The sequence below is a fragment of the Bradyrhizobium sp. AUGA SZCCT0431 genome (genome assembly GCF_018131065.1).
Classification (GTDB): Bacteria; Pseudomonadota; Alphaproteobacteria; order Rhizobiales; family Xanthobacteraceae; genus Bradyrhizobium.
Genome location: NZ_JAFCLR010000026.1, coordinates 1 through 55,873, shown reverse-complemented (window position 1 = coordinate 55,873; position 55,873 = coordinate 1). Strand labels below are relative to the sequence as shown.

52 protein-coding genes and 2 pseudogenes (1 of these 54 cut by a window edge) are annotated in these 55,873 nt (G+C 61.8%); 28 read left to right on the top strand and 26 right to left on the bottom strand.

The window, feature by feature from the left end; translation table 11 throughout:
• From JQ567_RS24040 to JQ567_RS24030, 3 genes and pseudogenes are all read left to right on the top strand, one after another.
• Positions 1-597: the 3' portion of a KilA-N domain-containing protein gene (locus JQ567_RS24040; RefSeq protein WP_212441094.1), read on the top strand. 180 nt of this gene lie to the left of the window's left edge; 597 of the gene's 777 nt are visible here — the last part of the coding sequence; its start codon lies beyond the left edge, outside the window; it ends in the stop codon at positions 595-597.
• A gap of 326 nt (positions 598-923) precedes the next feature.
• A pseudogene (locus JQ567_RS24035) lies at positions 924-1,658 on the top strand (magnesium chelatase domain-containing protein); the annotation flags it as partial.
• A 376-nt stretch (positions 1,659-2,034) separates the two neighbouring features.
• Positions 2,035-3,198: a hypothetical protein gene (locus JQ567_RS24030; protein WP_212441093.1), complete on the top strand. Its 1,164-nt coding sequence runs from the start codon at positions 2,035-2,037 to the stop codon at positions 3,196-3,198.
• 220 nt (positions 3,199-3,418) lie between these two features.
• Here the strand turns inward: JQ567_RS24030 and JQ567_RS24025 are convergent, their stop codons facing one another.
• Positions 3,419-3,646, bottom strand: coding sequence for a DNA-binding transcriptional regulator (locus tag JQ567_RS24025; protein WP_212441092.1), 228 nt, complete (start codon positions 3,644-3,646; stop codon positions 3,419-3,421).
• 105 nt (positions 3,647-3,751) lie between these two features.
• Between JQ567_RS24025 and JQ567_RS24020 the strand changes: the two genes are divergently transcribed.
• Positions 3,752-4,714 carry an IS1595 family transposase gene (locus JQ567_RS24020; protein ID WP_212441091.1) on the top strand — a complete coding sequence of 321 codons (963 nt, stop codon included), beginning with the start codon at positions 3,752-3,754 and terminating at the stop codon, positions 4,712-4,714.
• A 29-nt stretch (positions 4,715-4,743) separates the two neighbouring features.
• Positions 4,744-5,397: a DUF3800 domain-containing protein gene (locus JQ567_RS24015; protein ID WP_212441090.1), complete on the top strand. Its 654-nt coding sequence runs from the start codon at positions 4,744-4,746 to the stop codon at positions 5,395-5,397.
• Between the two features lie 158 nt (positions 5,398-5,555).
• Here JQ567_RS24015 and JQ567_RS24010 read toward each other — a convergent pair whose 3' ends face one another.
• Entirely contained in the window at positions 5,556-5,990 is a 435-nt protein-coding gene (locus JQ567_RS24010) for a hypothetical protein (RefSeq protein ID WP_212441089.1), read from the bottom strand.
• A gap of 90 nt (positions 5,991-6,080) precedes the next feature.
• Between JQ567_RS24010 and JQ567_RS24005 the strand changes: the two are divergent.
• From JQ567_RS24005 to JQ567_RS23995, 3 genes and pseudogenes are all read left to right on the top strand, one after another.
• Positions 6,081-6,899, top strand: a pseudogene (locus tag JQ567_RS24005) (ATP-binding protein); the annotation flags it as partial.
• A gap of 1,032 nt (positions 6,900-7,931) precedes the next feature.
• Positions 7,932-8,399 (top strand): hypothetical protein, encoded by a 468-nt coding sequence (locus JQ567_RS24000; RefSeq protein WP_212441087.1) that lies wholly within the window; start codon positions 7,932-7,934, stop codon positions 8,397-8,399.
• Between the two features lie 150 nt (positions 8,400-8,549).
• Positions 8,550-10,799 (top strand): PAS domain-containing hybrid sensor histidine kinase/response regulator, encoded by a 2,250-nt coding sequence (locus JQ567_RS23995; protein ID WP_212441086.1) that lies wholly within the window; start codon positions 8,550-8,552, stop codon positions 10,797-10,799.
• A 144-nt stretch (positions 10,800-10,943) separates the two neighbouring features.
• Here JQ567_RS23995 and coaA read toward each other — a convergent pair whose 3' ends face one another.
• From coaA to hisB, 7 genes are all read right to left on the bottom strand, one after another.
• Entirely contained in the window at positions 10,944-11,900 is a 957-nt protein-coding gene (gene coaA / locus JQ567_RS23990) for a type I pantothenate kinase (RefSeq protein WP_212031935.1), read from the bottom strand.
• A 15-nt stretch (positions 11,901-11,915) separates the two neighbouring features.
• Positions 11,916-12,239 (bottom strand): phosphoribosyl-ATP diphosphatase, encoded by a 324-nt coding sequence (locus JQ567_RS23985; protein ID WP_212441085.1) that lies wholly within the window; start codon positions 12,237-12,239, stop codon positions 11,916-11,918.
• Between the two features lie 95 nt (positions 12,240-12,334).
• Positions 12,335-13,111 carry an imidazole glycerol phosphate synthase subunit HisF gene (gene hisF, locus JQ567_RS23980; protein ID WP_192736142.1) on the bottom strand — a complete coding sequence of 259 codons (777 nt, stop codon included), beginning with the start codon at positions 13,109-13,111 and terminating at the stop codon, positions 12,335-12,337.
• A 10-nt stretch (positions 13,112-13,121) separates the two neighbouring features.
• Positions 13,122-13,871: a 1-(5-phosphoribosyl)-5-[(5-phosphoribosylamino)methylideneamino]imidazole-4-carboxamide isomerase gene (gene hisA / locus JQ567_RS23975; protein WP_212441084.1), complete on the bottom strand. Its 750-nt coding sequence runs from the start codon at positions 13,869-13,871 to the stop codon at positions 13,122-13,124.
• On the bottom strand, positions 13,859-14,509 hold the full coding sequence (gene hisH, locus JQ567_RS23970) for an imidazole glycerol phosphate synthase subunit HisH (protein ID WP_212441083.1): 651 nt from the start codon (positions 14,507-14,509) through the stop codon (positions 13,859-13,861). The genes hisA and hisH overlap by 13 nt, the downstream gene beginning before the upstream one ends.
• A complete protein-coding gene (locus tag JQ567_RS23965; protein ID WP_212441082.1) occupies positions 14,506-15,036 on the bottom strand; it encodes a DUF2628 domain-containing protein in 531 nt (176 codons plus the stop codon). Before JQ567_RS23965 ends, hisH begins: the two co-directional genes overlap by 4 nt.
• 139 nt (positions 15,037-15,175) lie before the next feature.
• Positions 15,176-15,769 (bottom strand): imidazoleglycerol-phosphate dehydratase HisB, encoded by a 594-nt coding sequence (hisB, locus tag JQ567_RS23960; protein WP_212441081.1) that lies wholly within the window; start codon positions 15,767-15,769, stop codon positions 15,176-15,178.
• Between the two features lie 179 nt (positions 15,770-15,948).
• Here hisB and hslV point away from each other — a divergent pair, with 179 nt between their 5' ends.
• The 5 genes from hslV (at position 15,949) to JQ567_RS23935 (ending at position 20,218) form a co-directional block, all read left to right on the top strand.
• The gene (gene hslV, locus JQ567_RS23955; RefSeq protein ID WP_192736137.1) at positions 15,949-16,506 is read left to right on the top strand and encodes an ATP-dependent protease subunit HslV; all 558 of its coding nucleotides are present in this window, start codon (positions 15,949-15,951) and stop codon (positions 16,504-16,506) included.
• A 3-nt stretch (positions 16,507-16,509) separates the two neighbouring features.
• Positions 16,510-16,992, top strand: coding sequence for a GNAT family N-acetyltransferase (locus JQ567_RS23950; protein ID WP_212441080.1), 483 nt, complete (start codon positions 16,510-16,512; stop codon positions 16,990-16,992).
• Positions 16,989-17,600, top strand: a complete 612-nt coding sequence (locus JQ567_RS23945; protein WP_212441079.1) for a DUF2585 domain-containing protein — start codon at positions 16,989-16,991, stop codon at positions 17,598-17,600. Before JQ567_RS23950 ends, JQ567_RS23945 begins: the two co-directional genes overlap by 4 nt.
• A 49-nt stretch (positions 17,601-17,649) precedes the next feature.
• Positions 17,650-18,951, top strand: coding sequence for an ATP-dependent protease ATPase subunit HslU (hslU, locus tag JQ567_RS23940; RefSeq protein ID WP_212441078.1), 1,302 nt, complete (start codon positions 17,650-17,652; stop codon positions 18,949-18,951).
• 136 nt (positions 18,952-19,087) lie between these two features.
• Positions 19,088-20,218, top strand: coding sequence for a hypothetical protein (locus tag JQ567_RS23935; RefSeq protein ID WP_212441077.1), 1,131 nt, complete (start codon positions 19,088-19,090; stop codon positions 20,216-20,218).
• 4 nt (positions 20,219-20,222) lie between these two features.
• Here JQ567_RS23935 and JQ567_RS23930 read toward each other — a convergent pair whose 3' ends face one another.
• The 3 genes from JQ567_RS23930 to JQ567_RS23920 all read right to left on the bottom strand — a co-directional run bounded on the left by JQ567_RS23930 (position 20,223) and on the right by JQ567_RS23920 (position 23,054).
• Positions 20,223-20,819: a Smr/MutS family protein gene (locus tag JQ567_RS23930; RefSeq protein WP_212441076.1), complete on the bottom strand. Its 597-nt coding sequence runs from the start codon at positions 20,817-20,819 to the stop codon at positions 20,223-20,225.
• Positions 20,816-22,189 carry a murein transglycosylase A gene (locus JQ567_RS23925; RefSeq protein WP_409363630.1) on the bottom strand — a complete coding sequence of 458 codons (1,374 nt, stop codon included), beginning with the start codon at positions 22,187-22,189 and terminating at the stop codon, positions 20,816-20,818. Before JQ567_RS23925 ends, JQ567_RS23930 begins: the two co-directional genes overlap by 4 nt.
• A 160-nt stretch (positions 22,190-22,349) precedes the next feature.
• The gene (locus JQ567_RS23920; protein WP_192740658.1) at positions 22,350-23,054 is read right to left on the bottom strand and encodes a Tim44/TimA family putative adaptor protein; all 705 of its coding nucleotides are present in this window, start codon (positions 23,052-23,054) and stop codon (positions 22,350-22,352) included.
• A gap of 439 nt (positions 23,055-23,493) precedes the next feature.
• Here JQ567_RS23920 and secB point away from each other — a divergent pair, with 439 nt between their 5' ends.
• The gene (secB, locus tag JQ567_RS23915; protein ID WP_212264150.1) at positions 23,494-23,982 is read left to right on the top strand and encodes a protein-export chaperone SecB; all 489 of its coding nucleotides are present in this window, start codon (positions 23,494-23,496) and stop codon (positions 23,980-23,982) included.
• Positions 23,983-24,016: 34 nt separating this feature from the next.
• On the opposite strand, the gene dnaQ is transcribed toward secB, so the two are convergent.
• The 4 genes from dnaQ to JQ567_RS23895 form a co-directional block, all read right to left on the bottom strand.
• On the bottom strand, positions 24,017-24,715 hold the full coding sequence (dnaQ, locus tag JQ567_RS23910; RefSeq protein WP_212441074.1) for a DNA polymerase III subunit epsilon: 699 nt from the start codon (positions 24,713-24,715) through the stop codon (positions 24,017-24,019).
• 92 nt (positions 24,716-24,807) lie between these two features.
• Entirely contained in the window at positions 24,808-25,407 is a 600-nt protein-coding gene (gene coaE, locus JQ567_RS23905) for a dephospho-CoA kinase (protein ID WP_212441073.1), read from the bottom strand.
• A gap of 24 nt (positions 25,408-25,431) precedes the next feature.
• Entirely contained in the window at positions 25,432-26,040 is a 609-nt protein-coding gene (locus tag JQ567_RS23900) for a nucleoside triphosphate pyrophosphatase (protein WP_212441072.1), read from the bottom strand.
• 10 nt (positions 26,041-26,050) lie between these two features.
• Positions 26,051-26,890: a pyruvate, water dikinase regulatory protein gene (locus JQ567_RS23895; RefSeq protein WP_212441071.1), complete on the bottom strand. Its 840-nt coding sequence runs from the start codon at positions 26,888-26,890 to the stop codon at positions 26,051-26,053.
• 454 nt (positions 26,891-27,344) lie between these two features.
• Here JQ567_RS23895 and hemJ point away from each other — a divergent pair, with 454 nt between their 5' ends.
• The 7 genes from hemJ (at position 27,345) to JQ567_RS23860 (ending at position 35,727) form a co-directional block, all read left to right on the top strand.
• Positions 27,345-27,791 carry a protoporphyrinogen oxidase HemJ gene (gene hemJ, locus JQ567_RS23890; RefSeq protein WP_212441070.1) on the top strand — a complete coding sequence of 149 codons (447 nt, stop codon included), beginning with the start codon at positions 27,345-27,347 and terminating at the stop codon, positions 27,789-27,791.
• Positions 27,792-28,045: 254 nt separating this feature from the next.
• Positions 28,046-29,311, top strand: a complete 1,266-nt coding sequence (gene rho / locus JQ567_RS23885; protein WP_074821153.1) for a transcription termination factor Rho — start codon at positions 28,046-28,048, stop codon at positions 29,309-29,311.
• Between the two features lie 306 nt (positions 29,312-29,617).
• Positions 29,618-30,949 carry a tRNA uridine-5-carboxymethylaminomethyl(34) synthesis GTPase MnmE gene (gene mnmE, locus JQ567_RS23880; RefSeq protein ID WP_212441069.1) on the top strand — a complete coding sequence of 444 codons (1,332 nt, stop codon included), beginning with the start codon at positions 29,618-29,620 and terminating at the stop codon, positions 30,947-30,949.
• Positions 30,950-31,107: 158 nt separating this feature from the next.
• A complete protein-coding gene (gene mnmG / locus JQ567_RS23875; protein ID WP_212441068.1) occupies positions 31,108-32,991 on the top strand; it encodes a tRNA uridine-5-carboxymethylaminomethyl(34) synthesis enzyme MnmG in 1,884 nt (627 codons plus the stop codon).
• Positions 32,992-33,184: 193 nt separating this feature from the next.
• Positions 33,185-33,853 carry a 16S rRNA (guanine(527)-N(7))-methyltransferase RsmG gene (gene rsmG, locus JQ567_RS23870; protein ID WP_212441067.1) on the top strand — a complete coding sequence of 223 codons (669 nt, stop codon included), beginning with the start codon at positions 33,185-33,187 and terminating at the stop codon, positions 33,851-33,853.
• Positions 33,853-34,695, top strand: a complete 843-nt coding sequence (locus JQ567_RS23865; RefSeq protein ID WP_212441143.1) for a ParA family protein — start codon at positions 33,853-33,855, stop codon at positions 34,693-34,695. The genes rsmG and JQ567_RS23865 overlap by 1 nt, the downstream gene beginning before the upstream one ends.
• A gap of 150 nt (positions 34,696-34,845) precedes the next feature.
• Positions 34,846-35,727, top strand: coding sequence for a ParB/RepB/Spo0J family partition protein (locus tag JQ567_RS23860; RefSeq protein WP_212441066.1), 882 nt, complete (start codon positions 34,846-34,848; stop codon positions 35,725-35,727).
• Between the two features lie 162 nt (positions 35,728-35,889).
• Here the strand turns inward: JQ567_RS23860 and holA are convergent, their stop codons facing one another.
• Genes holA through leuS form a run of 3 tightly spaced genes read right to left on the bottom strand, consistent with a single transcriptional unit; the run spans position 35,890 to position 40,134 of the window.
• Positions 35,890-36,918: a DNA polymerase III subunit delta gene (gene holA / locus JQ567_RS23855; RefSeq protein WP_212441065.1), complete on the bottom strand. Its 1,029-nt coding sequence runs from the start codon at positions 36,916-36,918 to the stop codon at positions 35,890-35,892.
• Between the two features lie 8 nt (positions 36,919-36,926).
• Positions 36,927-37,478 (bottom strand): LPS assembly lipoprotein LptE, encoded by a 552-nt coding sequence (gene lptE / locus JQ567_RS23850; RefSeq protein ID WP_212441064.1) that lies wholly within the window; start codon positions 37,476-37,478, stop codon positions 36,927-36,929.
• Positions 37,465-40,134 carry a leucine--tRNA ligase gene (leuS, locus tag JQ567_RS23845; protein WP_212441142.1) on the bottom strand — a complete coding sequence of 890 codons (2,670 nt, stop codon included), beginning with the start codon at positions 40,132-40,134 and terminating at the stop codon, positions 37,465-37,467. Before leuS ends, lptE begins: the two co-directional genes overlap by 14 nt.
• A gap of 686 nt (positions 40,135-40,820) precedes the next feature.
• Here leuS and JQ567_RS38280 point away from each other — a divergent pair.
• The 4 genes from JQ567_RS38280 to JQ567_RS23825 all read left to right on the top strand — a co-directional run bounded on the left by JQ567_RS38280 (position 40,821) and on the right by JQ567_RS23825 (position 44,274).
• Positions 40,821-42,194, top strand: a complete 1,374-nt coding sequence (locus JQ567_RS38280) for a hypothetical protein (protein ID WP_249165665.1) — start codon at positions 40,821-40,823, stop codon at positions 42,192-42,194.
• A gap of 9 nt (positions 42,195-42,203) precedes the next feature.
• Positions 42,204-42,587, top strand: a complete 384-nt coding sequence (locus JQ567_RS23835) for a hypothetical protein (protein WP_212441063.1) — start codon at positions 42,204-42,206, stop codon at positions 42,585-42,587.
• Complete coding sequence (locus JQ567_RS23830) at positions 42,584-42,997, top strand: hypothetical protein (protein ID WP_212441062.1); 414 nt, start codon at positions 42,584-42,586, stop codon at positions 42,995-42,997. The genes JQ567_RS23835 and JQ567_RS23830 overlap by 4 nt, the downstream gene beginning before the upstream one ends.
• Positions 42,998-43,284: 287 nt before the next feature.
• Positions 43,285-44,274, top strand: coding sequence for a GGDEF domain-containing protein (locus JQ567_RS23825; RefSeq protein ID WP_212441140.1), 990 nt, complete (start codon positions 43,285-43,287; stop codon positions 44,272-44,274).
• Positions 44,275-44,448: 174 nt separating this feature from the next.
• On the opposite strand, the gene JQ567_RS23820 is transcribed toward JQ567_RS23825, so the two are convergent.
• A complete protein-coding gene (locus JQ567_RS23820; protein WP_212441061.1) occupies positions 44,449-46,140 on the bottom strand; it encodes a diguanylate cyclase domain-containing protein in 1,692 nt (563 codons plus the stop codon).
• Positions 46,141-46,246: 106 nt separating this feature from the next.
• On the opposite strand from JQ567_RS23820, the gene JQ567_RS23815 reads away from it, so the two are divergent.
• Positions 46,247-46,936, top strand: coding sequence for a YggS family pyridoxal phosphate-dependent enzyme (locus JQ567_RS23815; RefSeq protein ID WP_212441139.1), 690 nt, complete (start codon positions 46,247-46,249; stop codon positions 46,934-46,936).
• A 138-nt stretch (positions 46,937-47,074) separates the two neighbouring features.
• On the opposite strand, the gene JQ567_RS23810 is transcribed toward JQ567_RS23815, so the two are convergent.
• Positions 47,075-47,860, bottom strand: a complete 786-nt coding sequence (locus tag JQ567_RS23810; RefSeq protein ID WP_212441060.1) for a 2-keto-4-pentenoate hydratase — start codon at positions 47,858-47,860, stop codon at positions 47,075-47,077.
• Positions 47,861-47,884: 24 nt separating this feature from the next.
• The gene (locus JQ567_RS23805; RefSeq protein ID WP_212441059.1) at positions 47,885-48,454 is read right to left on the bottom strand and encodes a L,D-transpeptidase; all 570 of its coding nucleotides are present in this window, start codon (positions 48,452-48,454) and stop codon (positions 47,885-47,887) included.
• Positions 48,455-48,714: 260 nt separating this feature from the next.
• Here JQ567_RS23805 and JQ567_RS23800 point away from each other — a divergent pair, with 260 nt between their 5' ends.
• Positions 48,715-49,401 (top strand): response regulator transcription factor, encoded by a 687-nt coding sequence (locus tag JQ567_RS23800; RefSeq protein WP_044539278.1) that lies wholly within the window; start codon positions 48,715-48,717, stop codon positions 49,399-49,401.
• Positions 49,402-49,449: 48 nt separating this feature from the next.
• The gene (locus JQ567_RS23795; RefSeq protein WP_212441058.1) at positions 49,450-49,890 is read left to right on the top strand and encodes a Crp/Fnr family transcriptional regulator; all 441 of its coding nucleotides are present in this window, start codon (positions 49,450-49,452) and stop codon (positions 49,888-49,890) included.
• A 6-nt stretch (positions 49,891-49,896) separates the two neighbouring features.
• Here JQ567_RS23795 and JQ567_RS23790 read toward each other — a convergent pair whose 3' ends face one another.
• The 4 genes from JQ567_RS23790 to JQ567_RS23775 all read right to left on the bottom strand — a co-directional run bounded on the left by JQ567_RS23790 (position 49,897) and on the right by JQ567_RS23775 (position 55,451).
• Entirely contained in the window at positions 49,897-50,712 is an 816-nt protein-coding gene (locus tag JQ567_RS23790; protein ID WP_212441057.1) for an exodeoxyribonuclease III, read from the bottom strand.
• Positions 50,713-50,777: 65 nt separating this feature from the next.
• Complete coding sequence (locus JQ567_RS23785) at positions 50,778-51,617, bottom strand: outer membrane lipoprotein carrier protein LolA (RefSeq protein WP_212441056.1); 840 nt, start codon at positions 51,615-51,617, stop codon at positions 50,778-50,780.
• A gap of 141 nt (positions 51,618-51,758) precedes the next feature.
• The gene (locus tag JQ567_RS23780) at positions 51,759-54,212 is read right to left on the bottom strand and encodes a DNA translocase FtsK (RefSeq protein WP_212441055.1); all 2,454 of its coding nucleotides are present in this window, start codon (positions 54,210-54,212) and stop codon (positions 51,759-51,761) included.
• A gap of 12 nt (positions 54,213-54,224) precedes the next feature.
• Positions 54,225-55,451 carry an aminotransferase class I/II-fold pyridoxal phosphate-dependent enzyme gene (locus JQ567_RS23775; RefSeq protein ID WP_212441054.1) on the bottom strand — a complete coding sequence of 409 codons (1,227 nt, stop codon included), beginning with the start codon at positions 55,449-55,451 and terminating at the stop codon, positions 54,225-54,227.
• Between the last annotated feature and the right edge of the window lie 422 nt (positions 55,452-55,873).

The following is a 55,873-nucleotide window of genomic DNA, read 5'->3' as shown; positions in this document are numbered from 1 at the left end:
CTATCCGGTTTGAAAGAGAATAGGCCCGATATTCCAGTGATTTATGCTCTTAGGGGTAGGGGCAAATCTGGCACCTACGCTCACCCGATTCTGGCAGCTGCCTACGCCGGATTTCTCAGCCCAAAACTCGAAATCGAGGTCCGGGAAGTCTGGCTGCGCTACCGGGCTGGCGACGCCACGCTTGCCGATGACATTTTGCAGCGCGCGACCGCCGAAGCAAATCGATGGGCTGGCGCCAGAGCGGTCTCCCGAAGCCAGAGGGTGGCCTTCACCGACACCTTGAAGGCGGCCTATGTAACCGGGCGCGGGTACATGGATTGCACCGAGGCAGTGTACCTGAAGCTGCTTGGAGCCAAGTCGTACCAGCTTCGAGAGGCGCGCGGATTGGCTCCGAAGGAAAACATCCGCAACAACCTGTCGATTGCCGAACTATCATTCGTCATGGCCGCTGAGGCTCTTGCGGCTGAGCGGATCGATCAAGAGAACCGGCTTGGAAACGACGAATGCATTGACGCATCTGGTAAAAGCGCCTCAGCGATCCGGCAGGCAATCGAGTCGGACCGCAAGGATCGGCAAAAGCGGCTCTCGAATATTTAGGTCCGCTTCTTGGCCTTCTTTGGAGGGCTGGGAGGCTTCTGCTTGGCGATCTTCCCCAGCCTCTCATTGAATCGCTTTTCACTGCCGTCCGTTTCGAGGACGCGGCGGCCTCTTTGAACTTCTGTAACTGAGTACCACGGCGGTTTCGAAACTGACGGGATGGTGACGACAAAAAGTCGCTGCGAACGTGTTCGTGCCCACCGAACTCTCCCCGGCAAATTCCCGACCGCCCATCACACTTAGTATCGCAGTCCACTCCCTGTTCCCGTAATGTTCTTGCCTAACCCACCCGCTTCCGCTACCCTCGGTAGTGGCAAGGGGTCGGCATGGTTCAGCGGGTTTCTACCGTAGCCTTTGAGGGGATCGAGGCCCGCGCGGTCGACGTGCAGGTGCAGGTCGCGCCCGGGCTGCCGGCGTTTGCGATCGTCGGCCTGCCCGACAAGGCGGTTTCCGAGGCGCGCGAGCGGGTGCGCTCGGCGCTGATCGCTTCGGGGCTGGCGCTGCCGGCGCGGCGGATCACGGTCAACCTCGCCCCCGCCGACGTTCCCAAGGAAGGCAGCCATTACGATTTGCCGATCGCGCTCGGCCTGATGGCCGCCATCGGCGCGATCCCGCCGGACGCGCTCTCAGGCTTCACGGTGCTCGGCGAACTCGGGCTCGATGGATCGATCGCACCGGTCGCGGGCGTGCTGCCGGCGGCGATCGGCGCCAATTCGCGCGACGAAGGGCTGATCTGCCCCGCCGCGTGCGGAACGGAAGCGGCCTGGGCGAGCCCGGATATCCAGATCATCGCGGCAAAGTCGCTGATCCAGATCGCCAACCATTTTAAAGGCACGCAGCTGCTGTCGCGCCCGCAGCCGAAAGTGCACGAGCGCGAGGAGACGCTGCTCGACTTGCGCGACATCAAGGGCCAGGAGAGCGCCAAACGCGCGCTGGAGATCGCGGCGGCCGGCGGACATCATCTGCTGATGATCGGTTCCCCGGGCGCCGGCAAATCGATGCTGGCAGCGCGGCTGCCCTCGATCCTGCCGCCGCTGTCGCCGTCCGAACTTTTCGGCATTAGGTAGCAAACTCACCACTAGCAATTTCAATGACTTAAAGCGTCATTCAGTCACGGGCGACTTGAGAGTGCGGAAGTGGGCAGTTGGCCTAAGCGTGACGGTCTCGACGATATGTCGAATTATCGCGCCACTGCGTTGACTCTCGCCGTGATTCCCGTATCCTAGGTCCAGACAAAGAATCGCCCCACGCAATTTCTTGCGCAGGGCGGATTCAAACCGAGCTTCGAGCGGCGTGGTAACCGGCAACGTCGTGGACGGAGCCGAGACCCAGCACCAGCGAAAAACGGCGCCTAGGAAACGCGTTTTTAGCTGATTGCTGGGTCTCGGTCAACACTTTGTCGCGCCTTGTGAAAGGGCGACGTGACCGAGCGAGCCATTGGACCTCGATAAGATTCTGGAGTCGAAAGAGCGAGAACGCGCGAGCCTCATGGAGCGCGTGAGCGAGCTTGCGCGCGAGATCGACGTTTTAAAGCGCGTCCGGGCTGAATACCTAGGTTCCACAGCGGCACCGCCTGCTTCGCCGAGCGCTGCCCCGGCTGCTACCGAACCCTTCCCATGGACGGTGCTAGGCGACGCCGCAGCACCGCCATCTCCTCCTCTTCCGCCGGTACCAGTGTCACTGCCCCCTGTGCCGGTCCCGCTGCCGCCGTTGCCACCGCCACCTGTCGCGGCGTTCGACGGCACCTTTTCTGATCTGATCAAGGCCTATCGGGCTCACGAGAATTCGCCGTATCACAAGCTTAAACACGGGGTTAGGAAGAACTACGATCAGGGCATTAATCGTTTAGACAGGGAAATTGGCCCCGACCGAGTGGCCGACTGGAGCGCCGCGCGGGTTCAAAGCATCTACGACACAAGTTGGACTGCCGGCGGCAAAATCTCGACGGGCCAATCGCTTCTTGCCAAGCTTCGTTTGCTCTGCAGCTTCGGTTCAGTCGTGTTGAATAGCGAGGCCTGCACAAGGCTCAGCACGATTATTGGGCAAATGCGCTTTGCCCCGGCCCCACCCAGGACCGAGGTTTTAACCATCCAGCATGTTCGGGCCATCCGAGCGGCGGCGACTAGTCAGTTCGCGTGGCCGTCCATCGCGCTGGCGCAGGCGCTTCAATTCGAAATCCCGAAGATTCGCCAAGTAGAAATTCTTGGAGAGTGGGTTCCGATGAGCGAGCCGGGACCAGACGACATCAACAACGGCTCCGAGAAGTGGGTTGGGGGTCTTCTTTGGTCCGACATAGACGACAAGATGGTGTTGCGTCGGGAGTTCTCCAGCGGACGTGTGCTCAATTTAGATCTGAGGCGGTTTTCGATGATTATGGAAGAGATCAACAATGTGCCGCCGTGGAAGCGCACCGCCGGTCCAATGGTGATCTGTGAGTACTCGGGGAAGCCGTGGACCGCATCTGAATTCAGGCGGAAATGGCGTTTAGTGGCCGAAAAGGCAGGCGTTCCGAGCAATATTCAGATGACGGACGGCGCGCGAGGCACCAATTTGAAATCTTCGTCTGAGAGCGATGAAGTCCAGGAAGGAATTTTCGACTAAAAAACCGGAGCCTTTCGGCCCCGGTTTTCAAGAATGGGGGTGCACAGTGCAGGGAAGAGTTGTCCAGCTCGCGTCCCGGCGGGTGCAAGTCCCGCTACCTCCACCTTCGGCCCCTTCCACAAGGGCTACGTCCGACCCCTTCCATAAGGGTTGGCCGCCTTCCAGAGTACCCGCGCAGCTAAGGGTCCAAACCTTAGTTGCGCGTTCCTAACCTATCGAATCACACTTGCCTCAAGGCAGCAATCCCTAGCTCTTTCTCATTATTAACGAATGAAACGCCACCTTTTTCCAGTGCAGCTTGAATTGCCGCTAGGTTGTTCCTGGTCGGCTCGCGCCGTCCTGCCTCAAAGTCCCGTACCGTCGAAACGCCCACGCTCGCGGCTTTTGCAAGCGCGTCTTGAGGCCAATTTAGCCATGCTCGGGCGGCCCGACACTGTTCCGGGGTCATTCTCGCAAAGTAGTGATGTAAAGGAATTTAGTCAAGGTCAACGATTTAAGTTGACGTCATTACCTTCATCACTTATCACTGAGGTCAACGGAAAACGTTGGTCTCATGTCGCAGCACTTCCTCATATCGGCAAAGGCGAGGTCGCTAAGTTTAGCGAAGGTCGCCCGTTTGTCGGACGAGGAAGCCTATCAGACTTTCAAGCTGATCCGCTGGGCCGCCACTGACGGCGCGCCGTTCTGCCCGCGTTGCGGCTGTGTCGCCGTCTACACCTACGCGACCCGCAAACTCTTCAAGTGCAAAGCCTGCAACCACCAATTCAGCGTTACGAGCGGGACGATTTTCGCCAGCCGAAAACTGCCAATCCGCGACTACCTTTTGGCAATCGCAATTTTCGTCAACGGCGCAAAGGGCCATGCCGCCCTTCAACTCAGCCGCGACCTGGATTGCCAATACAAGACAGCTTTCGTGATGGCGCACAAAATCCGTGAAGCTCTCGCTTCGGAGGCCAAGGGCGCGACCGTTTCGGGCGAGGTCGAAGTAGACGGCGCATACTTCGGCGGCCACGTTCGCCCCGCGAATCGTCGCATTGATCGGAAAGACCGTCGTCTTGCTGAAAACCAGACCGGCAAGCGCCGCGTGGTGGTTATCATGCGCGAGCGCGGCGGGCGCACGCTGCCTTTCGTGTACAAGTCTGAAGATGCTTCGGTCGTGACGATTGCTCGCACCGTTGCGCCCGGCAGCACCGTCTATGCCGACGAAGCGACGCATTGGGATGCGCTGCACGCTCGCTTCCTGACGAAGCGGATCAATCACTCGGAGGCCTATTCGACCGAGGAAGCCAACACTAATCAGGCGGAATCATTTTTCTCCCGTTTGCGCCGTGCCGAAATCGGCATTCACCATCACGTCGCTGGGCCGTATCTGTCGGCTTATGCGAGCGAGATGGCTTGGCGGGAAAACAACCGCCGTGTCAGCAACGGCGAACAATACTTAATGACCACCAGCGCCGCGTTGCAGCATCCCGTGTCACGGCAGTGGAAAGGTTACTGGCAGCGCACGCATAGGTAAATTTAAGTTCTCCGTGCTACTGTTCACGCATGCCAACAAGATTTGTATTCGCCGACGAAGCGGGCTGCTTCACTTTCAAGCGTCAACAAGGCGCGAGCAGATACTTTATGCTATGCACATTGACGACGGATGATTGCAGCCTTGCTAGTGATTTGCTGCACATCCGCCGCGAATTGTGCGCCTCAGGTTCGGATTGCGACAAACTGCACGCAACTGAGGATAAACAGGCCACTCGTGACGAAGTTTTTAAAGTGTTGGGCAAACACTCGTTTCGAGTAGACGCGACCATTTTGGAGAAGTCTAAAGCCCAGCCGCAAACCAGAACTACCGAGCCGACGTTTTACCAATATGCTTGGTATTTTCATTTCAAACACGTCGCTCCGCAAATCTTAGCGCAAAACACGAAGCTGCTGATTACTGCGGCGGCTCTCGGTCAAAACAAAACCAAAGCCGCCTTCAAACAAAGCCTCAATAATACCGCGCAGCAAGTAGCTCTCCGCAGTCATTGGGAAGTGAGCTTTTTGGAATCGTCTAAAGACCCGTTATTATGGGCGGCCGACTATTGCGCTTGGGCGATTCAACGAAAATGGGAGCGCGGGGACACTAAGTCGTATGACCTGATAAAACCCGCCATAAAAAGCGAATTTGATCTTTGGGCGACCGGTCAAACCCACTACTACTAAAAAAGACGCGGCCCGCTCTATGGCTGAGCTTGGGTGTGAAACCAAGCGGTGCCCAGGGGCACATTCACCAAGTAAGGGCCGCGCCACAGATATAACACTCCAAGGCGAGTAAAGGAATCCCTTACTGTCAAATATTTTTTTGACGTTTCCCCAATGACTTAGCGGGCTATCTCCCAAAGCATGTACTGCCCCGGCCCCTGATCGCACCGAACTAGGCCGTTTTCCTTCTGGCCCCGCAGCGATACCCCGACCCGCTTTGTCATGAGCCTGAGAAGCCTCAGGTCGCTCTTATCCAGCGCCCGTTCGATGAGAAGCTGCACGGCAATGTCGCGCGTAGTGAGCGGCTCTGAGGCTTGGCGAAGCACGCTCAGAATGATCCGGCTCATCTGGCCCCGGTTGCTCCAATCCTTTGGCGGTCGGAACGCCTTTGGCTTGATGGTCTCAACCTGAAAATCCGGGTCAAACTGGACAATGGTGGCGTCCAAGCTTTCGAGGTCCAGGACCATCTTCCGTAGGGCCTCATGGGTGCTCTCAATGTCGCCCGCCAGTTGGGCGCGGCGCTTGACCAGCCCGTTCAAAACAAACTCGTTCACGGCTTCCTCCCTGAAAATGTGGGGAGGAGTCTAGCTAGGCAGGCAGGATTGCCGCCAGCCGTGGTAAGGTGAGTTTGCTACCTAATGCCGGAACTTTTGGAAGTGTCGATGATCGCCTCCGTCGCCGGTGAAATCCGCGACGGCGCGCTGACGGCGCGGCGACCATTCCGGGCGCCGCATCATTCCGCCAGCATGGCCGCGCTGACCGGCGGCGGCATCCGCGCAAAACCCGGCGAGATCTCGCTGGCGCATCAGGGCGTGCTGTTCCTCGACGAATTGCCGGAGTTCGATCCGCGCGTTTTGGATTCCCTGCGCCAGCCGCTGGAGAACGGCGAGGTCGCGGTGTCCAGGGCCAATCACCGCGTCACCTATCCGGCGCGCTTCATGCTGGTGGCGGCGATGAACCCGTGCCGCTGCGGCCACGCCTATGAGCCCGGCTATTCCTGCAAGCGCGGCCGGATCGACCGCTGCACAGGGGATTATCAGGTGCGTATCTCGGGGCCGATGATGGACCGTATCGATCTGCGCATCGAAGTGCCGGCGGTGACCGCGGCCGACCTGATCCTGCCGCCGCCGAGCGAAGGCTCCGCCGAAGTCGCCGCCCGCGTCGCCGCCGCGCGCGACGTCCAGCTCGCGCGTTACGCGGCCGCCGGCATGCCGCATGTCCGCACCAATGCCGAAGCGCCGGCATCGCTCTTGGAAACCATCGCGCAGCCGGATGCGCAGGGACAAAAGCTGCTGCGCGACGCCGCCGAAACCATGAAGCTGACCGCGCGCGGCTATCACCGCGTGCTGCGCGTTGCGCGCACGCTGGCCGATCTCGACGGCGCGGAAAAGATCGGCCGGCTGCATCTGGCGGAAGCGCTGTCGTATCGTGCCTTGGCCGATGATGCGCGGCGCGCGGCGTAACTGCGTAGGGTGGGCAAAGCGAAGCGTGCCCACCATCATCATCGATGCGCGCTTCTCGGTGGTGGGCACGCTTACGCTTTGCCCACCCTACGAAAGCATCCTGCGTGGCTCTTGCGCTCGGGAATCAGAAAGCCGAAACAATCGAGTTGCGGTTGTTGCCCTAGGACTGCGCCGGACCCGCAGTCGTGCTTCGTCTCTCTGGCACCACGTAAGCCGTCCCGGCGGGCCGCTATTTTACCGCGACAAAACGACCCGACGGCCGCGCCCGGCACAGCCCTGGCGAAGCCGGGGCAAATCAATTCTGATTTGCAGAAATCGTGTCAAGCCCTGAAATAAAAAATATTTCGCTTTTCCAGAAGTGAAAATTGGGGCATATATTTGGCCATCCCGTCCTACTCAGAAGGGCGTCGGCCGTCGTCACGGACGTTGGACGGGTTGCGGTGGACGCTGATGTGCTGGCGACGAACGGCACTGACGCGTACGGCGAAGTCGTGTGGTCCTGACGCCCCGTTGCTGGCGTCAAGTTCCTGAGAAGCCAAACGCTGATCAGGGATGATGGTGGCAAGAAAGCCCGTTCACCAGGGAGAGCACGATATAAGCCGTAAAGCCACTGCGCAGGGAAGGCCGGGTGTTCTCCGCTGGACCTGTATGCTCGTGTGCGCATTTTTCTGTGCAAATTGCACACGGGACCGCGGGTGCAGCGCGCACCCGGTCTTCCCTGCGCCCTCTCAATTTTTTGGGGGCGGATGATTTGCAAAACTTCGGGCGCATCGCGCCGCGAGAATGTGACGTCATGTTTGCGATGACCCATCCACGTCGTCGTCCCGGCCTTGAGCCGGGACCCATACGCCGCGGCCCATCGGTGGGAACGCTGGCGTTAGAGACCTTCCGTTGCAATGACCGCCGCGGCGTATGGGTTCCGGCGTTCGCCGGAACGACAACTCCTCCCATAAACCCCGTAGTAACGAGTTTTCTTTACCCTCTGCCAACCATAAGCCCCCTGTCGCGGGCTTGTGCTGAGTGGGTAGTGTCATGTTGCGTTTCAAGGTTTTGGCCTCGGTGGTTCCGCTGGCCGTCGTCGCGCTGTTCGCCCGCGGCGAATTCTCGACCGGTCCGCGCCCCTGCATCGAGATTGCGGGCGCTTCGCTCCAGATCGCGGCCCTGTCCTGGCAGGCCGAACGTCACGTCAGTTTCACCAGCGATCCCGGCCGCGCCACCGTCCGCGTCCAGATCTCCGACAGCGCGGAAGCGGCGGACTTCACCGTCATCGACGACATCGACAGCACCGAGCCCGGCGCCTGCGAAAGCCATTCGCCGCCGCAGCTGGTCGCGATTTCCAGCTCGCCGTCGCCGTCCGAGCCCGTCATCTATCTCTCAACGGAGGGACCCGCCGATTACCGCATCTTCGTGCGCTCGAAGAGCTTTTCGGCGCGCGATGCCGCCGCCCTCATCGTCAGCGCCCGCGGCGCTCAGCCTCGCGTCGTGGCCGCCTCGCTGTGAGTTAACACTTCATCAACCCTGTTCTTATCGCACCCGCGAAAGGCAGCCCGCCTCAAGCACTTTTCAAGGTCGGCGACGCATCGTCTCTCGGGACGCACCGGGCGAATCGAGCCGCCTCAATTCGAGCAAACAATCTCAGGGTAACTGACGATGGGGCGGACTTACCGGATTAAACTATACTTCCGCCGCTTTGGCCGCCGGCATCCCTGGGTCACCTTCACCCTTCGCTCCTTCATCGTGTTTTCCGCCACCTTTGGCGGCGCCTACGGCTTCATAACCGCAAGCCGCTCGGAAATATCCGGCTACAATCCGCACACCTTTGCGATCGGCATCAGTTTCCTGTTCGCGATCGCCTGCGTCGCCCTCGCCGCCCAGAGCGCCCGGTTTCGTTTCCTGCGAAAGAAGATGCACAAGGTCGCCCTGCACAATGAAGCGATGGCGGACCGGAACTGGGAACTGCAGGAGGCCGAGCAGCGCACCCGCCGCCTGTTCGAATCGCAGGGCGACCTGATCATCCTGCGCGACACCGACGGCTGCATCACCTTCGTCAACGATGCCTATTGCGAACTGGCGCAAGCGCCGCGCGAGGCCCTGATCGGCAGCACCGCCACGCTCGATATTCTGGAACAGGGCGACAGCGTGCTGGAATGGAACGGCACCCGCATCCACGACCAGAAGATCGCGGGCCCCGAGGGGCCGCGATGGATAGCCTGGCGTGAAGCGCTGGTGCGCAACGATGCCGGCGGGCCTTCCGAAATGCAGAGCGTCGGCCGCGACGTCACCAACCGCACCGAGAGCGAGCGCGCGCTGGCCGAGGCCCGCGATCAGGCCGATGCCGCCAGCCGCGCCAAGTCGCGCTTCCTCGCCATGGCGAGCCACGAGATCCGCACGCCGCTGAACGGCATCATCGGCATGAGCGGCCTGCTACTGGATACGCCGCTGACGCCGGAACAGACCACCTACGTCAAGGCGGTGAAGACCTCCGGCGACGCGCTGCTGTCGCTGATCGAGGAACTGCTGGACTATTCCAAGATCGAGGCCGGCAAGATCGACCTCGAACATCGCGCCTTCGCCCTGCCGGAGCTGATCGAGGGCATCACCGAATTGCTGGCGCCGCGCGCGCAGGCCCGCAAGCTCGAGATCGCCGCCTATATCGACGAGCGCCTGCCCCTGGAAGTGGTCGGCGACGCGGCGCGGCTGCGGCAGGTGCTGCTCAATCTTGCCGGCAACGCGATCAAGTTCACCGCAACCGGCGGCGTCGCATTGATTGTCGAGCCCGGCATCCGTCCGGGTGAGGTCAGTTTTGTGTTGCGCGACACCGGCATCGGTATCGCGCCGGAGGCGCAGGAGCGCATCTTCCGCGAATTCGAGCAGGCCGACGATCGCATCGCGCGCAGCTATGGCGGCACTGGATTAGGCCTCAGCATCAGTGACCGCATCGTCAAGCGGATGGGCGGCCGCATCACGCTGGAGAGCAAGCCCGGTATCGGTTCGACGTTCGAGGTGACGATCCCGCTGCCGGCCTCTGATCCCGGCACGCCGAAGACGTTTGCCGCACCCGACCTGACCGGCCAGTCGATCATGCTGGTGTCGCCGCAGAGCATCGAGGCCTCTTTGACCGCGCGGCGGCTGCAGCGTTGGGGCGGCCAGACCTGCATGGTTTCCGACGCCGACGTCGCCCAGGCGCTGCTGCCGGAGCGCCCCTGGCACGCCATCCTGATCGATCACGCGCTCGGCACCCAAGCCATCGAGGCGTTCGGCGAGGCCGCACGGCTGCACGCCACGCAGCGCATCGTGATGTTCACGCCGGCGACGCGGCAGGAGCTGCAGCCTTCCGCGGCATCCCCCTTCACCGGCTATCTGGTCAAGCCGCTCCGCGCCGCCTCGCTCGCGGCGCGCCTGACGGCCACGCCCGAGATCTCGGCGCCCAGTGTCGTCAGCGATGCCATGACCGGCCTGGATGAGCCTGCCCCGACGCCGGCGCCGGCGAGCAAGGGGCTTTCAATCCTGGTCGCGGAAGACAATGAGATCAACGCGCTGTTGATGCGCTCCTTGCTGAGCCGGCTGGGGCACCAGGCCGTCATCACCACCAATGGCGAAGAGGCGCTGGAATCCTGGCTGTCGGCCAAATCGGCCGGCGCGGGCTATGATCTGGTGTTGATGGACATCCAGATGCCGCAGCTCAATGGCATCGAAACCACCAAGCGGATGCGCACGCTGGAATCCGGCCTGCCCGGGCGCCGGACGCCGATCCTGGCGCTGACCGCCAACACGCTGGTGGAAGATCGTTATGCCTGTTTTGAAGCCGGGATGGACGGTTTCCTGATCAAGCCGCTCGATCGCGAGAAATTGGCGGAGGCGATCGCGGGTCTTGCGGCCTCGCGGCACATCGCGGCCTAGCGTTCAGATTTTTACGTCATTGCGAGGAGCGAAGCGACGAAGCAATCCATACTTACTTCGCTGCACGATGGATTGCTTCGCGGAGCCTGTCATCGGGCGGCGCTTCGCGCCGACCCGTTGGCTCGCAATGACGATGTACTGCGACTACAGCCGCCGCAGCGCGACGGTCTCGACGACGTGATCGGCGCCCTTCTTGAGGATCAGCGTCGCGCGCGGCCGGGTCGGCAAAATGTTGTCTTCGAGATTGGCAAGGTTGGTACGCTCCCAGATCGCCAGCGCGGTCGCCGTCGCCTCCTCGTCGGAGAGCAGCGCGTAACGATGGAAGTAGGACCGCGGATCGGTAAACGCCGTGTCTCGCAACGCGAGGAAACGCCGCACATACCATTGGCGCAGCACCGCCTCGTCGGCGTCGATATATACGGAGAAGTCGAAGAAGTCGGAGACCACAGGAACCGCCTTGCCGTCGCGCGGCAGGCGGCCGGTCTGCAACACGTTGACGCCCTCGACGATCAGGATGTCGGGGCGGTCGACCTCGATCCACTTGTTGGGAACGATGTCGTAGGTCAAATGCGAATAAACCGGCGCGCGCACCGGCCGCCGGCCGGCCTTGATGTCGCTCAGGAACGACAGCAGCATCGGCAGGTCGTAGCTCTCGGGAAAGCCCTTTTTCTGCATCAGGCCCTGCCGCTCGAGCACGGCGTTCGGAAACAGAAAACCGTCGGTCGTCACCATTTCGACCTTGGGCCGCGGCGACCAGCGCGCCAGCAGCGCCTGCAGCACGCGCGCGGTGGTGGATTTGCCGACCGCAACCGAGCCTGCGACGCCGATGATATAGGGCACCTTGCGGTCGCGGATGCCGAGGAACTGACGCTGCGCCTGGTAGAGCCGCAGCGTCGCATCAACATAGATCGACAGCAACCGCGACAGCGGCAGGAAGATGTCCTCGACCTCCTGCAAATCGAGGCGGTCGTGCAGCGAACGCAGCCGCTCGAACTCGCCCGGCTCCAGCGTCATCGGCGTGTCGTCGCGCAACCGCGCCCACTGCTCGCGCGTGAAGATCCGGTAGGGGTTATATTGCTGGTCCGTCGCCCGAATATCCATGGCGTCGCCTCTTGCTCAATCGCGCTTGCGCCCGGCTTTTTCTTCCAGTCCGGACTGGTTGGTACGTAGCCCGAGTGCGGTCTCGACTTCTTCCAGCGTCACGCCGCGCGCTTTGAGCAGCACCAGCAAATGAAACAGCAAATCGGCGCTTTCGGCGATCAGGTGATCGCGATCGTTCTCGACCGCGGCGATCACGGTCTCGACCGCTTCCTCGCCCAACTTCTTGGCGCAGTGCTCCGCGCCCTTGTCGAGCAACCTGCGGGTGTAGGACGCTTCTCCCCCCGATGCGGCCCGAGCATCGATGGTGGCGGCCAGATCATGAATAGTGAAACGTGGCATCAACTGAACTCAACACGTGCGCCGGCCGAAGGCCCGCGCTATCCCAAGACTGGACTTAGCAAGAACGGACTTAGCACTTTTGTGACGGGGAGTCGTCAGGGATCGAGCCGCATCGGCAGCCCGGCGCGCACCATGTGTTCCTTGGCTTGGCGAATGGTAAATTCGCCGAAGTGGAATATCGAGGCCGCCAGCACCGCGGTGGCGTGGCCCTGGCGGATGCCGTCCACGAGGTGGTCAAGGTTGCCGACGCCGCCGGACGCAATTACCGGTACGGGAACACTGTCAGCGATCGCCTGCGTCAGCGGCAGGTCGAAGCCTTGCCGGGTGCCGTCCCGGTCCATCGAGGTCAGCAGGATTTCGCCGGCGCCGAGCGAGACCACTTCCTGGGCGTATTCGATGGCGTCGATCCCGGTCGAATTGCGCCCGCCATGGGTGAAAATCTCCCAGCGGTCCGAGCCGCCGGCGCGCTTGACCCGCTTGGCGTCGATCGCGACCACGATGCACTGCTCGCCGAATTTCTCGGCCCCCTGCTTGACGAATTCGCGGTTTGAGACCGCCGCGCTGTTGATCGAGACCTTGTCGGCGCCGGATCGCAGCAGCGTCTTGATGTCCTCGATGGTCCGCACCCCGCCGCCGACCGTCAGCGGCATGAAGCAGGCCTCCGCCGTCCGCCTGACAACGTCGAGCATGGTGCCGCGGTTCTCGTGGGTGGCGGTGATGTCGAGGAAGCAGAGCTCGTCGGCGCCGGCGGCATCATACGCAATCGCCGCTTCCACGGGATCGCCGGCGTCGCGCAGATCGACGAAGTTGACGCCCTTGACCACGCGGCCGTCCTTGACGTCGAGGCAGGGGATCACGCGGACCTTGAACATCGTGGTCTCCCTAGGCCGCGCTGCGCGCGTTGCGGATCAGTGCCAGCGCGGCGGCGGGATCGAGCCGGCCGTCATAGAGCGCCCGCCCGGCGATCGCGCCCGCGAGCTTCCTGGCGCGCGGCTCGAGCAGCGCCTTGACGTCCTCGATCGAGGCAAAGCCGCCGGAGGCGATGACGGGAATGGAGATGCTCTCGGCCAGCGCAATGGTGGCATCGAGGTTGAGGCCCTTAAGCAGGCCGTCACGCGCAATGTCCGTAAAAATGATCGCGGCGACGCCGGCGTCCTCGAACCGCTGCGCGATTTCGAGCACGGTTACCTGCGAGGTCTCGGCCCAGCCCTCGACCGCGACCTTGCCGTCGCGGGCGTCGAGACCGACCGCGACGTGGCCGGGAAATTTTTTCGCGGCGCTCTTCACCAGTTCCGGATCGCGCACCGCCGCGGTGCCGATGATTACCCGCGCAATGCCCTTGTCGAGCCAGGCCTCGATGGTCTTGAGGTCGCGAATGCCGCCGCCGAGCTGCACCGGCATCGTGACCGCCTTCAGCATCCCTTCGACCGCCAGCGCGTTCATCGGCTTGCCGGCAAAGGCGCCGTCGAGATCGACGACGTGCAAATATTCAAAACCCTGATCGGCGAAGGCCCGCGCCTGCGCCGCGGGATCGAGGTTGAACACGGTCGCCCGCGCCATGTCGCCCTGTTCGAGGCGCACGCACTGGCCGTTCTTCAGATCGACGGCGGGAAAAAGGATCACGGCTTCCATTTCAAAAAGTTCGAGATCAGACCCAGCCCGAAACGCTGGCTCTTTTCCGGGTGGAATTGCGTACCGATCGCGGTGTCCTTGCCGACCATCGCCGTCACCGGCCCGCCGTATTCGGCGCGCAGCAGCACATCCGCTTCATGCGAGGCGTTGAGGTGATAGGAGTGCACGAAATAGGCGTGGCGGCCCTTTGGTCCGAGCGGCAGGCGCTCCAGCACCGGATGCTCGCGCACCATGTCCAGCGTATTCCAGCCCATGTGGGGAATCTTCAGATTCTCCTCGCGCGGCGTAATCTTCTCGACGTCGCCCGCGATCCAGTTGAAGCCGTCGGTGGTAACATGCTCCTTGCCGCGCGTCGCCATCAGCTGCATGCCGACGCAGATGCCGAAGAACGGTCGCGCCTTGGAGCGCACGACTTCCGTCATCGCCTCGAGCATGCCGTCGAGGGAATCGAGGCCCCTGCGGCAATCGGCGAAGGCGCCGACGCCGGGCAACACGATGCGATCGGCGCGAAACACCGCTTCGGGATCGCGCGTCACCATGATCTTCGGCGGATTTTCCATGCTCCGCGCGGCGCGCTCGAACGCCTTCGCCGCCGAGTGCAGATTGCCCGAGCCGTAATCGATGATCGCAACGCTCATCGTGATCCTCCCGGCTCGGGAAACAGGCCGATGATGCCGCCTTGCGGCATCGGCGGCGGTTTCGAAAATGGCTGGCCCGGAACGTTGCGGGTCGGCGGCGGCCCGCCGCGCTCAACCGCCCATTGGTCATTGGTGAGGCCGCGCTGCCTTGCGGTCCAGCGATCGAAGAAGCGCTGCTCGGCGGCTTCCTCATCATCGGCCACCACGATATCGAGCTGCCGCCATTTGCGCCGCGAGAACGTCCAGCGCCGCAGGCTGGCCGCTTCAAAGCCCATCAGAACCGCAACCAGGAAATTGGCGAACAGGATGGTACCACCGCCGGCGCCGAGCGCCCGCAGGCCGAATGCGATCGCAACGGTCAGCGCGATCCAGCCGATCAGCGCCAGCCACAGACGATGCCAGACAAGCCACGGCAGGCTCGCCACCGCGGCCCAGAAATGAAAGCCGTCGCGCACGAACATAAACCTGTCGGTCGCCGCCAGATCGGCGCCGCCTTTGACCGGGGCATGCACTGTATAGACCGGCATCGTCACTCTCCGCCGCGAACCAGATCGGAGCTGATTGGTCAGTCCGATCAGCCTTTTAGTTCAAGCATGGACCGTTTCGGGAAAACCGGTTCCCACTTTTCGCCAGCGGGGCCCTCCGGGTCCAGATCATGGTCCAAAATCAGCCGCCGAGCTGACCCTTGGTGGATGGCACTTCGCCCGCGGTTTTTGGATCGATGGCAACCGCCGTACGAAGCGCCCGGGCCAAACCCTTGAAGCAGGATTCGGCGATATGATGGCTGTTCTCGCCATATAAGGTTTCGACGTGCAAAGTCACGCCGGCGTTGGTCGTGAACGCATTGAACCATTCGCGAACCAGCTCGGTGTCGAACTCGCCGACCTTGTCGCGCGGAAAATCCACCTTGAACACCAGCACCGGCCGGCCCGAAATGTCGATCACGACGCGCGACAGCGTCTCGTCCATCGGCATATGGATCGAGGCATAACGGGTAATTCCGGCCATGGTGCCGAGCGCCTGCTTCACGGCCTGACCCAGCGCGATGCCGACGTCCTCGGTGGTGTGGTGATGGTCGACATGGAGATCGCCATCCGCCTTGACCGTGATGTCGATGCGCGAATGCCGGGCCAGGAGGTCGAGCATATGGTCGAAGAAGCCGATACCGGTCGAAACCTTGGACACGCCTGATCCATCGAGGTTTACCGCCACCTCGATGTCGGTCTCCTTGGTCTTGCGCTTGATGGTCGCTGTGCGCATGAAATGTGCTTTCCTTTGCCTCTTCCCGGCCGAAAACGCGGCCCTTTTAACAGGCCGAAGTCGCCTTCGCCACTGCGGGATCGTGCTTAAAAGGCTCAACTTCCCCCTATAGTGACCAAATCCGGCCGATTGTAACGGTGCGCTCGAACCCCTAAATCTGGTCGGACACGAGGTATTCCATGCAAGCATCCCCCAATGAGCCGTCGGTCTGGCACGGCACCACCATTTTAACGGTCCGCAAGGGCGGCAAGGTGGTGATCGGCGGCGACGGCCAGGTCTCGATCGGCCAGACCGTGATCAAATCCAACGCCAAAAAGGTCCGCAAACTCGGCAAGGGCGACGTCATCGGCGGGTTTGCCGGCGCCACCGCTGATGCTTTCACCCTGTTCGAGCGGCTGGAGAGCAAGCTGGAGCAGTATCCGGGTCAATTGACCCGCGCCGCGGTCGAACTCGCCAAGGACTGGCGCACCGACCGCTATCTGCGCCGCCTGGAAGCGATGATGATCGTCGCCGACAAGGACGTCTCGCTGGTGCTGACCGGCACCGGCGACGTGCTGGAGCCGGAGGCCGGCGTGATGGCGATCGGCTCCGGCGGCAATTATGCGCTGGCCGCCGCCCGTGCGCTGATTGATACCGACAAGGATGCCGAGGCCATCGTTCGCCGCGGGCTGGATATCGCCGCCGATATCTGCGTCTACACCAACCGCAACGTGACCATCGAGGCACTGGGCGGCTGATCGATGGCGGCTTACGTCTTTCGCGCCATGACCTCAGCGGATCTGCCGGTGATCCGGCAATGGCTCGCACATCCCCATGTCCGGGAATGGTGGGGCGATCCTGACGAGCAATATGCGCTGGTCAGCGGCGATCTCGACGAGCCGGCCATGGATCAATTTGTCGTTTCGACAAACGGCGCCGATTTCGGCTACATCCAGTGTTATGATCTTACCGCTTGGAATTCCGGCTTCGGCACTCACCCCAAGGGCACCCGTGGCATCGATCTCTTTATTGGTGAACCCGGCATGATCGAGCGAGGCCATGGCTCGGCACTGATTCGAACCTTCGTCGACGCGCGACTGGCGCACGGCGCGCCGCGCATGGTCACCGATCCCGACCCCGCCAACCACCGCGCCGTGCGCGCCTATGAGAAGGCCGGATTCGAAAGAGCCCATATGGTCGACACACCAGATGGTCCTGCGCTGCTGATGGTCCGCAACCCATGACCACAGGTAGCGCGGCCGCACGGCCTCCCCTCGCCAACAGTGTTACGGCCTGGCATTGGCTGCTGATGGCCGCCGGAATCCTGGTGGTGCAGGCCTCGATCCTCTATGCGATGGGCCGCCTGCCGATCTGCGCCTGCGGCTACGTCAAACTCTGGCACGGCGTGGTGCAGAGCTCGGAAAATTCTCAACACATCGCCGACTGGTACACGCTGTCGCACATCCTGCACGGCTTCCTGTTTTATGGAGCTGCCCATCTTCTGTTTCCACGTCTCGCCTGGCCCGCACGCCTGATACTTGCGATGCTGGTCGAGGGTGCTTGGGAGCTGGTCGAGAATTCGAGTTGGATCATCGATCGCTATCGGACCGGCACCATCTCGCTGGACTATTTCGGCGACACCATCGTCAATTCGATTTCCGACAATTTCGCCATGATCGGCGGTTTCCTGTTGGCCAGGAAGCTGCCGGTCGCGGCCACCGTGGCGCTGGCGCTGGCGTTCGAAATCGTGTTGGCGCTGCACATTCGCGACAATCTGGCGCTGAACATCATCATGCTGCTCTACCCCTTCGAGGCGATCAAGCAATGGCAGGCCGGGCCGCCGATAATCTAGGCGGTCTGGCCGCCTTGCCGTGAACGAAATTTCACCCTAGCTAAAGCCAATGACCGACTTTTCCCCCCGTGAAATCGTCTCCGAACTCGACCGCTTCATCGTCGGCCAGGCCGACGCCAAGCGCGCCGTCTCGATCGCGCTGCGCAACCGCTGGCGGCGGCTGCAGCTCACCGGCAATCTGCGCGAGGAGGTGCTGCCGAAAAACATCCTGATGATCGGGCCGACCGGTGTCGGCAAGACCGAGATCGCGCGGCGGCTGGCGAAATTGGCCGGCGCCCCCTTCATCAAGGTCGAAGCCACGAAGTTTACCGAGGTTGGTTATGTAGGCCGCGACGTCGAGCAGATCATCCGCGATCTCGTCGAGGTCGCGATCTCCCAGACCCGCGAGCGCAAACGGAAAGACGTGCAGGCCCGCGCCCAGCTCGCGGCCGAGGAGCGCGTGCTCGACGCACTGGTCGGGCCGGCTTCGAGTCCCGCCACCCGCGATTCCTTCCGCAAGAAGCTGCGCGCCGGCGAGCTGAACGACAAGGAAATCGAAATCGAGACGTCGTCATCGGGCGGCATGCCGATGTTCGAAATCCCGGGCATGCCCGGCGCCCAGTTGGGTGCAATTTCGATCGGCGATATCTTCGGCAAGATGGGCGGGCGGACCAAGACCCGCCGTCTGACGGTCGAGAGTTCACACGAGACCCTCGTCAACGAAGAATCCGACAAGCTTTTGGACAGCGACCAGCTGGTGCTGGAAGCGATCAACGCGGTCGAAAATAACGGCATCGTGTTCCTCGACGAGATCGACAAGATCTGCGTGCGCGACGGCCGCACCGGCGGCGATGTCTCGCGCGAAGGCGTGCAGCGCGACCTGCTGCCGCTGATCGAAGGCACCACCGTCTCGACCAAGCACGGCGCGGTCAAAACCGACCATATCCTGTTCATTGCGTCCGGCGCGTTCCACATTGCGAAACCATCGGACCTGTTGCCCGAGTTGCAGGGCCGGTTGCCGATCCGGGTCGAGCTGGAAGCGCTGACCCGCGACGATATGCGCCGCATCCTGACCGAGCCGGAGGCGTCGCTGATCAAGCAATATATCGCGCTGATGCAGACTGAGGGCGTCACGCTCGACATCACCGACGGCGCCATCGACGCGCTGGCTGACGTCGCGGTCGCCGTCAACTCTACCGTGGAAAATATCGGCGCGCGGCGCCTGCAGACGGTGATGGAGCGCGTGCTCGACGAGATTTCCTTTGCCGCCCCGGACCGCCACGGCGAGACCATCAAGGTCGATGCCGACTACGTGCAGAAGCATGTCGGCGATCTCGCCAAGAACGCGGATTTGAGCCGGTTTATTTTGTAGTATCAACGAAGATTGTCGTCCCGGCGAAGGCCGGGACCCATAACCCCGGTCGTCCATTGTTGGAAGACGTCATCGACCATTGTGCTAAAGCAATTACGGCCGCGGCGTATGGGTCCCGGCGTTCGCCGGGAAGACAATGGCCTTGAATCTGTTTATACGGGAAAACCCCTGGCGCTTGATGCTGGCCGTCAACGTCGCCGTGTTCGTCGGGGTGTTCCTGCACAAGATCACGCTGCCGCCCTTCGTTCCCTACATTCATCTCTTGGTCGACTATCATTTCGGCTTCACCAAGCGCGCGCTGATCGGCGCCATCGTGGCGCTGTGCACCGCGAAAGTGCCGGTGTGGCTGGTGTTCGCGCTCGGCGGCGCCGTCTGGCTCAGCACGGCGGGCCTGTTCGTACGACTGTTCAAACGGACATTCGGTTTCGACGACGCACATCTGCCGCTGTTCGTGTTGATGGCCGGTTCGCCGTTCTTCCTGAAAAATTTCATGCACACGCTGGGGCATTTCGACATCTACGGATGCCTGTTTGCGATCTGCCTCTTACTGATTCCGGCGCGCTCGCTGTTCTATGTGCTGCTCGCCACGCTGTTCTCGATGATCCTCGTGCTGATCCACCACATTCACCTCTTGATGTATGTGCCGACCATCGCGGCCATCGTAGTGCTGCGTTACTATCTGGCGCAGGGTGTGAGCCGCCCAGGCGCGATCGCGGGCATTGTCGCGCTCGCGGCCACCGGCATTCTTTTCATCGCCGCGCAATTCTACGGGACGATGGCGGTTCCTGATTCGGAGTTCGCCGGTCACCTGCACGGCAGGATGGCCGACCCATCGCGCACCAATCTGCTGAGTTTTAGTTACATCTGGTATCAGCCGCTATCGAAGGAAATGTTGGATACCTGGGCGCGTCTGCCCTCGAACCTGCTCGGCATCCCGGTGTTTGCGCTGCTGATCTGGTTGCATAGCCCGCTGTGGCGATATTTTTCGAAGTTGATCGCAGCGCTTGCAGTCGACGCGCATCGCCGTGTGGTCTTCACAGCCATAGCAATCGTCACCCTCGCCTATCTGGTGATGTTCGTGATCGTGTTCGATTACTCGCGCTGGATTTCGAACTGGGCGGTGTGCCTGTTCCTGATCCTGCATGCGGTGAAGATGCTGCCCGCATCACGCGAGGCGGCGCTGATATCGACCGATGATCGGAAGACCATGATCTTCGGCTGGATCGTCACGCTGATCCCGCGCGTCGGCATCGTGCGGCCGTTCTAAATACTCACCTGACCCGTCTGACACGCACATACAGTGCGCCCTCGCCGCCGTGGCCGATATGGGCTTCCTCGAATCCGACCACCAGCGAGCGGAATTCCGGCAGGCTGAGCCATTGCGGCACCTGACGGCGCAACACGCCGCGCTCGGCCTCTGAGCCGCCCACTTTGCCCTTGCCTGTGATCACGAGCACGAAGGTCAGGCCGTCGCTGTGCGCGCGCTGCAGGAAGGTCAGCAGCACGCGGTGCGCGCGGATCTGCGTCATGCCGTGCAAATCGAGCCGGGCGTCGATCTCTTTCCGGCCACGCGAAAGCTGTGAGCGTTCACGGCGTCCGATCGGCGCCAGCGGTGGCGGCTCCGGCCGTGACGGAGGAATGACTCGTGGCGAAGGCATCGCCTTCGGTGACGCAACAGGCTTGGCAGCGACACTGGCTTCCGCCTCCGGCGCGGCTGCCGGCGGCTTCACGGTGCGGTGCCGCTTGCGCAGCGGCTTGACCTGCTTGGCCACGCTTTCCCACAGCGCACGCTCCTCTTCGCTGAGGCTGCGCTTGCGCCGCGGCGGCATTGGTATTTCGGGGATCGAGTTCGACGTCCGGCGTTTCATTGACGGTGGCGGAAGCGGCGGATGTGGCGATGGCGGACCGGTTCGGAAACCGGCTTGACACCGGGCCGGGCCGCCGGCAGCGGCACCGGTTTTACCACGGCGGCCTGCGCCGCGGATGTGGGTGCGGTCGCGGCCGGCGTTGCAACGGGAGTGGCGGGAGCGGCGTTCTTCGGATCCTTTAACGGATCAACCTGCGGAAACAGCTTTGCGATTTTCTCCGACGGCCGTTCGTCCGGCACCGGTATCTTGCGGCCGCGCGCGGAAGGATCGAGGCTCTTCGGCAGCAGCATGACAAAACGCATAGGATGGCGGAAGCGGCCTGCTACCTTGCCGGCGTCGGCCCCGGCGCCGAGATAGAGGTCGGCGCGGGCGGGCCCGACGATCGCAGAGCCCGTGTCCTGCGCGATCATCAGCCGGCGAAACGGCGTTTTGGACGTTTCGGTATCAATCGGCAGCTCGCCCTCGACGAAGAACGGCGTGCCGTAGACATGCAGTGCCTTATCAACCGCGATCGAGCGGCCTGGCGTCAGCGGCACGCCCTGGGCGCCGACCGCTTCGTCCTTGTCGGAGAGGTTTACCTCGCGGAAGAACACGTAGGACCGGTTCTGGCGTCGCAACTCGTTGGCGCCATCGGGGTTCGCCGTCATCCACTCCCGGATCTTCTGCATCGACATCTGATCCTTAGGGATGATGTTGCGTTCGATCAGGATGCGGCCGACCGGCGTATAGGGATAACCATTATGCGCATCATAATTGATGCGAACGGTCGAGCCATCATCGAGGCTGACCCGCGCCGAACCCTGGATCTGCGAGAACAGCAGATCGGTCTGGTCTTTCAGCCAGCAGATTTCGAGGCCACGGCCCTCAATCGCCCCGTCCTCGATCTCGGCGCGATCGTAATAGGGCACCAGCTTGCGGCGGCCAATCTTGCGAAACACCTTGCCCCCGTTGGGCAAACCGGCCGAGCTCTGCGTGGCGCCGCGAACGAACAGATTGGACGGCCGGCGATAGACCGGCACTTTGTAGACCTCGTTCTCCGTCCGCGAGCCGTCGACGATGGGCTCGTAATAGCCGGTGACAAAGCCCTCGGGCTCGCCGAGCCGCGATATCCGCAAGGGCAGAAAATGCTCCTCGAAAAACGCTTTCGCCCTGGCGCCGTCGGTTAGCTCGAGGCCCCTGGCGACGCGGCAGGGATCGCGCAGCGAGCTACCAATCGCTTTCGGTTCGGATGGTGGTTTGGTTTGCGCTGCTATCGGCTTGCAGCTGTCGCGAAAGGTCTTGTAGGCGGCGAGATGATCGTCTTCGCGCCAGCCGGTGATGTCGGACCAGGCGACCGGCGCATATTGGGTATTGATGATCTGGAACGGCAAATCCAGCTGCGGATAAGGAAGGGGTCGCTCGGCTACCGGAGGCGGATGTGAATGCGACCGCACCCGACGCGCGGCAGAAGCGTCCAGGGGAGCCAGTGACAACGCGATAGCGATCGCAGCCAGCGCCAACCTTGCAAGAGACCTTACAAGGCTGTGCGCGCTAGCTGGCGCTTCCGGTGCCAACCAACTTCCAGTTCGGATCGCGGGAACTCGTGTCGCGGGCAAATGTCCAGACATCGGTGATATCGGCGACCTTATCCGGCGTTCCATCGACAATGGCGCCGGTCTTGTCGCGGGTGACCGAGATCATCTGCGACACGAACCGCACCGTCAGCTGTGCCGCCTTGTCGCGGGCTTCCGCACCCACCAGTTCGGCCTTGTCGATCGAAACAAACCGCGTTTCGGTTTTCTGCTCGTGTTTCTCGCGATCCTTGATCACGGCGTCAAAACTCTCATAGACCTCGCTCGACAACAGATCCTTGAGCGCGCGGCGGTCGCCATTGGCAAACGCCAGCACGATCATCTCGTAGGCGCTGCGGGCACCGGAGAGGAAGTGACGGGGATCGAACGAGGAATCCTGCGCGACAAGCGCGTCGAGGCCTTGCGCCAGCGGCGTGCCCGCTTCCGCAATGCCCTTCCAGCGGTCGGTCGCCGGCGCAACGTCCGCGGTCGGCGCCAACGGCGTCTGATCGATCACGGCACCGGGCATCGGCACGACGTTGTTGTCCTGCGTACGCTGCACGACATTCGGCGCGGCGCGATCATAGGGCGGCCGTTCGCTCCCAGTGCGCTGTCCGAGGACGCTGCGCAGGCGCAGGAAGATGAAGACGGCCAGCGCCAGGAAGATGATAGTGTAAATATCCACGTCGTATTCGCTTTCTGGTTCTAACGCCGGCAACGGGTCCGGCGGTCGAGGGTTCCCTCATGACCCCGGGAACGGCAGAGATTACATCTTCAATCGAGACTGCAGCATGTAGGCATGAAACTTTGCCCGGCCAATGGCGCGTTTTGGCGCGGGTGAATTGTAGCGCGTTTTGGCCGCGAGGGGAAATCCGATCATGTCCGGAAATCACGCATATTCAATTATTTAGGATGACCCCAAAGGGGCTCGCTGGGAGGCCGGCCGCGCGCTATTAGCCATATCTGTCACAAATGGCGGTCGGCCGGACCCGCCTTCAGTCCGTCGTCCTTGTGGAATAAGGCGGGGCTATGATAGCCACTCGCCCGGCAAAGGCATTTCCGCCCGCCGAGCGCATTCAGACAATAACCCGGGCTCCGCTCGCCAGCGTTTTTAGGAGAGTTTCATGACCAACGGTAACGGCGCGCCCGCAGAGCAGGCCCCTGCCCAGCTCAACGTATTGGCGCAGTATACCAAGGACCTGTCGTTCGAGAATCCGAACGCCCCGGGATCGCTGGCGCCTCAGCAGCAGCAGCCGGCCATCAATATCCAGATCAATGTCGGCGCCAATAATCTCTCCGAAAGCGAGTTCGAGGTGACGCTTTCGATCGAGGGCAAGGCGGAAAATGCCGGCAAGGTCATGTTTTCGTTCGACCTCGCCTATGCGGGCGTGTTCCGCATCGTCAATGTGCCGAAGGAAAACCTGCACCCGCTGGTCATGATCGAATGCCCGCGGCTGTTGTTCCCGTTCGCACGCGAGATCATTGCCACCGCGGTGCGTGACGGCGGGTTCCCCCCACTGATGCTCGATCCCGTGGATTTCGTCGGTCTCTACCGCCAGAACATGGAGCGGCAGGCGGCGGCGCAGGCTGCTTCGGGCGCGAAACCCAGCTAACTGACGCTCAGCGGCTAAACGCCGCTGCAGCGTTTCAAGCGGCTCCCAGAAACTCGTTCCAGATCGGCTTGTCGCCCAGCGTGGCGACAAAGGCCCGGTGCGCCTCGCGGTCGGCATCGGTGATTCGGGGTGCGAGCGGCGTCTCGCGCTGCCGGCGCGGCATATCGCCGGTCCGCTCCGCTCGCGACTCGCGGGTTTCCGAGGCCAGGATCAGCTGCGACTGCCGTGCTCCGATCAGGTCGATATAGACCTCGGCCAGCAGCTCGGCGTCGAGCAGCGCGCCGTGCTTGGTGCGGCGGGAATTGTCGATCGAATAACGCGAGCAGAGATCATCGAGCCGGTTCGAGACGCCCGGATGCTTGCGGCGCGCCAGCAGCAGCGTATCGACCAGCCGGTCGCGCGAAATTGTCTGGCGCTTGATGCGGTCGAGTTCGGCGTTGATGAAGGAGATATCGAACGACGCGTTGTGGATCACCAGCGGCGCATCGGCGATGAATTCCAGGAACTCCTCGACCACTTCCGTGAACAGCGGCTTGCTGGACAGGAACTCGGCGGAGAGGCCGTGCACGGCGAACGCTTCGGCCGGCATGTCGCGCTCGGGATTGATGTAGCGGTGAAACGTTTGCCCGGTCGGCATGCGGTTGTAGATTTCGATGCAGCCGATCTCGACCAGCCGGTCGCCGCGCAGTGGATCAAGGCCGGTGGTTTCAGTATCGAGAACGATTTCGCGCATGGATTTTCTCTATAGCGTTTTCGAGCGAAGTGGGTACCGGTTCGCGTAAAGAAAACGCGTCAAACAAAGACCGGGCCGGGAAAACAGGCGAATCAGGTCCGCCGCCGCGGCATCTTAACAACCTCGGCCAGAATGTCCTGGATCCGCGTGCGTACGGGGTCGAGACCATCCGAAGTATCCACCACGAAATCGGCGCGCTTGCGCTTTTCGGCGTCCGGCAGCTGCCGGGCCAGAATGGCGTCGAGCCTCGCTTCATCCATCGTGCCCCGCGCCAGCACGCGTTGGCGCTGGACTTCGGTTGTGGTCGTCACCACCACGACCGCATCGACGCGTTTCTCGCCGCCGGTCTCAAACAGCAGCGGGATATCCACGACCACGACCGGCGCGCCCGCTGCTTCCGCATCTTCAAAGAATTTTTTTCGTGAGGCACCGAGCATCGGATGGACGATCTGCTCGAGCTGCTTCATGGCGGCGGGATTGTGCACCACCTGGGCGGAGAGCCGCGCCCGATCTACCTTGCCGTCGGCTGTGGTGCCGGGAAACGCCGCTTCGATCGCGGGCGCCGCCTCGCCTTCATAGATTTTGTGAACTTCGGCATCCGCGTCGTACACGGGAACGCCGGCCTCCGCGAATAACTTCGCAGTGGTGGATTTTCCCATTCCGATCGAGCCGGTCAGTCCAACGATCAGCATTACGTCGCCGTTTTGTTTGGGATTTCAGACACCGAGCAACCGCTCACCGCGGAAGAATGCGAGCAGCGGCAGCAACGGCAGGCCGAGGATGGTAAAATGATCGCCTTCGATGCGTTCGAACAAATGCGCCCCGAGCCCTTCCAACTGATAGGCGCCGACGCTGGTCGTTACCGCCTCTCCCGCCTGGTCCAGATAGGCCTCGATCTCGCCGTTGCTTAGCGATCGCATGGTCATGTGTGCAACACTAACATCGGCGAACAATATCTTGCCGTCGCGGGCAACGGCAAATGCCGAGTGCAATTCGTGGCGCTTGCCGGCGAGCAGACCCAATTGCTCGGCTGCTGCGGCACGGCCGGCAGGCTTGCTGAACAACCGGTCTCCAAGTGCGAGCGTCTGGTCGGCACCGACGACGTATCGGCCGGGTTTTTGCAGCGAGACCCACAGCGCCTTTTCCCGCGCCAGCAATTTTGCGATTTCGCCGGGTGCCGAAAGCCCGGACTCCTTTTGCACGGCGCGCTCATCGATTTCAGCCGGAACAGCTTCAAAAGCGATGCCGGCGTTGGCCAGCAGCATCTGCCGCGCGCGGCTATGCGAAGCCAGAACCAATGGGTCTTTTCCAAGCCAGATGCTCATAATAGCCGCGTCATTCCGGAAGCCGTTGCCGCTGCCGGTCGGTGAAAAGTTTCAGGATCGCGGCCGCGGTTTCCTCGATCGACCGCCGCGTCACGTCGAGCTGCGCCCAGCTGAACTTGGCAGCGAGTTTTCGTGCATACGCCACTTCATCGGTGACGGATTGGCGATCGACGTAATCGTCGTTGCCGGTCTCGGCACCCATGCTCAGAAGCCGGTTTTGCCGGACCTGGATCAGCCGCTCCGGCGTCGCATGGAGGCTGACCACCAACGGCTTCTTCAGCGTTTCCAGCTGGTGCGGCAGCGGAATCCCCGGCACCAGCGGGACATTCGCGGTGCGGATGCCGCGGTTGGCGAGATAGATCGAGGTCGGCGTCTTTGATGTACGGGATACGCCGACCAATACGATGTCGGCATCTTCGAGGCCTTCCACATGCTGGCCGTCATCATGGATCATCGTGTAGTTCAGCGCGTCGATGCGCTTGAAATATTCGGCATTGAGCACGTGCTGGGCGCCGACGCGCCCCGTGGTGGCCGCACCGAGATAGGCTTCGAACAATTGCATCACCGGCCCGATGATCGACAGGCTCGGGATGTTGATGTCCTTGCACTTGGTCTCGAGCCGGCCAACCAGATCCTTTTCCAGCAGCGTGAAAAGCACGATGCCCGGCGCCTCCTCGATTTCGTCGAGCACGCGGTCGAGCTGCTTCTGGCTGCGCACCAGCGGATAGACATGTTCGACCGCGGTGACGTTGGCGTACTGCGCCGCCACCGCGCGCGCCACAGTGATCAGCGTCTCACCGGTCGAATCGGAGACCAGATGGAGGTGAAAATAATTGCCGGTCGTGGGCACCAAAACCCCTGTGTATCCTGTGAATCCTTGTGGACCTTAGCCCAGAGAATTGGTCCTGGATCGCCCTCTCAGGGATAACCCGGCTTTTTCTACACAGGGCTCCCAAAAGGATAAGTCAGATCCCTGATCCGAACGATAGTGAGAATATGTGGATTTGTCTCTGCATAAGCTGCCGATAAATTGGTGCAAGCGTTTGATGCAAGGGGCGTTATTCGAACGATCCAATTCTCTTGCGGAAATGGTGATGGATGTGAACAAGCCGGGAGAACTGCGGGACGGTTTGTTGTGAGTCCAATTCACCGCTACTTAGACTCAAACCTAAGATTCTAAAAATATTAGTTAGAGAAGCGGTGCATTGAGGATATGTCTCCGTCCCCTGCTGGCGGAAGCTTTTCAGGCAAATGCTGAGAGCGTCTGAACGTTCCAAGCGGCGATGAGGACGAGGCGGCGCACGATGTACGAGTGGATCACGATCACGGCCTACCCGTGGATCAAGGCACTGCATGTGATTGCGGTCATCTCCTGGATGGCCGGCATGCTCTATCTGCCGCGGCTGTTCGTCTATCATTGCGAGGCCGAGGTCGGATCGAAGCAATCCGAGACCTTCAAGGTGATGGAACGCCGGCTGCTGAAGGCGATCATCAACCCGGCGATGATGATCACCTGGCTGGCCGGGCTGTATCTGGCCTGGAGCGGCCATTGGTACGCTTCCGGCTGGTTTCACGCCAAGTTCGCGCTGGTGATCGTGCTGTCCGGCGTCCACGGCTTTTTTTCGCGCTGGGTGAAGGATTTCGCCGCCGACAGGAATACGCGAAACCAGAAATTCTATCGTATTATCAATGAGGTGCCGACTGTTCTGATGATCGGAATCGTTATTCTGGTCGTGGTCAAGCCGTTCTAGGCGGCCTTTTTGGCGCGAGGAGTACTTCAGGCCTGCTTGCGAAGCGCCGGGCGATTTTCTATATTAGCCAAATCCCACCCCACGCAGGCGGATGTGGTTGTGTTCCGGTCTCCTTGTTGAGCCGGCCACCGCATCAGGTTTGAAGCCTCACCGGCGCTTTCCTCGCTTAGACCTGCGGACCTTCCGTTTTTCGTGTCCGCTTTTCCTAAAAGCCTAGCACCCCTCCTCTAGTTATTCTCCACAGGACCACCCCAATGCGGGAAATGAAACTCCAAGACCTCAAAGCAAAAACGCCGGCCGAGCTCGTCTCGTTCGCGGAAGAGAACGGGGTCGAAAATGCCAGCACCATGCGCAAGCAGGAGCTGATGTTCGCCATCCTCAAACAGCTCGCGATCCAGGAAACCGACATTATCGGCGAGGGTGTCGTTGAGGTTCTCTCCGACGGCTTCGGCTTCTTGCGCTCGCCGGACGCCAATTACCTGCCGGGCCCGGACGATATCTACGTCTCGCCCTCGCAGATCCGCCGCTTTGGGCTTCGCACCGGCGACACCATCGAGGGCCATATCCGCAGCCCGAAAGAAGGCGAACGCTATTTCGCGCTGCTCAAGGTCAACACGCTCAATTTCGAAGACCCGGAAAAGTCCAAGCACAAGGTCAATTTCGACAATCTGACGCCGCTGTTTCCGGACCAGCGCTTCCGCCTCGAACTCGAAGACCCGACGCGAAAAGACCTTTCTGCGAGGGTTATCGACATCGTCGCCCCGATCGGCAAAGGCCAGCGCGCCCTGATCGTGGCGCCGCCGCGCACCGGCAAGACGGTGCTGATGCAGAACATCGCGCACTCGATCACCGCCAATCATCCTGAATGCTATCTGATCGTGCTTTTGATCGACGAACGTCCGGAAGAAGTCACGGACATGCAGCGTTCGGTGAAGGGCGAGGTCGTGTCATCGACCTTCGACGAGCCGGCGGTGCGTCACGTCCAGGTCGCTGAGATGGTGATCGAGAAAGCCAAGCGGCTGGTCGAACATGGCCGCGACGTCGTGATCCTGCTCGACTCGATCACGCGCCTGGGCCGCGCCTACAACACCGTGGTGCCGTCATCCGGCAAGGTGCTGACCGGCGGTGTCGACGCCAATGCGTTGCAGCGGCCGAAGCGCTTCTTCGGCGCCGCCCGTAACATCGAGGAGGGTGGCTCGCTGACGATCATTGCGACTGCGCTGGTCGACACCGGCAGCCGAATGGACGAAGTCATCTTCGAAGAGTTCAAGGGCACCGGTAACTCCGAACTGATCCTGGACCGCAAGGTCTCGGACAAGCGGACCTTCCCGGCGATCGACATCTCGCGCTCCGGCACCCGCAAGGAAGAGCTCATCACCGATCCGCAGCTGCTCAAGAAAATGTACGTACTGCGCCGGATCCTCAATCCGATGGGCACCATGGATGCGATCGACTTCCTGCTCGACAAGCTCCGCAACACCAAGAACAACTCGGAATTCTTCGATTCCATGAACACCTGATCCATCAGGCCAGGTTTTGGGGAAGGGCGCCTCGTGCAGACGGGGCGCCCTTTTCGTTGGTCGCCATGCCGCAGCAAAGGTGCAGCATGGCCGGGGAGGCGCATCGGAGCCGGCCTTCACTTAAGTATTTGATATTACTTGGTTTAGATGCGGACAGGGCTACGAGACCGAGCCAAAGCCATCGATTTTCGCAGCAAAATTGCTGCAGCAAATTGGTTTCAGCAGGGCTGTTCCGCCTTCTGATCGGGATGTCGACCCGCAGCTCAAATTGCGTTGCCTTTTCAAGCACTCCTGCACAAATAGGCGATGCATCCGCGGGATCAGACCATTTTTGCGCTGTCGTCGGGCCGAGAGCCCAGTGCCATCGCCATTGTGCGGGTATCGGGGCCGGGGGCCGGTCCAGCGTTAACGGCGCTGGGGGGCAAAATCCCGCCAGCGCGGGCGGCGACCCGGATGCTGCTCCGCGACGTCAGCGGTCAGCCATTGGACGACGCGGTCGTACTCTGGTTCCCCGGGCCGGCCAGTGCCACCGGCGAGGACGTCGCCGAATTCCATGTCCATGGCGGGAGGGCTGTGCTGGCCTCGATCTTTGCGGCGCTGGCTGCTTTGGAAAATATGCGCGCCGCAGAGCCCGGTGAATTCACGCGGCGCGGGTTTGAGAACGGCAAGCTCGATCTGACCGAGGCCGAGGGTCTCGATGATCTCATTCACGCCGATACCGACCGGCAACGCCGCCAGGCGCTGCGCCAGCTCAAGGGCCTGCTCGGCGACAGAGCGCGCGACTGGCGCGCGCGCATCATCGAGGCGTCAGCGCTGATCGAAGCCGGGATCGATTTTTCGGACGAGGGCGATGTGCCCGCCGAATTGATCGCGCCGGCGCTGGTGAAGATCAAAACGCTTCTGGGCGAAATCGAAGAAGTCCTTGCGGCACAGGGCCAGAGTGAACGCCTGCGGGATGGTCTCGTGGTGGCGATCGCGGGTCCCCCGAATGTCGGCAAGTCGACCTTGATGAATCAGCTGGCGCGGCGCGAAGTGGCGATCGTATCGCCGCACGCCGGCACCACGCGCGACGTCATCGAGGTGCAGCTCGATCTCGATGGTTATCCGGTGACCGTCATCGATACCGCCGGCATTCGCGAGACCGACGATCCGGTGGAGCAGGAGGGTGTGCGTCGGGCGCGGGCTCGTGCCGCAGAAGCCGATCTGGTGTTGTGGCTTGCCGACCGGGCGGACGCGAGAATTGATCACGCAGGCACCGCGCCGGTCTGGCGCGTGCGCAACAAGATCGACCTGGATCCGGCCGGTCGGCCATTGGCCGAGGTATTGGGCCGAGGCGAGTTTGCGATTTCGGCCAGGGGCGGGGATGGGCTTCCCGAGCTGATCGCGGCCCTGGTCCAGTTCGCGCAGGATTATTTTGGCACCAGCGAGGGCGGGTTGATCAGCCGGACCCGGCAGCGGCAGTTGCTGCAGCAGACGGTGACTTCGTTGCAGCGCAGCATTGATGTGGTCGGGGAGGGCGAGGAACTCGCGGCCGAGGATCTGCGCGTCGCCGCGCATTCCCTTGGGCGGCTGCTGGGGCGCGTCGATGTCGAGGACATACTCGACGTCATCTTCCGGGAATTCTGCGTAGGAAAGTAATATTTCTTTCCTGCAGTACTTGATTCATTTCATGGCTAACCTGTTTCACGTGAAACACTTCCTGTGGCGCTGATGGAACCTGCTGTTTCACGTGAAACAGATCCATTCCTTTCAATTTCCCGCTTCCGCGATTTCTGACTCCGCGATAGAAGTCCGCCATGATTTCGCGCTCAGATTCCTTCGACGTTATCGTCATCGGCGGCGGCCACGCCGGCTGCGAGGCCGCAAGCGCTGCTGCCCGGATGGGCGCGAAGACGGCGCTGGTCACCCACAGCTTTGCGACCGTCGGCGCAATGTCCTGCAATCCTGCCATCGGTGGTCTGGGCAAAGGTCATCTGGTCCGAGAAGTCGATGCCCTCGATGGTCTGATGGGCCGGGTCGCTGATGCCGGCGGGATCCAGTTCCGGATGCTGAACCGTCGCAAGGGTCCCGCTGTTCGCGGTCCGCGGGCCCAGGCCGACCGCAAACTGTATGCGGCCGCGATGCAGGCGGCGATCACCGAGACCGCCAATTTGAGCGTGATCGAAGGCGAGGCGGACGAGCTGATCGTTTCGAGCGGGCGTGTCACCGGCATTCGTCTCGGCGATGGCCGCGAACTTAGCTGTGGTGCCGTCGTCATCACCACCGGGACCTTCCTCCGTGGTCTGATCCATCTCGGCGAAAAGAACTGGCCTGCGGGGCGGGTCGGCGAGGCTCCGGCGATGGGGCTTTCGGCTTCCTTCGAGCGTGCCGGCTTTAAGCTTGGCCGTCTCAAGACTGGTACGCCGCCGCGGCTGGATGGCACGACCATCGACTGGTCTGCGGTCGAAATGCAGCCCGGCGACGATCCGCCGGAGCCGTTCTCGGTCATGACCGACCGCATTACGACCCCACAGATCCAGTGTGGGATCACCCGCACCACGCCGGCGACCCATGAGGTGATCCGGGCCAATGTGCATCGCTCGCCGATGTATTCCGGTCAGATCAAGAGCAGCGGTCCGCGCTATTGCCCCTCGATCGAAGACAAGATCGTCCGCTTTGGCGACCGCGACGGCCATCAGATCTTCCTGGAGCCGGAAGGCCTGGAAGACTCGACCGTCTATCCTAACGGCATCTCGACCTCGCTACCTGAGGAGGTGCAGCTCGCGATCCTCTCGACCATTCCTGGTCTCGAACAGGTCAAGATGGTCCGCCCGGGCTATGCGATCGAGTACGACCATGTCGATCCCCGGGAACTGGAGCCGACATTGCAGGCCAAGCGGCTGCCGGGACTGTTCCTGGCCGGGCAGATCAATGGCACCACCGGCTATGAAGAGGCCGCAGCACAGGGAATTGTTGCGGGGCTCAATGCGGCACTGTCCGCAAGCGGCGGCGATGCGATCGTTTTCGACCGTGCCGACGGCTATCTCGGCGTGATGATCGATGATCTCGTGACCCGCGGGATATCAGAACCCTATCGCATGTTCACATCGCGGGCGGAGTATCGTCTCACCCTGCGAGCCGACAATGCCGACCAGCGGCTGACCGACAAGGGGATCGCACTGGGCTGCGTGGGGCAGGCGCGTTCGCAGCGCCACGGCGCCAAGATGGCGGCGCTCGAGTCCGCGAAGTTGATGGCGAAGTCTTTGACGATCACTCCCAACGAAGCCGGCAAACACGGCCTGGCGCTGAACCGGGATGGCCATCGCCGCTCGGCGTTTGAGCTATTGGCCTATCCGGAGGTCGAATGGTCCGCACTGCAAGGCATCTGGCCCGAGCTATCAGCCATTGACCCATCAATCGCCGTCCACCTCGAGATCGACGCCAAATATGACGTCTATCTGAAGCGCCAGACCGCTGACGTCGACGCCTTCCGGCGTGATGAGGGCCTGGTTCTGGCCGACATCGATTATTCCGATGTGCCCGGTCTCTCGAATGAAGCGCGCTCAAGGCTTGAGGCGGCACGGCCGCGAACCGTGGGGCAGGCGGGGCGGCTGGATGGTTTGACGCCGGCCGCGCTCGGTATCCTGGCGGCATATCTGCGACGTGAAGCCCGGCGAAAGACTTCGAAGGCGACGGCTTAAGACGTTTCACGTGAAACGGGACGGTCGGGTCCGAGGGCGCGGATGCCGCCTCCGTCATTGCGAGGAGGGCAGCGACGAAGCGATCCATCCTTCCCGTATGCCGGGCTATGGATTGCTTCGCTTCGCTCGCAATGACAACTTTGGCAGCGGCGACGTCGAGCCGAATCGATAGGTCGCCGAACAAGTGAAATTTATGCGCACGCCTTCCGACAAAGCCGCCGCCCTCGCCCTCACCCCCGTTTCACGTGAAACCGAGGCGCGGCTGGATCGCTATGTCGATTTGCTCCGGGAATGGCAGGCCAAAACAAACCTCGTGGCGCCGTCGACACTTCCACATCTCTGGACCCGCCATATCGCCGACTCGCTGCAGCTCTTGAGCTTGGCCCCCAGCGCGACCAGGTGGGTCGATCTCGGGAGCGGCGGTGGCTTTCCCGGCGTGGTGTTGGCCTGCGCTTTGGCCGAGACACCGGGGGCCAATATTCAACTGGTCGAACGCAACGCCAAGAAAGCCGCGTTCCTGCGCGAAGCAATTCGTGTGACCTCGGCGGCCGGGACCGTGCATCTCGCTGACATCGGGGATATCGTGGATAGAATCACCGGCCCTGTCGATTGCGTCACTGCGCGAGCGCTGGCTCCGTTACATCAGCTCATCGGTTTCGCGGAACCGCTGGTAGGGATGGGCGCAAAAGCGTTATTTCTAAAGGGCCAAGATGTAGAGGCTGAATTGACCGAAGCCACTAAATATTGGAATATCAAGCCGCAACTTCACTCCAGCCGCACGGGCGGACAAGGCTGGATCGTCGAACTCGACCGCATCGAGCGACGCAATCCGACCGCGATGGGCACTGGGGTACGAACGTGATTGATGAGGTAGATCAAGAGGATAGGGCGCCTGCACCGGCCGGCCATCCGCGTATTTTGTCGCTCGCCAACCAGAAGGGCGGCGTCGGCAAGACCACCACCGCGATCAATCTTGGCACCGCACTCGCTGCGATTGGCGAGCGCGTGTTGATCGTCGACCTCGATCCCCAGGGCAACGCCTCCACCGGCCTCGGCATCGATCGCCGCAACCGCAACTGTTCAACCTACGACGTGCTGATCGGCGAAGCCCCGCTGCGCGAAGCTGTCGTTGTGACCGCCGTGCCGCGTCTGCATATCGCGGCTTCCACCATGGACTTGTCGGGTCTCGAATTGGAGCTGGGATCGACGCCTGGCCGCGCCTTCCGGCTGCGCGACGCCATCGCGGCGCTGAACAACAATGCGGCGCCCGACTCCGATTACACCTATGTGCTGATCGACTGCCCGCCGTCGCTCAACCTTCTCACCGTCAATGCGATGGCGGCATCCGACGCGATCCTGGTGCCGCTGCAGTGCGAGTTCTTCGCGCTCGAAGGTCTGTCGCAATTGCTGCAGACCGTGGAGCAGGTGCGCTCGACGTTGAATCCGAATCTGTCGATCCACGGCATCGTGCTGACCATGTTCGACTCGCGCAACAATTTGTCGAACCAGGTCGTCGCCGACGTCCGACAGTTCATGGGCGCCAAGGTCTACAACACCATGATCCCGCGCAACGTGCGCATTTCAGAGGCGCCGTCCTACGGCAAGCCGGTGCTGGTTTACGATCTCAAATGCGTCGGCAGCGATGCGTATCTGAAACTCGCAACCGAAGTGATCCAGCGCGAGCGTGAGCTCAGGACGCATTGAACGAATTGTAGGGTGGGCAAAGGCGTCTTCGCCGTGCCCACCATCCCGCGTCGTAGCATTCTGGTGGGCACGCTTCGCTTTGCCCACCCTACGATCTGAAACACAAATTTTAATTCCGGAGTATGCTGCGTGAATCCAAGGGAGCTGGCGATGGCCGACGAAGCGCGTTCGCGACTGGGCCGCGGTCTTGCAAGTCTGATCGGCGATGTCGGCGGCGAGGCCGCGCATGTCGAACGCCCGCGCAATCAGCGCAAGGTGCCGATCGAATTTCTAAAGGCAAACCCGCGCAACCCGCGCCGGACGTTTGCCGATGCCGAACTCGGTGAGCTCGCTGCTTCGGTCAAGCAGCATGGCGTGATCCAGCCGATCGTGGTGCGTCCGGTGAAGGGCGTCGCCGATCGCTACGAGATCATCGCGGGCGAACGCCGCTGGCGCGCCTCGCAGCTGGCCGGGCTGCATGAAGTGCCGATCGTGCCGATCGAGGTCAGCGACAGCGACGCGCTCGAGATCATGATCATCGAGAACGTGCAGCGCGAAGACCTCAATGCGATGGAAGAGGCGCAGGGTTATCACGCGCTCGCGGAGGAATTCAAACGCAGCCAGGAAGAGATCGCCAAGGAAGTCGGCAAGAGCCGCAGCCATGTCGCCAACATGATGCGGCTGACGAAGCTGCCGGCAGAAGTGCAGGCCCTCATCGCCAACGGCGAATTGTCCGCCGGCCACGCCCGCGCGCTGATCGGCGTGCCCGATCCGCTTGCCTCCGCAAAGCGCATCGTCGCCGAAGGCCTCAACGTCCGTCAGGCCGAAGCGCTGGCGCATGAAGAAGGCGTGCCGGAGCGCAAGCCGCAGAAGGCCCGTAGCGGCGGCAAGACCAAGGATCCCGATACGATAGCGTTGGAGAAACGCGTCAGTGACGCGCTGGGTCTGGCCGTGACCGTGAACCACCGCGATCCCGGCGGCAGCGTCCAGATCAGCTACCGCACCCTCGAACAACTCGACGAAGTGATGCGGCGGCTGGCGAAGGGCGGGTGAACGTAGCGCTCGATATTATTTTCGTCGTCCCGGCCAAGCGAAGCGCGAGCCGGGACCCATACGCCGCGGCCCGTCGGTAAGAGCGCTGGCGTTAGAGACCTTCTGCAACAATGACTGCCGCGGCGTATGGGTCCCGGCGTTCGCCGGGACGACGAAGGATGTTCACCCCCGCCGCTTCGCGTTCGCCGCGATCGACAACAGCGTGCGTTGCGCGATCGCAGCCGCCAGCGTGGCCTGTTTGCGCATGTCGAATGCGGCGGTCGCGAGCTGGTCGATAATCGCGACCAGCCGCGCGGCGCTGAAATTCCGCAGCGCGACCTCGACGGCGCCCTTGCGCGAAAAATGCAGCCGCGGATATCCGCTTTCCAGCAAGGTCGAGACCGGCGTGCCCTCGGCCACCGCAAGCGCCGATTTGTGCAGCCACGCGGCCTGGCGCTGCGCGGCCGAAATGATCACACCGGGATAGGTGCCGGCGATCATCGCCTTGGCGAATTCACTTTCGACCAGATCGGGCTTTCCAGCAAACGCGCCGTCGACGATCGGATCGAGCTTCAGCTCGGATGCGTCAGCGACCACAGCCATCACGTCGTCGATCGACACCTCGCCCTGGCCGTGGGCGTAGAGCGCGAGCTTGCGCAATTCGTTGCGCGAGGCCTGCCGGTCGCCGCCGAGCAGTGCGGTCAACACGGCGCGGGCGTCGGGCGCGATGCGCAGGTTGGAAGGCCGCAATTCGTCATCGATCAGCTTGGCGAGGTCGCGCTCGGTGTCGGGATAGCAGGCGATCGCGACCGCGGTCCTGGCGCGCTCGCAGGCCTTGCGCAGCGGCGATTCTGGCCTGAGCTCGCCGGCCTCGATCACGATGCGGCAATCCTTGAGCGGCATCTCCGCCAGCGTGTCGATCCCGCCGGCAAAACTGCGTGAGCCGGCACGCACGCGGATAGCGCGGCGGCCGCCGAACAGCGGCACCGTCATCGCTTCATCGACCAGCCGCGACGGCTCGGCCGACAGCTCGTCGCCGTCCAGCCGCACCATTGAGAACGGATCATTGGGATCGTCGACCGCGGACGCCAGCAGCGCGTCGGCGCGTTCACGCACCAAGCCGGCGTCGGGGCCGTACAGCAGAATGATGGGACGGCCGGAATCGGGCCGGGCGAGAAAGGCGTCGATTTCTTTTCCGCGAAGCGCGACCAATTGCGGAATCAGGTGCCGGCGACGAAGAACGACGCCAGCCGGGTCTGGATGTTTTCCGCGATCTCCTGGGCGGAGCGATCCTCGGCGTCGCGGAAGGCGCGGGCACGGGCGAAACGCTGCATCTGGCCCGGGATGTCATAGGACACGCGGGAGAAGGTCGAGCCGGTCATGACAGATTTGTTCGTGGCCAGGTCGATCAGATTGTACTGCGCGTCGATACCGTAATTTTCGCTCGACGGCAGCGCGGTGGTCGGATCGAGCATCAGCGACGAGCGGCTGGTGGAGAACCGCAGCACCAGCCGATGAGTCGGTGGCATGCCGGTCGCATTGCCGTAAAGCTTGAACGCCAGCGCGTTGCGGATTTCGACCTGGATGCGGGCCTCGCGGGAGGCGTTGTTCTTGTCGACGGGCGGGATTTCCACGCCCATCAGCTTTTCGCGCAGGCCGGGCGAGCCGTCGGCGCGTTCGGCATACATCGGCTGAAAACAGCCGGCCGTCAGCGCCGCCAGAGCGACAACCGCCAGCAGCCGAGCGGCGATCCGGGTCCTAGCCAACGACATTCACGATCCTCATGGGAACAACGATCACCTTGCGGACAGCCTTGCCGCCCAAGGCCAGTTTTACCGCATCGAGGGCCAGAACGGCAGCCTCAATTTCCGGATTTTGGGCGCCCCGTGGCACGGTTACATCACCCCGTTTTTTGCCGTTGACCTGAACCACCAGCGTCACCGTGTCTTCAACCAGTAAATCGCGTTCGATTTGGGGCCAATTGGCTTCCGAAATCAGCCCGGATTGCCCCAATACCGTCCAGCACTCCTCGGCCAGATGGGGCATCATGGGCGCGAACAGTTGAACAAGGATAACCGCGGCCTCCCGGACCGACCAGGCCAGGTCCGGCGCCGGCTGCCCCTCGCGCCCCAGCACCTCGGCCAGCGCATTGGTGAATTCGCGGATATGGGCGAGGCAGACGTTGAAATGCAGCCGCTCGATGCCGTTCGACACCTTGTCCAGCGCGCCATGGGCCGCCTTGCGCAAGCCCAGCGCATGGTCGCCGAACGAGGCCGGCCGGGCCGCCGGGGCCGCTTTGGCGATTTCGGCCGATTCGTTGACCAGCCGCCACAGCCGCTGCACGAAGCGCGAGGCGCCCTGCACGCGTTCGTCGCTCCAGATCACGTCGCGATCGGGCGGTGAGTCCGACAGCATGAACCAGCGCGCGACGTCGGCGCCGTAGGTCGCGATGATATCGTCGGGGTCGACGGTGTTCTTCTTCGACTTCGACATCTTCTCGATCGCGCCGATGGCGATCTCTTCACCCGTGGTCAGCAGAAGCGCGCGCTTGCCATTGCCGCCGGTCTCAACCTTCACCTCAGCGGGCGTGACGTAAGAGCCGTCGGCCTTCTGGTAAGTCTCGTGCACCACCATGCCCTGCGTGAACATGCCGGCGAACGGCTCGTCCATGCCGATGTGGCCGGTCGCCTTCATCGCGCGGGTGAAGAAGCGGCTGTACAGCAGATGCAGGATCGCGTGCTCGACACCCCCGATATACTGGTCGACCGGCAACATCCGGTTCACGACGGTTGGCGTGGTCGGCGCGTTCTCGTTCCAGGGATCGGTGAAGCGCGCGAAGTACCAGGACGAATCCACGAAGGTGTCCATGGTGTCGGTTTCGCGCTGCGCCTTGGCGCCGCATTTCGGGCAGGCGACGTGCTTCCAGGTCGGATGATGGTCGAGCGCGTTGCCGGGCTTGTCGAAGGTCACATCCTCCGGCAGCACCACCGGCAGGTCGCTGTCCGGCACCGGCACCACGTCGCATTTCGGGCAGTGGATCACCGGGATCGGACAACCCCAATAGCGCTGGCGCGAAATGCCCCAGTCGCGCAGGCGGAAGTTCACCTGCCGCTCGCCGACCGGCATGTTGCCGCGCAGTTCACTCTCCAGCCGCTTTGCGACCTCTTCCTTGGCCTGCTCGATGGTCATGCCATCGAGGAAGCGCGAATTGATCATGCGGCCATCACCGTCATAGGCGGTGTCCGTGATCACGAACGTCTTCGGATCCTGGCCTTCCGGACACACGACGGGCGTGACGCCGAGCGCATATTTATTGACGAAATCGAGGTCGCGCTGATCGTGCCCGGGGCAGCCGAAGATGGCGCCGGTGCCGTATTCCATCAGCACGAAGTTGGCGACGTAGACCGGCAGCTTCCAGTTCGGGTCGAACGGATGCACGGCGCGGATGCCGGTGTCGAAACCCTGCTTTTCGGCGGTGTCGATGATTTCCTGGGCGGTGCCGATGCGTTTGACCTCGGCGACGAACTCCGCGAGCTTGGGATTCTTCGCCGCCGCCGCGATCGCCAGCGGATGGTCGGCCGCGATCGCCATGAACTTGGCGCCGAACAGCGTGTCGGGCCGCGTCGTGAAAATCTTCAGCTCAGACTCGCCGGCCGGCGTCGTTGCCGGATCCAGCGCGAAGCGCACCAGGAGGCCCTCGGAGCGGCCGATCCAGTTGCGCTGCATCAGTCGCACCTTGTCGGGCCAGCGATCCAGCCCATCCAGGGCGTCCAGCAGTTCCTGCGAGTATTTCGTGATCTTGAAGACCCACTGGCTCATCTCGCGCTGTTCGACCACGGCGCCGGAACGCCAGCCGCGGCCGTCGATCACCTGCTCGTTGGCGAGCACGGTCATGTCGACCGGGTCCCAGTTGAGCTTGCGCTTCTCGCGCTCGGCGAGACCGGCGCGCAGCATGTCGAGAAACATCTTCTGCTGATGCTTGTAATAGCTGGGGTCGCAGGTCGCGAATTCCCGGCTCCAGTCGAGCGACAGTCCGATCGACTGCAGCTGCTTCTTCATCGCGGCGATGTTGTCGTAGGTCCAGGCCTTGGGCGCGACCTTGCGCTCGATCGCGGCGTTCTCGGCCGGCAGCCCGAACGCGTCCCAACCCATCGGGTGCAGCACGTTGAACCCCTTGGCGCGCATGAACCGCGCCAGCACGTCGCCCAGCGTATAGTTGCGGACATGTCCGATATGGATGCGCCCGGACGGGTAGGGGAACATCTCGAGGACGTAATATTTCGGCCGGGAATCGTCGTTTTTGGAGGCGAAGATCGCCTTCTGGTCCCACTGGCGTTGCCAGCGCGGTTCGGAGTCACGGGCGTTATAGCGTTCGGATCTTTGTGCGGAGGAGACTTGCGGGTCCTTCGCTGAGGGAGTGTTGTAAATTCTTCCTTGCAACGCATGGGCAATCTTAAAGAATCGTTGGTAGCGCTCTTCAACGACAACGAGATTGATTAAGCTCCATTCCTTGAGGTGTTGGATGTCCTTGATGTTGTATGGATACCGGAAAATTTGGCCCGATGGGTCCACCTCCATTATGGCGGTAACAGTTTCGGTGATGTAAGCGATGTCGTCGTCGCCGACCCTTATCGGTGAACGATTGAGGAGACTTTCGGCGGTCTCCCAGTTCTTGTGCAGCGAGTGGTCTGTCTCGAAGGTTTCACTCGATGCGAGGATTTTTGCTAAGCTGGAAATGAGATATTTGATGTACAGCTCGATTGCGTGGCGGAAATTCAAGCAAATTGGATAAACGATATCGTCGATGACGACGTCGGGCTTTTGGGCCTCCTGCAGCAGAAGTCGAGTAGCCTCGAAGTACCCATGCGCGTAGTCGTACAGATCTTTTGGCCCACCATTATCCCCTACGCACGCGTTGAATCGCGCGAGCTCGGGTACCCCTCTGAACAGGACATTTTCCTTAAATGGTGCTGGTTTGTTAGCCATGGAATCGCTGAGTTTTTTGTGGGCGCCGGGCCGGCCAAATGGACGGCGGACTAGGCCATAAAAGCGGCTGCGCGGTCAACGGGTTGGTCGACAATTAGCTGCAGCCGCCGGAAGAGGTAAAGGTAGAAATGGCCCTAATAAGACCGCGACTCACGGACCACTTCGGCATTCTGCGGTCCCAAGCCGAGCTTGATTTTGCAATCCCCTTCCTCGACGAGGATATTCCCCTCTACGTCGACCCCTTCCTGCTATGGAGATCGCCGTCCCAGCAAGACCAAGCGCTACATACCAGCCTGGTCAACGCGTTCAATCACCTAGGACAACTGGTAGCCAAGGGGGATGAGCAACAGGCCGTGACAACCCTCATGGCGGCCTCCGAATGCGACGAGGTGGGGTTGGGTTCCTCAGCTCGCCGACATGGAAAGCGGATCGGCCCCGCCAAGGCGCAGGAAATCGTTTCGCTTTTTAAGCGGATCCCCCGCTATGCGCAGCAAGGTTTTCGGCATTTCGAGGAAATTCAGTTTTTCATCGACGGAATTTCCAAGGATCGCATCAGCGACATCAGTTGCAGCTTCTTAAAGTCGTTCCTGATCGATTTTACCATTCAGCAGTGCAAGGCACTCGGAATTCCTATCCAACCCTCGAACGTGGAGAACGTCTACGACTATCGCAAGAATAAGTTTGATACGCTGACTGGCATCACTCTCCCGGTGAACCCCCTCGATGGTAAGCCCCTTATCTTCGTGCCGAAAAGGTGGCTTCGGTTCGTACCGTGGCTCAACTACGAAGATTACTTCCAGAATTATTGCCCTCAGGATGAGATATCGCACAAGCCAGAAGAGCTAACGCGTGTCGAGGTGCTCAATTACAATCGCGACCACTATGGGGTTGTCGATGCTTACATTGAAGCAAAGGAGCGGACATTCGAAGATGCCCGCAATGACCCTCTATTCTCGCAAATCCCAGTCATTTCTGCGCGGCGAAAGCTCAATCAGATTCGCAAACTGCCGACAGGAAAAGAGAACAACGCGGACAAGGTGTACGAAGATACAATCGGGCAGCTGTTGCCTTCGTTATTTTATCCCGATCTTGATTTTGCCCAAGCTCAAGCAAGGACCGAAAGCGGGGTAAGCATAAGAGATTTAATTTTCTACAATACCAGGAAGACCGAGTTTCTGAAGGAGATGCTAGATGACTACGGTTCGCGTCAAATAACTTTCGAATTAAAGAACGTAAAGCATGTGGAGAGGGAGCATATCGACCAGATAAATCGATATTTGGCAGATGAGTTAGGGAGGTTTGGAGTTCTGGTCACTCGAAACCCTTTGAAGAGAGCTGAGTTTCAGAGGACAATCGATCTGTGGTCAGGCCAACGAAAATCGATCGTCGCGCTAACGGATGATGATATCACTCAGATGGTTGAAGTCTTCGAGAGCAAGCAGCGCAACCCAATGGAGGTTGTTGCAAAACGGTATGTAGAGTTTAGGCGAGCCTGCCCGTGAGGAGGGGCTATGAGAGACAAATCTGAGGTTGAGAATCTCGAAAAACTGATCGGACAGCTGCAGGGGTTGCATGCAGAAATAACGACTCTCGCTAAGAAGTCTCCAAGCGACGCGGTGAATGCTTTTAAGTTGAAGCTTATTAACAAGGTCATTTTGTCGGGCAACGCGGTATTAGGAAAAGCATACCGTCCGTTTGAAGATTTCGAACAGTTTGATTCCGATGACGTGCCATCGACAAGTGACGTTGCGATGGTGCTCGGTCAATATATTGAGGAAGCGGAACGTTTTAGGTCGGACAACGTGACTTGGTACGGCGGGCACTGGGTATATGCTCTCGGAGGAAGTCCGAGCGCGATTCGGAGCGGACCCCCCTCAAAACTTGGACGGAAATGAACGATCAGTTTGAGAACATTACCAATGCGGCGCACGTAGATATCTACGCGGCGGGCAACGAGATTTTTGAAGCTCTTTTAGAAGAGGTCAGAGAGCTATCGAAGAAGAAGCCAGATGCAACGATGAGCTCTGGCAAGGTCAAGATCGTAAATCGCGTTCTAAAGGACCTTCTTACTTTTCTCAAAGACGAGCCCGAAGGCAAATATCTTGAAGAACTGGACGATGATGAGTTGCCGCAAGTCAGCGACGCTTTGCTTGTCATGGTGCAGTTCAATACAGCGCTGAAGAAGTTCTTTGAGCGCCATCATCGATATGTTTCCGCGCTTGGCTACTCGACCTGGATCACCACCGAACTCGTAGCTGAGCTGGAAGAAACTGCGGACGATAGCGAGGATGACGAGAGCGAATAGCCCGGGTTACGTTCGGAAGAATGTGAAACTGTGCCGTCGGTGGCCGGTCTAGTTCGTCTGGCGATTCTGATGTTAAATCAATGCATTAGAGCGATTTTGTGTGATCGTTAGAGCCTTATGTAAACAGAGGCGAGCCCCGATTGAGGGGCATTTAACGAATTCATGGGAACCTGCCTATGAAAAGAGCACCCATTCACCGGTAGGAAGCCATCAAAGCCGTGACCGCGGGATTCGACGAGCTCGATTTCGAGTACGCGACGTCGGTCGCTGAAACGGCCATGCGCTCAATGGCTGACCATCGCGTGCCGCCGACGCCGAACAATTTCCATGTCTGGTTCAATTATACGCTCGGCACGCCGCCGGTGCTCAAGCGTGCGATCGATATCCTGATCGGCAACAAGCGCAAGTTCGACGCCCAGACCAATCGCGAAATCCATGAGAGCTATATCGGATCGAAAGCCACCGACGAGGCGGTGGCCTATGAAGTCTCCCAGCAATTGCATTCGGTGATGGCGTCGGCCAAGCAATTTCTGACCACGGCGATCGCCGACAACCGCACGCAAATGGCTGCCATCAACGATGTCACCGAGCGCACCGAGGCCGGCGTCGATCCCAAGCTGCTGATCGAGAGCCTGATGAGCGAACTCGCCAAGGCGACGACGCGCGCCACCAAGCTCGAAGTCAGCTTTGTCGAGAAGTCACGCGAACTGGCGACGATCCGCGATTCCCTGGTCAAGTCCGAGGAGCGCGCCAAGACTGACACGCTGACCGGCCTGCCAAACCGCCGGGCGCTGGAGGAGTTTTTCCGCAAGGCTCAGCTCGCGGCGATGGAACAGGACGATCCAGTGAGTGCGCTTCTGATCGATATCGATCACTTCAAGCGCTTCAACGACGAGTTCGGCCACGGGGTCGGCGACCAGGTGCTGCGCCTGATGGCGAAGGTGTTGCGCGAGGCCGTGCGGGACATCGATCTGCCGGCGCGATATGGCGGCGAGGAGCTGATCGTCATCCTGCCGAACGCTGGCCTGACGACGGCTGCCACGATTGCGGAACGCATCCGGCGCCTGGTTGCCGAATGCCACATCTCCCGCCGTTCGACCGGAGAAGCGCTGCCCGGTATCACCATCTCCATCGGGGTGGCACAATTCCAAGGCGGCGAATCGATGGCCGACCTGATCGAGCGCTGCGACCGCGCGCTCTATCAGGCCAAGAAGACCGGCCGCAACCGGGTCGTCACCGAGGCTGAACTGGTGCCCGAGCAGCAGGCAACAGGCTAGAGATTCGGTTGGGCCGTGACGACGGACCCGCCTTATCGTGCCCGGACACAACCCGCAAACGTGCCGCAAGCCGGCCCATTCTTACTTTGCATGGGGTTGTTTTCACGATTTTGAATCTGGACCCTGGGGTGTACCGCGGAACAGGCGCTGCGCTCCATCCGCGACACGCGATTGTTAACCCGCCAGCGCCATCCCTGCCTGATCCACCATCTTTGCAAATCCATGCTCGACCACGGTGTTGCGGCCGCGGTGTTTGGCGGCGTAGAGCGCGGCATCGGCCGCTTCGATCAGCTCGCCCGGGCGCTGCGTGTCGTTCGGCAGCGTGCCGGCCACACCGATGCTCACGGTGACGGTGTGATGGCTGCTGGTGTGGTGCGGTATTTTCAGGCCCAGAACCGCGGTGCGCACCATCTCGCCGATCGCCAGTGCCTTGAGCGAATCGGTGTTCGGCAACAGCAGGCAGAATTCCTCGCCGCCATAGCGGCCGGCAAAGCCCATGGTGTCGGCGGCGATACCGGCCAGCGTTTCGCCGAGCCTGGTCAGGCAGGCGTCGCCCTCGGGGTGGCCATAGGTGTCGTTATAGAGCTTGAAGTGATCGACATCGATCATCATCAGCGACAATTGGCTGTTGTATTGCTGCGCCTTCATCCACTCGAAATCCAAACGGCTCTGAAAGCCGCGGCGGTTGGCAAGGCCCGACAGCATGTCGATCGATGCGATCACGGTGAGGCGGTCGTTGGTGGCGACGAGCTCGCGCTCGCGCTGGCTGAGCTGGGCGGCCATCGCGTTGAAGGCGCGCGCCAGCGGCATGAATTCCGATGGCAGCTTGTTGCGCGCGACGCGCGCCGACGAGTCGCCCTTGCCGAATCGCTTGGCCATGCCGGTCATCACCTCGATCGGGTTCATGATCAGCTTTTCGGCGCCGATCAGCGCGCCCAGCAGCACGAACAGGCAGACCAGTCCCAACTGGAGATAGGCGGTGCGGATCTCGCGATTGATCGCGGCCGTCACCCTGGTTTCGTCGATGCTGACGATCAGGCGGGATTGTGTTCCGGAAATGCGCGAGAAACTGATCGTGCGATTCGAGCCGTCGGATGCGGTGAACGAAAGCGAGCCGGTCGGTGCGTCGGAGCTCAGGGCCTTCTCCGCGACCGCGGACATCAGCGGCACCGAATCCAGCGGCCGGCCGATCATGCTGGTCTGATCGGTGGGCGCGGCGAGGACGACGCCGGCGCTGTCGACCAGCAACGACGAAATTCCCGGTCGCCCGCCGAGATTGGTCATGATCTTCGACAGCCAGTCGATATTGATGCCGGCAACGACGACGGCGTCTTCCTCTGGATTGATGGCAGCCACCGGATAGGCCGCCATCATCATCGGCCGGCCGTTCGTCCTGCCGAACAGATAGTCGCTGAAAACGAAGTCGCGGCTTGCCTGCGCCTTCTTGAAATATTCACGGTCGCCGATCTGCAGTCCGACCTGAATGTTCAAGGTCGAGCACTGCACGAGGCCGTCCTTGGACGCGATCATGATGCTGCGGATCCAAGGCAGGTTGCTCGGCAGGCTGGCGCGCAGGATTTCGCAACTGCGCCCGATGCCGCTGGAGGCGCGGATATAGGCCGCCGATTTCAGCATCGTCTCGACGGAGGAGACGACTTCGCGCTGGGTATCGGCGCTGTGCTGGGCGATGTTGAGGAATTCTTCGGTAGCAAGGGCGATTTGCTTGGAGCGGGTATGTTCGAGCGAACGGACGCGTTCCAGCATCAAGGGCGCCACCAGGATCAACGCCAGCAGCACCAGCCGCGTCCGGATCCCCAGAAGCTTCTTGAGTTTCACTCTGTTGCGGTTGAAAATAACGGCAAACATGCTGTTCCCCACCCCGCGTGGCAGGGTAAAGCGAAGGATTCAAAAAGCCCTTCCCGAACTTGGTAAAATCCAAGGAAATCCTGTAAAGGTACGAGCCACAATCGACATGACACCTCCGACGACCAGCTCGCTAACAGAACCTTTACCTGGCGGTCTTGTTACCGTGGAGCAGGACATCGCGCGCGCTTGCAAGGAAGCGCGCCGTGATCGTGCGACGGTACAATTGATCGCGGTGTCCAAAACGTTCGACGCGTCGGCGATTTCGCCCATTATCGACGCCGGACAGCGCGTATTCGGCGAGAATCGCGTGCAGGAAGCCAAGGCGAAATGGCCTGGGTTAATGTCCGCTTACCAGGGGCTGGCGCTGCATCTGATCGGGCCGCTGCAATCCAACAAGGCGAAAGAGGCCGTGGCGCTGTTCGATGCCATTCATTCTGTCGACCGCCCGAGCATTTGCGAAGCGTTAGCCAAGGAAATCAATTCCCAAAAAAAGCAGCCGGAATTGTTCGTTCAGCTCAACACTGGCGAGGAGCCGCAGAAGGCCGGCGTCGCGCCTGGCGAGGCCGATGCGTTCATCACGGGCTGCCGGGAGAAATATGGCCTGCTGATTTCCGGATTGATGTGCATTCCACCGGTCGACCAGGCACCGGCACCGCATTTCGCGTTGACCGCAAAGATCGCCGCGCGCAACGGCTTGAAGAATCTGTCGATGGGCATGAGCGCCGATTTTGCGATCGCGATCCAGTTCGGCGCCACGCATATCCGCGTCGGCTCCGCGATTTTCGGGCATCGCTGACTAGTCGTCCCGGCGAAGGCCGGGACCCATACGCCGCGGCTTCTCGGTTGAGCAGTTAGGTAGACGCCCTCTTTCGACAACCAGCGTTGGTGGTTATGGGTCCCGGCCTTCGCCGGACGACACCGAGTGTGAAGCCGCCTACTCGAACCCCACCGACACTTTCCCCAGCACTCCAAAATCAACCGCACAGAAATCGCCAGCCTGGATCGGCAGCGGCGGATGGCAGGTGCCTGTGGTGACGACCCGGCCCGCCTTCAGTGTTACGCCGAGCTGGCGCAATTCGTTGGCGAGCCAGGTCAGCGCCAGCCGGGGATCGCCGAGCACGTTCTTGCCATGACCGACGAATTGCTGGCCGCGTAGCGTGGTGACAGGTCTCTCCTCGACCAGATCGCGCGCGCGCCAGTCCGCCGTCGTGGCCGGGCCGAGCACGAACAGATGCGCGCAGGCGTTGTCGGCGATGATCTGGGCGTCGCCGGCGCTGACGAAATCCGAAAAGCGCGAATCCGGAATCTCGATCGCCGGATGCAGCGTGTCGACGGCATCGAGCACCTGGCTCACCGTGTAGGGCGTCGATCGCGACGGTAGATCCGTGCGCATGCGAAACGCGAATTCCGGCTCGGCAACGCGCATTTCGTTGCCGGCCATCGAAGCCGTGCCGCCGTCAGGGATCACGGTCTCGGCCAGAATGCGCCCGGCCATCGGACCGCCGACATTGATGTGTTTCTGCCCGGCCTCGCTGGTTGCTGCGATCTTCCAGCCGAACAGATGGGTCGTCGAAAATCTTTCGATCGCGGCCTGGATCGCATACGCCTCGATGCGGTCCTGTGGCCGCAGCCAGTTGTCGAGCACGTCAAGCTTGGTGCCGGCGCGCCAATGGTCGTGCAACGTCTGCGATGCCGACGCAATCTGATGTCTGTCCTGCATAATCCCCGCATCCTGAAATGAAGTTCATCCAATAATAATTTTGGTTTGCGGCCCCATCCGCCGCAGCAACCGCAGCATCGCAGATTTTGTCATCGAAACGCAGCCTGCTGTGGCGGAAAAATTCGTGCGTGCCAGATGCAGGAACACCGCGCTGCCGCGGCCGGCAATACGCGGCGCGCTGTTGTGATCGATCTCGACGATGAAGTCGTAGAGGTGATCGTCGCGTGTGAGGCGGTCGCCGGTCTGGTCACGCATCAGCCGTATCGGCTGGTTGTAGTGACGGTCCTTCGGGTCTTCGCACCAGCCGTCCTCGGGCCGGATTGGCCGGACCGGCAGAAAGGTTGGCGGGCGCGAGTGGCGGTCGGCGCGCCACCATAATTGCAGTGGCCGGTAGGTGCCCCGCGGGGTGCCGCCGTCGCCTTCGCGCTTGTTGGCGAGGATGCCGCCGCGACCAAGTGCCACCGGGACGGTCCAGCCGTCCGCCGTCAGCCAGCCCCGGCGCGGGTCGCCGGCGGCGCGGTGAACCCTGATCGCCGAGAGCGGCCGATCACGCGCTTCTGTCTCATAAGTGATTGAAAAATTGGTGCTTCCCATGCCAAACGTCCAGATCCTGGGGTTGCCTCCCCGGCCGCAATTGCTCTATTTGACGCCCATTACAGGACATTCATCCAACAGCCCCCCGAATATGGGATACACTGCGGTTCGCCTTGTGAAATTGTAACAATCTCCTACCTGATTCCGTACCCGATGGCCGAGGTTCGCCCGCGAACCAGTTTCGTCATCGACCAACCGACCAAGACCGGCTTGAGACGCTCCCACTTGTGTCCGCCGCCTGCCTCTAGAGGATCGTACCTATGGCCAATGCCCGCAAGATCCTGATCGTGGATGACGATACCGATCTGCGCGACACGCTGGTCGAGCAATTATCACTGCATGAGGAGTTCGAAGCCTCCGCGGTCGATACCGGCGCCAAGGGCGCCAGCGCCGCCAAGGCCAATTCCCCCGATCTGGTGCTGATGGATGTCGGCCTGCCCGATACCGACGGCCGCGAAGTGGTCCGCTCCCTGCGCAAGGGGGGCTTCAAGGCGCCGATCATCATGCTGACCGGCCACGACACCGATTCGGATACCATTCTCGGCCTCGAATCCGGCGCCAATGACTACGTCGCCAAGCCGTTCCGGTTCGCCGTGCTGCTGGCCCGGATCCGGGCGCAACTGCGCCAGCACGAGGCCAGCGAGGACGCGGTGTTCTCGGTCGGCCCCTACAGCTTCCGGCCCGGCTCCAAGATGCTGACCGGCGCCAACGCCCGGAAGGTGCGGCTGACCGAGAAGGAAACCGCGATCCTGCGCTTCCTGTACCGGGCCGGCCAGATGCCGGTGTCGCGCGAGACGCTGCTGCAGGAAGTCTGGGGCTATAATTCTGGTGTCACCACCCACACCCTGGAAACCCACATCTACCGGCTGCGGCAGAAGATCGAGAAAGATGCCGCCAATCCGGAGATCCTGGTGACGGAAGCCGGTGGCTACAAGCTGGTGCCGTGATACGATTCGGCCCACGAATCGTACCTCTTTGGGCATCACCGGTTCCGTATGTCGATCGAAGATGATGTAGCTCTGCTCGAGCGCGTCCCGACACTGCGCCTGTTGGGAACGACGGCGCTGCGCATGCTGGCGATCGGCTCGGAGCAGCGCGAGTTCGGCCGCGGCGACCAATTGTTCAACGCCGGCGACGAGGCGGACGCCGGCTATATCGTGCAGCGCGGCGCGTTCCGGGTCGAGGATGGCGGCGCTGAAATCATCGCAGGCGCCGGCGCCCTGATCGGTGAGCTGGCGCTGATCGTGGCGATGAAGCGGCCGTCGAGCGCGATCGCGATCGAAAATTCCACCGTGATCCGGGTGTCGCGCAGCCTGTTTCAGCGCGTGCTCGAGAGCGACCCTGCGGCGGCGCGGGCGCTGCGCGACGAACTCGCCACCCGCACCAGCCAGCTTGCCAGCGATATTCTGATGGCCGGCGCCAAACTCAGCACCTGATCGCAATCACACCTCCAGCGTCACCGTAACCGGCACGTGATCCGACGGCCGCTCCCAGCCGCGGGCGTCGCGGGTGATGCGGAAATCGCTGACGCCATCCTTCAGCGCCCGCGAAACCCAGATGTGGTCGAGCCTGCGGCCGCGGTCGCCGACGGTCCAGTCGGCGGCGCGGTAGCTCCACCACGTGTAGACCTTCTCCGACATCGGGATGCGCTCGCGCGCGACGTCGAACCATTCGCCATGGGCCTGCGCCGCCAGCAGCTTTTCGCATTCGATCGGGGTGTGCGAGACCACCTTCAACAGCTGCTTGTGCGACCACACGTCGTTCTCATGCGGCGCCACGTTGAGGTCGCCGACCAGGATATGCCGGTCGTCGCCGCGCGGATGCAGCGGTTCGCAGGCTTTCATCTCGTCGAGAAATTTCAGCTTGTGATCGAACTTCGGATTGAGCGCGGGATCGGGGATGTCGCCGCCGGCCGGGACGTAGAAATTATGCAGCACCAGCGGCTTTGCGAGCTGGGCTTTTTCGCCGAACGCCACCGAGATGTGCCGCGAATCGATGTTGTCGCAGAAGGTGCGGATATCCTTGGTCTCGAACGGCAGTTTCGAGACGATGGCGACGCCGTGATAGCCCTTCTGCCCGTTCAGCGCGACATGCTCATAGCCGAGGCGCTTGAAGCGCTTCAGCGGGAAGGCATCGTCGATGCATTTGGTCTCCTGCAGGCAGAGGACATCAGGCCGTACCGATTTGAGGAATTTGGCGACGATGTCGATGCGCAGGCGCACCGAGTTGATATTCCACGTTGTCAGGGAAAAACGCATGCGGGCCCGAAATGAAAAAGACGTGCGGTTGATGACGCACGTCCTTCGCCCCTAATCAAGAATGTTCAGCCTGGTGGCACCGAATAATTGGTGAAATCGATCTTGAACAGGCCGGGATCGACTTTCTTCGACGTATCCAGATTATAGACCGCGACCGTGGTGTCGTAACCCTGCGGGTCGGTCACGGTCCATTGCTTGAGCTGGCCGTCCTTGGTGCCGACCATCAGCATCAACCGGCTGGTGCCGATCAGCGCCTGCTTCTCCTCGATGGTGACACTGATAAAGACGTCATCGGCGGTGACGCTGACGACGTTGGTATCCTTCAACAGATCGATACGGTCCGACAGCAGGAACCGGAGCGGCGTCTGCGACAACGGATAGATGTCCTGGGTCGCGAGCTTCTTGTCGCGCACGGCGAGCGAGGATCCGTCGGCGACGATCGCGATCTGGCTCGGCGCGTCATATTCGAAGCGCACCTTGCCCGGCTTCTGGATCACGAAGTCGCCCTTGGTCTTGCTGCCGTCCGGCCCGACCTGGACGAAATTTCCGACCAGCGTCTGCAGCGACGACAGATACGAACTCACCTTGGCGGCCTGCGCCTTCTGGTTGGCATCGAAGGTCGCGAAAATATTGGCGGGCACATTGCGATTTGGATCGGGAATCACCGGGTTCGGCGGCGCCTGGGTCGTCCCTGTCTTTGGCGGCGCCTGGGTCGCACCTGTCGTCGCCGGACCTTTTTGCGAATCCTGCGCGCTCATCTGCACGCCGCCGTCGCGGGCCTTGGGTGCGGGCTTTGGAACCGGAACGTTCTGCGAAAAGCCTGATGTCGCTGCGCCGGCAACGGACATGGCGATCACAAGCGCCAGTCCGGAACGGACGCCGCGATGGGTAAAGTAGTGTGTCATCAGATATTTCGAATCTCTATTCAACGGATCGTCCCACTGCCGGTGGTTTATCGCGCTTTCGACCAAAGGAGATATCGTTTTTCCGTGAGAATTATTACGCCAAATTCAGTTCGTTGGTGGGCCCACTCGCTTGAAATCGCTCTAGAAACCGCTCTCTTCTTCCTCGACCAGAATTTCGCGTTTGCCGGCGTGGTTGGCCTGGCCGACGATGCCTTCGAGTTCCATCCGCTCCATCAATGACGCCGCGCGGTTGTAGCCGATTTGCAGCCGGCGTTGAATGTAGGAGGTCGAGGCCTTGCGGTCGCGCTTGACGATCGCCACGGCCTGCTGGAACAGGTCGCCGCCGCCGTCGCCGCCCATCCCGGTGGAATCGAACACGGCGCCGTCCTCGCCCTCGGCAGGTTCTTCCGCCGTAACGGCTTCGAGATATTCAGGCTGGCCCTGCGTCTTGAGATGGCGCACCACCTTTTCGACTTCCTCGTCGGAGGCGAACGGGCCGTGCACGCGGCTGATGCGGCCGCCGCCGGCCATATAGAGCATGTCGCCCTGGCCGAGCAGTTGCTCGGCGCCCATTTCGCCGAGAATGGTGCGGCTGTCGATTTTCGACGTGACCTGAAACGCGATGCGGGTCGGGAAGTTCGCCTTGATGGTGCCGGTGATGACGTCGACCGACGGACGCTGCGTGGCGAGGATCACGTGCAGGCCCGCGGCGCGCGCCATCTGCGCCAGCCGCTGCACCGCGCCTTCGATGTCCTTGCCGGCCACCATCATCAGGTCGGCCATTTCGTCGACGATGATGACGATGTAGGGCAGCGGTTCGAGGTCGAGCTTTTCGTCCTCGTAGATCGCCTTGCCGGTTTCCTTGTCGAAGCCGGTGTGCACGGTGCGCGTCAGGTCCTCGCCCTTGCCCTTGGCTTCGACGAGACGCTGGTTGTAGCCGTCGATGTTGCGGACGCCGAGCTTGGACATCTTCTTGTAGCGCTCTTCCATCTCGCGCACCGCCCATTTCAGCGCGACCACGGCTTTCTTCGGGTCGGTCACGACGGGCGTCAGCAGATGCGGGATGCCGTCATAGACGGAGAGTTCGAGCATCTTGGGATCGACCATGATCAGCCGGCACTGATCGGGCCGCAGCCGGTAGACCAGGCTGAGGATCATGGTGTTGATGGCGACCGATTTGCCGGAGCCGGTGGTGCCGGCGATCAGCATATGCGGCGTGCGCGCCAGGTCGATGATGATGGATTCGCCGCCGATATTCTTGCCAAGGCAGAGCGGCAGTTTGGCGTGCGACTCGTCCTTCAGCGACAGCAGCTCGCGCAAATAGACCTTTTCGCGGTGCGCGTTCGGCAATTCGATGCCGATGGCGTTGCGGCCGGCAACCACGGCGACGCGCGCCGATAGCGCGCTCATCGAGCGGGCGATGTCGTCGGCGAGGCCGATGACGCGCGAGGATTTGATGCCGGGCGCGGGCTCGAGTTCGTACAGCGTTACGACAGGGCCGGGATTGGCCTTGACGATCTCGCCGCGGACGCCGAAGTCGCCGAGCACGCCTTCCAGCGCGCGCGAATTGGCTTCCAGTTCGCTCTTGCTGAGTGGCTGGCGATCGGATGCTTTTGGTGCCGTGAGCATCGAGACCGCGGGCAGTTCGAACTTGTCGGATTTCCGCGGCGATGCCTTTGGCGCCGCCTTCTTGCGCGGGGCGCGGGCGACGGGGGCTTCCTCTTCCTCGTCTTCTTCCTCTTCCTCGTGGCCGTAATCTTCCTCGGCCTGCGGGGCAATCGATGGCGCCGGGCGGCCACCGAGACTGGGCTCCTGCCGCTCGAACGAGGCGGTGCGGGGCTGCGGCGCGCTTGCGACCAGCGAACGGTAGGCCGTGGACATCAGCCAGCCAAGCCGGGCCTTGGCGCTCATCAGGGCATGATAGACCCAGCCGAGCGAGACCGAGCTGCGATCGCGCTCTTCTTCCTCGAACGGCGCGTCATCGTCCTCGATCGGTGTCAGCTCTTCGTCGTCGCGCGGACGCGAACCCCAGCCACTCGCAAACAGGAAGGTGGCGCACATCGCCGCGAACAGGATGATGCCCAGCACCAGCCGGTAGATGAAGCCGGCGGGCCCGAAGATTACGGCCGGCGCGCGCACCAGCGCATCGCCGACGACGCCGCCTAGCCCGGTCGGCAACGGCCATGCGCCGCCATGCGGCCAGCAGCTGGCAAAGCCTGCCGCAATGATGGTGCAGAGGATCCAGCAGGCAAGGCGCAACGCTTCGCGGTCGAAGGTGCGATGGGTCAGCATGCGCCAGCCCCACACCGCGACGGGCAGGATCAGCATGATCGCGCCAAGGCCGAGAATCTGCATCAACAGATCGGCGCCGATCGCGCCGGGATATCCGAGAACGTTGCGGATCGCACGCGAGGTTGCGTGGCTCAAACTTGGATCCTGCACCGACCACGTCATCAGCGCGGCGGCGGCGACGCCGGAGATCGCGATCAGGCACAGGCCTGCGACCTCCCGCAGGCGCCGCGCCAGCGCGTCGCGGATCGAGGCCGGCAGATGGCCGACCAGAGGAATGACACGTTCGATCGCTGGCATGCTCATGGGGCCCTGCGATTAAGCCAAGGTTTCGACCAGGCGGTGCAACGCCTCGGCCGTTGATTCACTGTCCGATACCAGCGCCAGGCGGATATAGCCGGCGCCGGGATTGCTGCCGTCGTTTTGCGGACGCGACAGATAGGTTCCGGGGATCACGCGCACGCCGGCATCGCGATAGAGCTGCACCGTTGCAGCCTCGTCGCCGCCACGGTCCGACACATCGAGCCAGACGCAAAAGCCGCCGGCGGGCCTGGTATAGCCGTAGCGATTGCCGAGGATCTGATCGGCGAGATCGAACTTGATGCGATAGAGCCGGCGATTTTCCTCGACATGCGCCTCGTCGCTATAGGCGGCGACCGCGACCTGCTGCAGCGGCACCGGCACCTGCGGGGCGGCGACATTGCGCAGTTCGTGAAAGACGCTGAGAAATTTCTTGTCGCCGGCCGCGAAGCCGACGCGCATGCCCGGCAGGTTCGAGCGCTTCGACAGCGATTGAAACGCCACGACGTTGCTGAAATCGGATCCTGCGCATTCGAGCACGCTGCCCGGCGCCTGTTTGGTGTAGATTTCCGAATAGCACTCGTCGCTCAGGATCATGAAGCCGTAGCGATCGGCGAGTTGCGTCAGACGGGTGAAGTAGTCGCGCGAGGCGACGGACCCTTGCGGATTGGCCGGCGAGGCGATGTACATCGCGACGGTGCGCGCCAGCGTCGCCTCGTCGAGCGCATCGAGATCCGGCAGGAAGCCGTTGGCGAGCGTGGTCGGCAGATAGATCGGTTCGCAATTGGCGGCGCGCGCGCCGGCGCCATAGGCCGGATAGAACGGGTTCGGCATCAGGATCGCCGGCCTGCCCTTGCGCGGGCCGACATAGCGCGCCGCCATGATCGCGGCGAAGAACAGCCCTTCGCGGCTGCCGTTCAGGACCAGAATTTCGCTCTCGGGATCCATTGCCCGGGGCAGTTGGAACCGGGCCGAGAGCCAGTTCGCGACCGCCCGGCGGAACGGCTCGATGCCCTTGGCGATCGGGTAGCGGCCGAAATCGGCGATGTGCTTGGCCAGCACCGGCCCGACAAAGGTCGGGACAGGATGCTGCGGTTCGCCTAACGATAACGCAATCAACGGCTTACCGGGTTGATAGGGAGCCAGGAGCTCAGCGGTCCGCAGAAACGGCGAACGCTCGGCCTGACCGGCAGCGGGGACACTGCCGGCGCCCTGCGCCACGCCGGAAGAGGCGGTCATTGCCATGTCTAAAACGCCAGCACTTTCAATTGCGGTCGGGGGACGGACGGAGCGACCGGAAGCGGATCAAACCACCATAGATACGGCGAGGTTAAGACGCGATTAACCATCGGCGCCAGCGTCGATTTTGAGTGATTTTGGGGGCGGTCAGGGCGAAGGCGCGGCCCCGCATTCGACTGTCATCCCCGCGGATGCGGGGATCCAGTACGCCGCGGCCTCTCGGTTTTATCATTGGCGCCTCTGGAATACTGGGTCGCCCGGTCAAGGCCGGGCATGACACTGAATATGTGGCCGCGATCTCGCGACGCATTGCGCCCGAGCTTTGCCAGAAATCTCCTTGCCCTCGAAAATGAGGGCGCAGGGAAGACCGGGTGCGCGCTGCACCCGCGGTCCCGTGTGCGGTTTGCACAAAACAAAATGCACACGAG

Excerpts from the sequence above, each read along its gene's own strand:
- JQ567_RS23825 (WP_212441140.1), top strand. The coding sequence starts at position 43,285 with ATGGCTGACCATCGCGTGCCGCCGACGCCGAACAATTTCCATGTCTGG.
- hisB (WP_212441081.1), bottom strand. The coding sequence starts at position 15,769 with ATGCGCACAGCGACCATCAAGCGCAAGACCAAGGAGACCGACATCGAG.
- hslU (WP_212441078.1), top strand. The coding sequence starts at position 17,650 with ATGACCGACTTTTCCCCCCGTGAAATCGTCTCCGAACTCGACCGCTTC.
- dnaQ (WP_212441074.1), bottom strand. The coding sequence starts at position 24,715 with ATGCGCGAAATCGTTCTCGATACTGAAACCACCGGCCTTGATCCACTG.
- JQ567_RS23830 (WP_212441062.1), top strand. The coding sequence starts at position 42,584 with ATGAACGATCAGTTTGAGAACATTACCAATGCGGCGCACGTAGATATC.
- JQ567_RS23775 (WP_212441054.1), bottom strand. The coding sequence starts at position 55,451 with ATGGCAATGACCGCCTCTTCCGGCGTGGCGCAGGGCGCCGGCAGTGTC.
- mnmE (WP_212441069.1), top strand. The coding sequence starts at position 29,618 with ATGCATCCGCGGGATCAGACCATTTTTGCGCTGTCGTCGGGCCGAGAG.
- JQ567_RS23935 (WP_212441077.1), top strand. The coding sequence starts at position 19,088 with ATGGCCTTGAATCTGTTTATACGGGAAAACCCCTGGCGCTTGATGCTG.
- mnmG (WP_212441068.1), top strand. The coding sequence starts at position 31,108 with ATGATTTCGCGCTCAGATTCCTTCGACGTTATCGTCATCGGCGGCGGC.
- hslV (WP_192736137.1), top strand. The coding sequence starts at position 15,949 with ATGCAAGCATCCCCCAATGAGCCGTCGGTCTGGCACGGCACCACCATT.
- rho (WP_074821153.1), top strand. The coding sequence starts at position 28,046 with ATGCGGGAAATGAAACTCCAAGACCTCAAAGCAAAAACGCCGGCCGAG.
- coaA (WP_212031935.1), bottom strand. The coding sequence starts at position 11,900 with ATGGATATTCGGGCGACGGACCAGCAATATAACCCCTACCGGATCTTC.
- JQ567_RS23965 (WP_212441082.1), bottom strand. The coding sequence starts at position 15,036 with ATGCCGGTCTATACAGTGCATGCCCCGGTCAAAGGCGGCGCCGATCTG.
- hisF (WP_192736142.1), bottom strand. The coding sequence starts at position 13,111 with ATGTTCAAGGTCCGCGTGATCCCCTGCCTCGACGTCAAGGACGGCCGC.
- JQ567_RS38280 (WP_249165665.1), top strand. The coding sequence starts at position 40,821 with ATGGCCCTAATAAGACCGCGACTCACGGACCACTTCGGCATTCTGCGG.
- JQ567_RS23780 (WP_212441055.1), bottom strand. The coding sequence starts at position 54,212 with ATGAGCATGCCAGCGATCGAACGTGTCATTCCTCTGGTCGGCCATCTG.
- JQ567_RS23860 (WP_212441066.1), top strand. The coding sequence starts at position 34,846 with ATGGCCGACGAAGCGCGTTCGCGACTGGGCCGCGGTCTTGCAAGTCTG.
- hisH (WP_212441083.1), bottom strand. The coding sequence starts at position 14,509 with ATGAGCGTTGCGATCATCGATTACGGCTCGGGCAATCTGCACTCGGCG.
- JQ567_RS23815 (WP_212441139.1), top strand. The coding sequence starts at position 46,247 with ATGACACCTCCGACGACCAGCTCGCTAACAGAACCTTTACCTGGCGGT.
- JQ567_RS23795 (WP_212441058.1), top strand. The coding sequence starts at position 49,450 with ATGTCGATCGAAGATGATGTAGCTCTGCTCGAGCGCGTCCCGACACTG.
- JQ567_RS23985 (WP_212441085.1), bottom strand. The coding sequence starts at position 12,239 with ATGCCACGTTTCACTATTCATGATCTGGCCGCCACCATCGATGCTCGG.
- JQ567_RS24025 (WP_212441092.1), bottom strand. The coding sequence starts at position 3,646 with ATGACCCCGGAACAGTGTCGGGCCGCCCGAGCATGGCTAAATTGGCCT.
- hisA (WP_212441084.1), bottom strand. The coding sequence starts at position 13,871 with ATGGAAGCCGTGATCCTTTTTCCCGCCGTCGATCTGAAGAACGGCCAG.
- JQ567_RS23995 (WP_212441086.1), top strand. The coding sequence starts at position 8,550 with ATGGGGCGGACTTACCGGATTAAACTATACTTCCGCCGCTTTGGCCGC.
- JQ567_RS23810 (WP_212441060.1), bottom strand. The coding sequence starts at position 47,860 with ATGCAGGACAGACATCAGATTGCGTCGGCATCGCAGACGTTGCACGAC.
- JQ567_RS23785 (WP_212441056.1), bottom strand. The coding sequence starts at position 51,617 with ATGACACACTACTTTACCCATCGCGGCGTCCGTTCCGGACTGGCGCTT.
- hemJ (WP_212441070.1), top strand. The coding sequence starts at position 27,345 with ATGTACGAGTGGATCACGATCACGGCCTACCCGTGGATCAAGGCACTG.
- lptE (WP_212441064.1), bottom strand. The coding sequence starts at position 37,478 with ATGTCGTTGGCTAGGACCCGGATCGCCGCTCGGCTGCTGGCGGTTGTC.
- JQ567_RS23945 (WP_212441079.1), top strand. The coding sequence starts at position 16,989 with ATGACCACAGGTAGCGCGGCCGCACGGCCTCCCCTCGCCAACAGTGTT.
- JQ567_RS23900 (WP_212441072.1), bottom strand. The coding sequence starts at position 26,040 with ATGAGCATCTGGCTTGGAAAAGACCCATTGGTTCTGGCTTCGCATAGC.
- JQ567_RS23950 (WP_212441080.1), top strand. The coding sequence starts at position 16,510 with ATGGCGGCTTACGTCTTTCGCGCCATGACCTCAGCGGATCTGCCGGTG.
- JQ567_RS23820 (WP_212441061.1), bottom strand. The coding sequence starts at position 46,140 with ATGTTTGCCGTTATTTTCAACCGCAACAGAGTGAAACTCAAGAAGCTT.
- secB (WP_212264150.1), top strand. The coding sequence starts at position 23,494 with ATGACCAACGGTAACGGCGCGCCCGCAGAGCAGGCCCCTGCCCAGCTC.
- JQ567_RS23790 (WP_212441057.1), bottom strand. The coding sequence starts at position 50,712 with ATGCGTTTTTCCCTGACAACGTGGAATATCAACTCGGTGCGCCTGCGC.
- JQ567_RS23800 (WP_044539278.1), top strand. The coding sequence starts at position 48,715 with ATGGCCAATGCCCGCAAGATCCTGATCGTGGATGACGATACCGATCTG.
- JQ567_RS23835 (WP_212441063.1), top strand. The coding sequence starts at position 42,204 with ATGAGAGACAAATCTGAGGTTGAGAATCTCGAAAAACTGATCGGACAG.
- JQ567_RS24015 (WP_212441090.1), top strand. The coding sequence starts at position 4,744 with ATGCCAACAAGATTTGTATTCGCCGACGAAGCGGGCTGCTTCACTTTC.
- JQ567_RS24020 (WP_212441091.1), top strand. The coding sequence starts at position 3,752 with ATGTCGCAGCACTTCCTCATATCGGCAAAGGCGAGGTCGCTAAGTTTA.
- rsmG (WP_212441067.1), top strand. The coding sequence starts at position 33,185 with ATGCGCACGCCTTCCGACAAAGCCGCCGCCCTCGCCCTCACCCCCGTT.
- JQ567_RS24000 (WP_212441087.1), top strand. The coding sequence starts at position 7,932 with ATGTTGCGTTTCAAGGTTTTGGCCTCGGTGGTTCCGCTGGCCGTCGTC.
- JQ567_RS23930 (WP_212441076.1), bottom strand. The coding sequence starts at position 20,819 with ATGAAACGCCGGACGTCGAACTCGATCCCCGAAATACCAATGCCGCCG.
- JQ567_RS23805 (WP_212441059.1), bottom strand. The coding sequence starts at position 48,454 with ATGGGAAGCACCAATTTTTCAATCACTTATGAGACAGAAGCGCGTGAT.
- coaE (WP_212441073.1), bottom strand. The coding sequence starts at position 25,407 with ATGCTGATCGTTGGACTGACCGGCTCGATCGGAATGGGAAAATCCACC.